Consider the following 56,088-nt stretch of genomic DNA (forward strand, 5'->3'; position numbering starts at 1 on the left):
AGTTACGGCGGCCATAGCGAAAGGGAAACACCCGGTCCCATCCCGAACCCGGAAGTTAAGCCTTTCAGCGCCGATGGTACTGCAACCGCGAGGCTGTGGGAGAGTAGGACGCCGCCGGACATACTTTTGGTAGAGGCCACCTTCGGGTGGCCTCTACTGTATTTACCAACAGATGTAGTCCGTCGGTCGCGCGATGCGGCCAGTGAGGATGGAAGGCGTGGCTGAGGAACGCCGCAACAATCGGGCCGGCAGGCCCGCCGGACGTGGGGGACGTCCCCAGGGATCCCGGTCCGGCACCGGCCGACAGGGACAGCGGCGGGACGATGCCAAGGGGGCCGGCGCGCCGAAGCGTGGCGGGTCCCGTCCCGGCGCAGACCGCGGCGGGCGGGGCGGCAAGCGCACCGACGCGACGTCCGGTGACCGACGCGGGGGCGGCAAGCGGCCGTACGACGCGCGGGGGCAGCGTCCGCGGAATCAACCGGTCGAGAAGCCGGAGCGCACCGCCGACCAGAGGGCGTACGACGGCCCCGACCTGCCGCCGGAGATCACCGGCAAGGAGCTCGACCGCTCGATCGCCGCGCAGCTGCGGGGCCTGCCGGAGAAGCTCGCCAACCGGGTGGCGCGTCACCTGGTCGCGGCGTCGATGTACATCGATGACAACCCCGAGCTGGCCTACCAGCACGCGAAGGCCGCGAAGGCGCGGACCCAGCGGCTCGCCGTGATCCGCGAGGCGGTCGGCGAGGCGGCGTACGCCGCCGGCCACTACGCCGAGGCCCTGGCCGAGCTGCGGGCTGCCAAGCGGATGAACGGCGCGACGGCGTACCTTCCGATCATGGCGGACTGCCACCGGGCCCTCGGACAGCCGGAGCAGGCGATCAAGCTCGCGCACAGCCCGTCGGTCGCGAACTTCGCCCCTGAGGCGAAGGCCGAGATGACGATCGTCGAGGCCGGGGCGCGCCGTGACATGGGTCAGTTCGACGCCGCGTTGCGGATCCTCGAGCAGGCGCCGCTGCACAACAAGAGCCGGGCACCCTGGGTCGTACGCCTCCGTTACGCGTACGCCGACACGCTCGAGGCCGCCGGGAGGCCTTCCGACGCCCTCACGTGGTTCCACCGCACCCACGCGATCGACGCCGAGGAGATCACCGACGCCCAGACGCGAGCCGCCGACCTGGAGAAGCGGCTCGAGAGCTGACGTCCGGGCTCGACGCGTCCGAGTTGTGGCGGATGACTGGTGCTCACGGCTCACATGCGTCACAATGGCAACGACAACTACATTCGTGTGATTCGCCATCGGCCTTCACGCGTTCCAAACCGAGCCCGCTGGGGAAGGCGTCGCTCGCGCCGGAACGAAGGAGACCAACGGTGACCGCACAGATGAACACACGCAGCGCCACCCGCACCGCGACGAGGGGCGTGCTCTACGTGCATTCGGCGCCCTCGGCGCTCTGCCCGCACGTGGAGTGGGCCGTCGGCGGTGTGCTCGGTGTTGCCGTCAACCTCGACTGGACCCCGCAGCCGGCCCAGGCAGGCACCTACCGTGCCGAGCTCTCCTGGACCGGGGCCGTGGGCTCGGCCGCCGCTGTCGCGTCCGCGCTCAAGGGCTGGAACCACCTGCGCTTCGAGATCACCGAGGAGCCCACCTCCGGGTCGGAGGGCGCGCGCTTCTCCTACACCCCCGAGCTCGGCGTCTTCCACGCCGTCACCGGGCTCCACGGGGACATCATGATCCCGGAGGACCGCCTCAAGGCAGCGGTCGTCAAGGCGGCGCTGGGGGAGACCACCCTCAACGTCGAGATCGACAAGCTTCTCGGCAAGCCGTGGGACGACGAGCTCGAGACCTTCCGCCACGCGGGTGAGGGTGCCCCCGTCCGCTGGCTGCACCAGGTCGTCTGAGTCGAGACGGACAGCGGCCCCGGAGCATCGACGCTCCGGGGCCGCTGTCGTTCATGGGGACGATCAGGGCCTGACCAGTCGGAAGTGGCTGGTCGTGATCCAGCCGGAGTACTCGTCGGGGTAGTCCTTGTAGGTGAGCTTCCCCTTGATGGTGAACTTGCCCGGCACGGTGTTGCTGCGGCAGATCCGCCAGTTCTTCGTGCCGCTCTTCGGGTCTGCGCCGGAGAGGATCACATCGGAGCCGATCCGACCACCTCGGGGCCCGATGAGGAACGTCTCCAGGCTCCAGTCGTCGGTGCGCGGCTTCACGGTGTAGCTGTAGCGGTAGCTGTGGCAGCCCTTGCGGAGGACGCGCTTCCACTTCGAGTGGGTGGAGCCCATCTTCTTCCACTGCGCCGCCGTCGGTCGGCTGGAATCGGAGGAGCTGCCGGAGTCTCCGATGATCGGGTCGAGGAGTCCTCCGACGAGCCCGAGCACGACGACCGCGCCGTACACGCCTGTCTTCTGGACACCGAACATGAAGCCTCCCGTGTGCGTGACCTGCGTCACGTGGTCCAACGGAGGAGGGCCGGTGTGGTTACGGTCACAGGCCGCAACGGCCCGGGCGCCGGGGCCGGCGGAGCCGCGCGGCTCAGGCTCAGAGCGGGATGTTGCCGTGGTTCCCGCGGCGTACGCCGTAGGTCTGGATCGCGTCCTCGATCGCGGCGGCGATGGCGGACCGCGTCCGGGTGGGCTCGACGACCTCGTCGACCACCCCGATCTCCACGGCCTTGTCGACCCCGCCGGCGATGCGCTCGTGCTCCGCGGCGAGCTCGGCCTCCACCTGCGGGCGGATGTCCGGGGAGACCTCGGCGAGCTTGCGGCGGTGGAGGATGCGGATGGCGGCCACGGCGCCCATGACCGCGACCTCGGCGCCCGGCCACGCGAACACCTTGGTGGCACCGAGTGAGCGGGCGTTCATCGCGATGTAGGCGCCGCCGTACGTCTTCCTGGTGACCAGCGTGACCCGCGGGACGACACACTCGCCGAAGGCGTGGAGCAGCTTGGCGCCGCGGCGTACGACGCCGTCCCACTCCTGGCCGACGCCGGGCAGGTAGCCGGGGACGTCGACGAGCACGATGAGGGGCACGCCGAGCGAGTCGCAGAGCCGCACGAAGCGGGACGCCTTCTCGGCCGACAGCGAGTCGAGGCAGCCGCCGAGGCGCAGCGGGTTGTTGGCGACGACGCCGACGGTGCGTCCGCCGAACCGACCGAGGGCGGTGACGATGTTGGGAGCCCAGCGGGCGTGGAGCTCCTGGGTCGTGCCCGCGTCGAGCAGTCCCTCGACGAGCGGGTGTACGTCGTAGGCCCGCTTCTTGGACTCCGGCAGGTGCTGGGACAGGTCCTCGTCCTCGACGGCGTCGAGGTCGAGCCCGCCCTGCGCGCCGAGCAGCGAGGTCACCGCGCGCGCCCGGTCGAGCGCGTCCCGCTCGGTCTCGGCGAGGATGTGGACGACGCCGGAGCGTCGGCCGTGCGGCTCGGGCCCGCCGAGGCGGAGCATGTCGACGTCCTCGCCGGTCACTGACCGTACGACGTCGGGGCCGGTCACGAAGATCCGGCCCTCCGGCCCGAGGATCACGACGTCGGTGAGCGCTGGGCCGTAGGCCGCGCCGCCGGCCGCCGGGCCGAGGACGACCGAGATCTGCGGGATCTTCCCGGACGCCTGGGTCATGGCCTGGAAGATCCGGCCGACGGCGTGCAGCGACAGGACGCCCTCGGCGAGACGGGCGCCGCCGGAGTGCCACAGCCCGATGATCGGGGCGCCGTCGGTCATCGCCCGGTGGTAGGCGTCGACGACCACCCGGCAGCCCTGGTCGCCCATCGCGCCGCCCATGACGGTCGCGTCGGAGCAGAACGCCACGACCCGCGTGCCGTCGACCGTCCCGACGCCGGCCAGCATCCCGGAGTCGTCGTCGGGCGAGATCAGCTCGAGGCTGCCCTCGTCGAGGAGCGCGGTGAGCCTGGTGACCGGGTTGCGCGGATCCTGCTCCCGGGGGAGCTTGGCCGGCTTGGATGCTGTGACTGTCATTTCTCCGCAGATGCCCGCTGGTCGTGGACGGAGGAGCGCAGCGGGAGGCGCCCGACTCCGGTGGGCGTGGGTCAGATGCTCCCGAACGCGACCGCGACGTTGGCGCCGCCGAAGCCGAAGGAGTTGTTGAGCGCGGCGATGTCGCCGACCGGGAGGTCGCGCGGCTTGGTCGCGATGTCGAGGTCGACCGCGGGATCGAGGTTGTCGAGGTTGATCGTCGGCGGCGACTGGCGGTGCTGGATCGCCAGGATCGTCGCGATCGACTCGAGCGCACCGGCGCCGCCGAGGAGATGCCCGGTCATCGACTTCGTGCTGGTCACGACGACCTCCGAGACGTGGCTGCCCAGCGTCGCGTGCAGCATCAGGCCCTCGGCGATGTCGCCCTGCGGCGTCGAGGTCGCGTGGGCGTTGACGTGGGCGATGGTCGCCGGGTCGATGTCGCCGTCGGCCAGGGCCCTGAGGATCGCCCGGCTGCCGCCCCGGCCCGCAGGGTCGGGCTGCGCGATGTCGTGGGAGTCGGCGGTGATGCCGGCCCCGAGCAGCTCGGCGTAGATCCGCGCACCGCGCGCCTGGGCGTGCTCCAGCGACTCCAGGACGAGTACGCCGGCGCCCTCGCCGAGCACGAACCCGTCACGGCCGGTGTCCCACGGTCGGCTGACGGTCGTCGGGTCGCCGGCGTTCTTCGAGAGCGCCATCATGTTGGCGAACGCCGCGATCGGCAGTGGGTGGATGGCCGCCTCGGTGCCCCCGGCGAGGACCAGGTCGGCGCGGTCGAGCCGGATCTGGTCGGCAGCGAGGGCGATCGCCTCGTTGCCCGACGCGCACGCCGACACCGGCGTCTGGGCGGCGGCCCGGGCGCCGTACGCGAGGCTGATGTTGGCGGCCGGGGCGTTGGGCATCAGCATCGGGACGGCGAGCGGGCTGACCCGGCGTGGTCCCTTCGCGAGCAGGGTGTCGTAGTTGTCGAGGAGCGTGGTGACCCCGCCGATCCCGGAGGCCACGGCCACGCCGACACGGTCGCCGTCCAGCCCGCTCTCGGTCACCGTGCCGCTGAGGCCGGCGTCCTGCCAGGCCTCGGCGGCGGCGATCATCGCGAACTGCGCCGACCGGTCGAGGCGGCGCGCCTTGACCCGGTCGAGGACCTCCGACGGCTCGACGGCGACCCGGCCGGCGATCTTGACCGGCATGTCTCCGACCCAGTCGTCGGTGAGGGTGCGGATCCCGGAGCGCCCCGCGATTAGGGCGTCCCAGGTGCTCGGGACGTCTCCGCCTACCGGATTGGTGGTGCCCATTCCGGTGACGACGACACGTGTACGGCTCATGGTGTGGCTCTCCCCTGGGGTGGTGGGGTGGGACAGGTCAGGCGGTGGTCAGGCCTGGGCGCGCTCGATGAACGCGACCGCGTCGCCGACGGTCTTGAGGTTCTTGACCTCTTCGTCGGGGATCGAGACGCCGAACTTCTCCTCGGCGGCGACGACGACCTCGACCATCGACAGCGAGTCGACGTCCAGGTCGTCGACGAACGACTTGTCGAGCTGGACGTCGTCGACGTCGATGCCGGCGACCTCGTTGACGATGTCGGCGAGGTCGGCGCGGATCTCTTCGGTGGTGGCCATCTGATTCCTCTCGGATGTGGTGGTGTGGCTGAACAGTCGGGGTGTGGTCACGGGACGACGACGACCTGGGCGGCGTAGACCAGCCCGGCGCCGAAGGCGATGAACAGGGCCGTCTCGCCTGAGGTCGCCTGGCCCTCCTCGATCATCCGGTCGAGGGCGAGCGGGATGGAAGCCGCCGAGGTGTTCCCCATCTCGGCGATGTCACGCGCGATCTTGACCGACTCGGGCAGCTTCATGCTGCGGGCGAGCGCGTCGATGATGCGCATGTTCGCCTGGTGCGGGACGAAGCAGTCGAGCTCGTCGGCGGTGATGCCGGCCCGGTCGAGCGCCTCCTGGCCGATCTTCGCCATCGCGAAGGAGGCCCACCGGAAGACCGGGTTGCCGTTCATGGCGAGGTACGGCGTCTCGCCGGTCTCCATCGCGGTCGGCCAGTCGGTCTTCGAGGTGATGAGGTCAGCCCGGTCGCCCTCGGAGCCCCAGACCACGGGGCCGATGCCGGGGGCGTCGCTCGGCCCGACGACGGCCGCGCCTGCGCCGTCGGCGAAGATGAACGCCGTGCCCCGGTCGTGGACGTCGGTCAGGTCGGAGAGTCGCTCCACGCCGATGACCAGCACGTGGCGGGCGCTGCCGCCACGGATGAAGTCGGCCGCCATCGAGATGCCGTGGCAGAAGCCGGCGCAGGCCGCCGAGATGTCGAAGGCGGCGGCGTGCTCGGTGCCGAGCTCGTCGGCGATCGTCGCCGCCACCGACGGCGTCTGCATCAGGTGGCTGACCGTCGAGACGATGACGCAGTCGACCTGCTTGGCGTCGATGCCGGCCCGGTCGAGCGCCTTGCGGGAGGCGGCGACGGACATCATCTGCACGGTCTCCTCGGGCGTCGCCCAGCGCCGCTCGACGATGCCGGAGCGGGTCCGGATCCACTCGTCGCTGGAGTCGATCGCGTCGACGATCTCCGCGTTGGGGACGACCCTGGACGGGCGGTAGCCGCCCACCCCGAGGATGCGGGCGTGCCGGGCGCCGGTGGCGTCGGTGATCGTGGCCATCAGAAGGCTCCCTCGGGGTGGAGACGGAGCAGCGGCTGACCGGGGGAGACGAGATCGCCGTCCTCGACGAGCCACTCGACGACCTGCCCGCCGTGGGCGGCGGTCACCTTGATGGTGTCGCGGAGGCTGGCGACGTCGCCGATCTCGGCGCCGCTGGGGAGGACCGCGAGGTCGAGGACCTCGTGGGAGAGGCGGAAGGTGCCCTTCGCGGGGGAGACGACCATCCGCCACGTCGGCGAGGTGTCGATCAGGCTCGCCTCGCCGTGCTTCTCGCAGAACGCGCGGGCGTCGTCGAGCTGGTCGGGGGTCTTCAGGGCGAACGTCTCGACACCCTTGAGCGCACCCCCACGAATCTGGCGCTGTGCGATGCCGGTCAGGGTGCCGGCAGGAGGCATCTCGAGGATGCCGGTGACGCCGAGGTCTGCCATGGTCTCCAGGCAGAGGTCCCAGCGCACGGGGCTGGCGATCTGGCCGACGATGCGGGCCAGCACGTCGCGGCCGTCGTGGACGACGCGGCCGTCCTTGTTGGAGATGATCGGCGTACGCGGGTCGTGGACCGAGACGCTGCGGGCGAGCCTGGTGAGGTGGCCGACCGCGGGCGCCATGTGGTCGGTGTGGAAGGCACCGGCGACGCTCAGCGGGATCAGCCGGGCCTTGGTCGGGGGGTCGCCGGCGAACGCCTCGAGCTGCTCGAGGGTGCCGGCGGCGACGATCTGGCCGGGGCCGTTGTCGTTGGCGGGGGTCAGGCCGTGGCGCTCGATCGCGGCGAGCACCTCGTCGCGGTCCCCGCCGAGGACTGCTGTCATGCCGGTGGGGGTCACGGCGGACGCCTTCGCCATGGCCTTGCCGCGCTCGCGGACGAGCACCATCGCCTGCTCGGCGCTGATCGCGCGGGCGCCCGCGGCGGCGGTGAGCTCGCCGACGCTGTGGCCGGCGACGGCGCCGATCTGCGAGAACGCGTCAGCGGGGTGCGGGAAGAGCTCGAGCGCGGCGACCAGCCCGGTCGCCACCAGCAGCGGCTGCGCAACCTCCGTGGCGCGGATGGCGTCCGCGTCGGCCTCGGAGCCGTAGTGGACCAGGTCGACGCCCGCGACGGTGGAGAGCCACTCCATCCGGGCCGCGAAGTCGGGATCCTCGAGCCAGGGAGAGAGGAATCCGGGGGTCTGGGCTCCCTGTCCGGGGGCGACGATGACGAGCACCCTCACACAGTGCCCGGTCCGCGGTCGGGATTCACCATCGGCACCGACGAATCTGCCTCCGCCGAGCTTGTAGGGTTCCTACAACGCACGCGTGGACTGCCGACCGAGAATGAGGGCGATCCGCAGGGCCAGCGCGTCGCGTGGGTCAGCAGGGGAGTAGCCGGTCAGCTCGGCCACCTGCCGCAGCCGGTAGCGCACGGTGTTGGTGTGGACGAACAGCGCCCGCCCGGTCGCCTCGAGCGACCCGCCGGAGGCGAAGTACGCCGCGAGCGTCTCGATCAGGGTGCTGCGCGCGTCGACGAGTGGCCGGTAGACCTCCTCGACCAGGTGCCGGCGGGCGTGGCCGTCGCCGGCGAGCACGCGCTCGGGCAGGAACTCCTGGCTCAGGGCGGGGCGCGGCGCCTCCGGCCAGCCGGGCGCCGCGCGGTACGACGCGAGGGCCGCCCGGGCGGAGCGCTGCGCGTCGGCGAGCCCGTCGGCGACCGGCCCGGCGACCACCGGGCCGTTGCCGAACAGGTCGGCGATCGCGGCGGCCGCGTCGCGGGCGTCCTTCACCCCGCCGAGGAGTACGACGAGCCGGTCGCCCTGGACCGCGCAGAGGGCCTCCAGCCCCTGGGTGCGGGCCCGGCGGCGTACCTCCTCGAAGAGCGAGTCGAGCGCGGCGGCGTCGGCCGGCCGGGCCGAGGTCGCGCCGAGGACGACGCTGAGCGGCTGGGCGGCGTCCCAGCCGAGGGCGCTGGCTCGGGAGAGCACCGCCTCGTCGGTCTCCGCGCGCAGGACGGCGTCGACGACGAGCGCCTCGAGCCGGGCGTCCCACGCACCGCGCTGCTCGGCGGCCCGCGCGTAGACCTCCGCGCTGGCGAAGGCGATCTCGCGGGCGTACCGGCTGATCGCGTCGTGGACATCGTGCGCGTCGGCGGCGTCCACCAGGTCGTCGACGTTCGCCTCGACCACCTCGATGGAGAGCCTGATCAGGTCGACGGTCTGGCGCAGCGTGATGACACCCGTCAGCGCGCGCGGGGCTTCGCCGAACATCGAGGCCGCGAGGTCGGGCTTCGCCGAGCTGGAGTCGGCGCCGGCGGCATACCACTCGAGGAACTCGCGGATGCCGGCCTGCACGATCATCCCGACCCAGGAGCGGTCCTGCGCGGAGAGGTCGCGGAACCACGGCATGTCGCTGTCCATCCGCGCCGTGGCGGCGGTCGCGAGCCGACCGGTCGCCCGCTGCAGCACCTTCGCGGTGCGGCGGCGCGTGGCCGCGGTGGACCTGGGTGTCACCCCCTGATCCTCCCACTATTCGGTGACGCGGCGTTGCAGATGGGTGACGTGGAATGTCGCCTCTGCTTGAATCGTTGACCTGTCGGTACGTGGACGTCCATCCATCTCGGAGGCTTCACGTCGCCGTCACCGACAGCGAGGAAGGAGGGGGCCACCGATGGCACGGGACGAGTTCGCGACGCGGTTCCAGACGATCCACGGCCACAGGCGGGCCTATGTCCTGGCCGGCCGGAAGGTCGGTACGGCGCCGGTGCTGCTGCTCCTGCACGGACTGGCCTGCGACCACCACGACTGGGACCCGATCCTGCCGAAGCTGGCGGAGAAGTACACCGTCGTCGCGCCCGACTTCCTCGGCCACGGTGAGTCCGACAAGCCGAGGGCGGACTACACGCTGGGTGGCTACGCCAACGGGATGCGCGACCTGCTCACCGTGCTCGGCATCGACAAGGTGACGGTCATCGGCCACAGCTTCGGCGGCGGCGTGGCGATGCAGTTCGCCTACCAGTTCCCCGAGCGGACGGAGCGGCTCGTGCTCGTCGACCCCGGTGGCCTCGGCCCGGAGGTCACGGTGCTGATCAAGGCGATGGGGCTGCCGCTCTTCGAGCAGCTCACTGGCCTGCTCACGCTCCCCGGGATCCGGCACGCGACGGTCGCGATGCTCAACGCGATCCGGCCGTACGGCGGCGCCGCGACCCACGACCTCGATGAGGTCGCCAAGATCTTCGACTCGCTCAAGGACCCGGAGAAGCGGGCGGCGATCCACCACCTCGTCTCAGCCGTCATCGACTGGCGCGGGCAGGTCGTCACGATGCGCGACCGCGCCTACCTCACCGAGTCGATGCCGCTCGCAGTGGTGTGGGGCGAGGACGATCGGGTGATCCCGGCCAGCCACGCGAGGACCGCGGCGGTCGTCGCGCCGAAGGCGCGGGTCACCGTCGTACCCGGCGCCGGTCACTTCCCGCACAAGGACTGTCCCGACCGGTTCGTCGAGCTGCTCGACGACTTCGTCTCCACCACCCGCCCGGCGACGTACTCCCGGGCGCGGTGGCGGAGGCTGCTGAAGACCGGCGGAGGGGTGCCGCCGCTCGAGTCGGTGCGGTCGAGCGAGACGGCCTGACCCGCCGGGTCAGGCGTCGCCGCCCTCCTGCTTGACGCCTGCGACGGCGGTCGGGTCGTCGATGCGGTAGGCCGCGAATGCCTTCTCGACCACGCTCGGGTCGATCTCGCCGGCGTCGGCGAGCGCCTGGAGCGCCTGGACGACGACCGACTGCGCGTCGATCTGGAAGAACCGGCGGGCTGCCGGGCGGGTGTCGGCGAAGCCGTAGCCGTCGGCACCGAGCACGCGGTAGTCCTCCGGGACCCAGCGGGCGATCTGCAGGGGCACCGCGCGCATGTAGTCGGAGACGGCGACGACCGGGCCGGTCGAGCCGCCCAGCTTCTCGGTGACGTACGGCGTACGCGGCGTCTCACCCGGGTGGTTGAGCGCCCACTTCTCGGTCTCGATCGCGTCGCGGGCCAGCTCGTTCCACGAGGTGACCGACCAGGTGTCGGCCTGGACGCCCCACTCGTCGCGGAGCAGCCGCTGCGCCTCCTCGACCCACGGGAATCCGACGCCGGAGGCGAGCAGGCGGACCCGCGGGCCCTCGCCCTCGGCGCGCGAGACCTGGTGCATGCCGCGCAGGATGCCCTCGACGTCGACGCCCTCGGGCTCGGCCGGCTGGATGACGGGCTCGTTGTAGACCGTCAGGTAGAAGATCACGTCCTCGCCGTGCGGGTGCTCCTCGGACGAGCCGTACATCCGCTCCAGCCCGGACTGCATGATGTGGCTGATCTCGTAGGCGAACGCCGGGTCGTAGTGGACGACCGCTGGATTGCTCGCAGCCAGCAGGGGGCTGTGGCCGTCGGCGTGCTGCAGACCCTCGCCGGTCAGCGTCGTACGCCCCGCCGTGGCGCCGACGAGGAAGCCGCGGCCCATCTGGTCGCTCATCGCCCAGATCGAGTCGCCCGTCCGCTGGAAGCCGAACATCGAGTAGAAGATGTAGAACGGGATCATCGGCTCACCGTGCGTGGCGTACGCCGTGCCGGCGGCCGTAGCCGAGGCGAGCGCGCCGGCCTCGGAGATGCCCTCGTGGAGCAGCTGGCCGTTCGTCGCCTCCTTGTAGGAGAGCAACAACTTGCGGTCGACCGGCTCGTACTGCTGGCCGCCCGGGTTGTAGACCTTGGCGGAGGGGAACATCGAGTCCATCCCGAAGGTGCGGTACTCGTCCGGGGCGATCGGCACGATCCGCTTCCCGATCTCGGGGTCCCTCATCCAGTCGCGCAGGAGGCGGACGGTCGCCATCGTGGTGGCGACGCGGTTCTTGCCCGAGCCCTGCTTGAGCTCCTTGTAGACGTCGTCGCCGGGCAGGGTCAGCGGCTTGCTGCGCACCGTCCGCTGCGGGATCGGGCCACCGAGCTGCGAGCGGCGCTCCTTCATGTACTGGATCTCCGGCGAGCTCTCGCCCGGGTTGAAGAACGGCGCGGCGCCGGTGCGCTCGTAGGTGTCCTCGAGCTCCTTGTCGGAGATCGGGAGGTAGAGACGGTCGCGGAACTTCTTGAGGTCCGCCATCGTCAGCTTCTTCATCTGGTGGGTGGCGTTCCTGCCCTCGAGGGCGTCGATCGTCCACCCCTTGATGGTGTGGGCGAGGATCACCGTCGGCTGGCCGACGTGCTTGGTGGCCGCGTCGAAGGCGGCGTACACCTTCCGGTAGTCGTGGCCGCCGCGCGGCAGCTTGCGGATCTGCTCGTCGCTCATCTGCTCGACCATCTTCCGCAGCCGGGGGTCGCCGCCGAAGAAGTTCTCCCGGATGTAGTCACCGGTCTCGACGGAGTAGGTCTGGAACTGGCCGTCGGGCGTGGTGTTCATCTTGTTGACGAGTACGCCGTCGACGTCGCGCGCCAGCAGCTGGTCCCACTCGCGGCCCCAGATGACCTTGATGACGTTCCATCCGGCGCCGCGGAAGTTGGCCTCGAGCTCCTGGATGATCTTGCCGTTGCCGGTGACCGGCCCGTCGAGCTGCTGCAGGTTGCAGTTGATGACCCAGGTGAGGTTGTCGAGTTCCTCGCGGGCGGCCACGCGGATCGCGCCCAGCGACTCGGGCTCGGCCATCTCGCCGTCGCCGAGGAACGCCCAGACGTGCTGCTGGCTGGTGTCCTTGATGCCGCGGTTGGCGAGGTAGCGGTTGAACCGGGCCTGATAGATCGAGTTGATCCCGGTGAGCCCCATCGAGACGGTCGGGAACTCCCAGAAGTCGGGCATGAGCCGCGGGTGCGGGTACGACGACAGGCCCTGGTGCAGGCCGTGCTGGACCTCCTGGCGGAAGTGGAAGAGCTGCTCCTCGGTCAGCCGGCCCTCGAGGAACGCGCGCGCGTAGATGCCGGGGGAGGCGTGACCCTGGATGTAGACCTGGTCGCCGCCGCCGGGGTGGTCCTTGCCGCGGAAGAAGTGGTTGAACCCGACCTCGTAGAGGCTGGCCGACGACTGGTACGTCGCGATGTGACCGCCGACCTCGAGGCCCTTGCGGTTGGCGCTGGAGACCATGACCGCGGCGTTCCAGCGGATGAACGCCCTGATCCGGCGCTCGATGTCCTCGTCGCCAGGGAACCACGGCTCGCGCTCGGGCGGGATCGAGTTGATGTAGTCGGTGCTCCGCAGCGCGGGCACGCCGACGTTCATCTCACGCGCGCGCTCGAGCAGGCGCAGCATGACGTAGCGGGCGCGCTCACGACCGTTGGCGTCGATCAGCGCGTCGAACGAGCCGAGCCACTCCTGGGTCTCCTCCGGGTCGATGTCGGGGAGCTGGGTCGGCAGGCCCTCGTGGATCACAGTGGGCTGGGACGGGGTCGCCGCTCCCGTGCCCGAAGTGGTGGTGGATTCATCGGTCACCCCACCATCGTCGCACGCCCGATCGGGCGCCGCGACGGGGTGGCCCGCTACTCGTCGGTAGCCGGATACGCGGTCGTACGCCGCCCGCCCGACGGGTGGGACGGGCGACACACCGCGGCCGACAGGGTTGCGCGGCCAGCGGGTTCTCCGCTGGACTACTCAGCACCTAAAGTCCGCGTAAGAGGCGTGGACGCAAGACTGGAGGACGACGCGTGAGCTCGACCGCGGCCACTGGGCCTGCGGACCGGCTGGGTTTCAAGCCCGGCATGGTCATCCAGGAGCTGGGCTGGGACAACGACACGGATGACGAGCTCCGGGTCGCCATCGAGGACGCCATCGACGCCGACCTGGTCGACGGCGACTACGGCAACGTCGTCGACGCGGTCATCCTGTGGTGGCGCGACGACGACGGCGATCTCGTCGACGGGCTCGTCGACGCGCTCACCGACCTCGTCGGCGGTGGCGCGATCTGGCTGCTGACCCCGAAGGTCGGCCGGCCCAGCGCGGTCGACCCCGCCGACATCGCCGAGGCGGCACCGATCGCCGGTCTCAGCCAGACCACCACCGCGGCGGTGAGCAAGGACTGGATGGCGACGAGGCTCGTGGCGCCCAAGACGCCCGTGTGATGTCGCTCCTCGACAAGGCCCTCGCCACCGGCAGTGGCCTCAAGGTCCTGGCGGACTCCGGCATCGTGAAGCCGTACTCGCCGCTGACGCTCGCGCGCCTCGGCAGGACCCTGTACGAGTGGGGGCTCGGTCCCGCGGGCGGGTTCGCCGGGGTCGCCGTACGCGAGCCGGACCGGGTGGGCGTCGTCGACGAGCTCGGCACCCTGACGTACGCCGACCTGCAGCGGCGATCGAACGCGCTCGCCCGCGCGCTGGCCGCCCGCGGCGTACGCGCCGGCGACGGTGTGGCGATCATGTGCCGCAACCACCGCGGCTTCGTCGAGGCGACCATCGCCGTGGCGAAGCTCGGCGCCGACGCGCTCTACCTCAACACCGCGTTCGCCGGGCCGCAGCTCGTCGACGTGCTGGGCCGGGAGCGCCCGTCTGTCCTCATCCACGACGAGGAGTTCACCGGCATGCTCGGCGGGCTCGACGAGGTCGACCACCGGGTGCACCGGATCGTGGCGTGGACCGAGACCGACGTGGCCGCCGACACCGTGGACTGCCTCGCAGCCGAGGGCGACACCAGCGACCTCGCGCCGCCGCCCCGGCACGGGCGGGTCATCATCCTCACCTCCGGCACGACCGGTACGCCGAAGGGCGCCCCGCGTACCGACGCCGGGATCGACTCCGCCATCGCGCTGCTCTCCCGGATGCCCCTGCACGAGGGCTGGCGCACCCAGATCGCCGCGCCGCTGTTCCACACCTGGGGCATCGCCCACCTGCTGCTCTCGATGCTCCTCGGCTCGACCATGGTCCTGCGCCGGCGGTTCGACCCCGTCGACGCGCTCGAGACGGCCACCCGGGAGCGGTGCGACTCGATGGTCGTCATCCCGGTCATGCTGCAACGCGTCCTGGCCCTGCCCGAGGAGACGCTCGCGGCGTACGACCTCTCCTCGGTGAAGGTCGTGGCCTCCTCCGGCTCGGCGCTGCCCGGCGACCTGGCCGTCGCCTGGATGGACCGCTTCGGCGACCACCTCTACAACATCTACGGCTCCACCGAGGTCGCCTACGCGTCGATCGCGACGCCCGAGGACCTCCGCGAGGCGCCGACGTCCGCGGGCAAGCCGCCGTGGGGCACCGTCGTACGCATCCTCGACGCCGACGGCCGCGAGCTGCCCGCCGGCGAGCCGGGCAGGATCTTCGTCGGCAACAGCATCCTGATGGAGGGCTACACCGGCGGCGGTGGCAAGGAGGTCGTCGACGGGCTGATGTCCACCGGCGACGTCGGCCGCTTCGGCGCCGACGGGAGGCTGTACGTCGAGGGCCGCGACGACGAGATGATCGTCTCCGGCGGCGAGAACGTCTTCCCGCGTGAGGTCGAGGACTGCCTCGTCAGGCACCCCAAGGTCGCCGACGCCGCCGCGGTGGGTGTGGAGGACGCCGAGTTCGGGAAACGGTTGAGAGCGTTCGTGGTGGTGACCGAGGAGTGCACCGAGGACGAGCTCAAGGAGTGGGTGCGGCAGAATCTGGCACGCTTCAAGGTGCCGAGGGAGATCGTGCTGCTCAGTGAGCTGCCGCGCAACGCCACCGGCAAGGTCCTGAAGCGGGAACTGGCCAACTGGCGGGCCGACGACCCCGCTGCCCCCGAGGCAGCAACGAACGCGACGGGCATCGACACGCCACCACAGGAAGGCGGCAAGTGAGCGGACTGCAGATCGGAGGGGCGGCGCCCGACTTCGCCCTCCGCGACCAGTTCGGTCAGGACGTGACGCTCTCGTCGTACCGCGGCTCCAAGGCGGTGGCGATCTTCTTCTTCCCGTTCGCCTTCTCGGGCGTCTGCACGGGGGAGATGACCGGCATCCGGGACCGGCTCGACGAGTTCCTGACCTTCGACACCGAGGTGCTCGCCATCTCCTGCGACCCGCGCTACGCGCTGCGGCAGTTCGCCGACGAGGACGGGCTCAACTTCCCGCTCCTCTCGGACTTCTGGCCCCACGGCGCGACGGCGAAGGCGTACGACGTGTTCGACGAGCGCTCCGGTGCGGCCCGACGCTCGTCGTACATCGTCGACCGGGACGGCGTGGTGCGCTGGTCGGTCCACAACGCCAACGCCGACGGGCGCGACCTCGACGAGCACCTGCGGCAGCTGCGGGCGGCCGCCGACAACGCCGCCGCGGGCTCCGGTACGGACCAGTAAGGTAAAGATTCAACAATTTTCAGCCGACGACTTGGCGGATGCGCTTCGGCGATCTAATCTTTGTCTTGTTGAACCGCTGGTGACCCGAGACGCCAGCGGTTCAACTCATTTCGGGGCTCTCTCGCCCGGCCGCTCCAGCCCGCGGTTTCGGTGCTCCGGCCGCATCTCGCGTAGTCTGCCGCCCGGTCAGTTGCACTGTGCGGGCGCATAGCTCAGTTGGTAGAGCGCCTCCCTTACAAGGAGGATGTCAGGGGTTCGAGTCCCTTTGCGCCCACCGAGTTCCAATGCGGGTCACTGTCGGGCGCGGTCGGCGACGAAGGAGCTGATGGTCTCGACCATCGGGTCGAGGGCTTCCTTCTCGAGCGGGTAGTGACCACCGTCGGGAAGCATGACGTGAGCGACCGGGACCTTCGAGATCCGACCGAGGAACGGCTCGGACAGGTGCAGCGGGGTCCAGCGATCGGCTGCTGGCTGCGTCAGCAGCACGGGGCAGACCTCGAAGTCCTCCGGCTTCACGCCTGGTCGGTAGGAGAGCCAGGAGTCGAGGAAGGCGATCGAGACGTCGTTGCCTGCCGAGGTCTTGTCGCGGTACCAGGCCCTCTTGGCCGCGCGCCCGTTGACGAGCGCACGCATCTTGGACACGTAGCGCATCGGGACCCGGACCTTGCCCAGCCCGATCGTGTTGAGGAACCTCATGACGTAGGCGCCGAGGAAGCCGCTGACCGGGTCGAACCCGGTCTCGACTCTGACCCTGGTCGAGGCGGTGTCGAGGAACGTCATCCCGACGATGCCTTTGACCTTCTGGTTGAGCGCGGCCACGTGGTAGGTCTCCATGCCGCCGGCCGAGAGGCCGTAGAGGACGATCGGGCGGTCGTCTTTCGCGAGCTCGGAGTCGATCAGGTCCGAGCCGATCTGTACCCAGTCGTCGTAGGTGACCAGCGTGTCGGGCGCGACCTCGGTGATGCCGTACGTCGGCATGTCGATCGCGATGGTCTCGTAACCGCGTTCGGCGAGCGGCCGGCCCAGGATCGTGGTCATCTGCCTGCCGTTGGTGCCGACGCCGTGGAAGAGGATCACCTTCGCCGGCGCCTCGGGGTTGCGGTAGGTGTCGAGGTGGATGTTGTGGCCGTTGTGCTGCCACCACTCCTCGACCGGCTCGGTCCCGGGGGTGAGCCGGTATTCGGCTGGAAGGAAGTCCTGGAGTTCGCGCCAGGCCGCTTGCTGTGAGTAGTTCACGTCGTCGACTATGAGCCCGTTCGGACCACTAATGCAAGTCAAACTTGCGTTTATACTGAGGCGGTGCCGACCACCCCAAAGCCCAGACCCGGCGGACGGACCGCCCGCACCCGCACGGCTGTTCTCGAAGCCGCGAGTGCCCTGTTGCTGGAGATCTCCCCCGGAGACCTGACCGTCGGACACATCGCCGCTCGGGCCGGAGTCAATGAGACGACGATCTTTCGCAAGTGGGGGACCAAGGAGGCGCTGCTGGCAGATGTCCTCATGACACTCTCGGGGGAGCGGCTGGTCGCGCCCGACACCGGCAGCTTGCGGGGCGATCTCGTCGCTGTGATCGAGGCGGTCGCGGAGTTCCTTCGTACGCCTGCTGGGTACGCCCTGGCGTATCTGGGCGCGACCGCGGAGGACGAGACGTCCCGCGGACTTCGCGACGCCTTCTGGGCCGACCGGTTCGAGCGGGCACAGGTCATCTTCGAGCGCGCGCAGGCGCGCGGCGAGATCCCGGACGCCGACGTCGCCCCGCTGGCCTACGAGGCACTGATCGGCACGATGCACTTCCGGATCCTGGCCCGACGACGCCCGCTGGACCCAGGCATCGCCGAGAGGCTTGTCGATCTCGTCCTCGACGGTGTCAGCGGACTGGGCCGCTAGCAGTGGTTTCACGTCCTGTCAGGTCCACCGCGTGACGAGCACCTTCCGGCGATTGAAAGCGGGGCTCGGCACGGCCCGACGCACGTGCTTGCCTGAACTCGGTAGAAGAGGCGATACCGAGGAGGAGCCATGGTGCGCGAAGCGCTGCTCGACCCGACGGGCATGGACGAGAGGGCGGCGGACGGGACGCTCGCGCCACGCCCGGGGACGCTGCGAGGACTGACGGTCGGGCTGCTCGACAACACCAAGCCGAACGCGACCGAGCTGCTCGCGCACCTCGGCGCCGGGCTGGAGAGCCGGGCCGGGGTCGGCGAGACCCGGCTCTACACCAAGGACTACTTCGGTACGCCGGTCCAGGAGGACTTGCTGAAACAGATCGCGGCCGAGTGCGACGTGGTCGTGACGGCGGTCGGGGACTGCGGGTCGTGCAGCGCCGCGACGGTCGCCGACGGGATCCTGTTCGAGCACGCCGGCGTGCCCGCGGTGAGCATCACCTCCGACTCGTTCCTGATGCCCGGCCGGGCGATGGCGAGGCTGCAGGGGTTCCCGGGGTTCGAGTTCCTCGCCGCCCGCCACCCGATCGCGAGCCTGGACTCAGACGAGCTCCGGCGCCGGGCCGAGGAGCTCCTGCCCGACGTCCTGCGCGTCCTCGGGGCGGAGGGCTGAGATGGCGGAGCTCACGCACGAGACCGCGAGCGGCGCCGCCCCGATGGAGCTCGGCGACGTCCCCGCCGCCGACCCTGCCGAGATCCGCGCGCTGATGGAGTTCTACGACGAGCGCGGCTGGACCGACGGTCTCCCGGTGGTGCCGGTGACCGAGTCGTACGTCGCCGAGTTCCTCGCCACGACCGCGAGCGATCCCGACGAGGTGCTCTTCGCTGTCCCGCACCTGAACCGGGAGCTGACCGTCCGCCTCGCGGCGATCAACGCGGCGCTGGCGGGCTGCCGGCCGGCGTACTTCCCGGTCGTGCAGGCCGCCTGGGAGGCGATCGCCCAGGAGCCGCACCCGCGCCGCGGGATCTGGCAGAGCACCACCGGCACCGCGCCGTTCACGGTCGTCAACGGCCCGGTCCGCACCGAGCTGGGGCTCAACTCGGAGGGGAACGTCTTCGGCTCCGGCTTCCGCGCCAACGCGACGATCGGCCGGGCCATCCGGCTCGCCCTGATCAACGTCTTCGGGCTGCACCCGCACCAGCTCGACCAGGCCACCCAGGCGACCCCGGCGAAGTACACCGCCTGCATCGCCGAGAACGAGGAGCAGAGCCCCTGGGAGCCGCTGCACACCGAGTACGGCCTCGACCGCGCCGAGAGCGCCGTGACGGCGTACGTCGTCAGGTCGGTCATCCACATCGAGGCGCGCCACACCCAGCTGCCCGAGCAGCTCGCGCTGGACCTCGCCGACACGATCCGGCGGACCGGGGCGCTGATCCACGAGTACACGAACGCACTGCTGGTGCTGTGCCCGGAGCACGCCCGGGTCTTCGCCGGTGCGGGCTGGAGCAAGGAGGACGTCAGGTCGTTCGTCTACGAGCACGCGGTGCGGCCGCGCGCCGAGCTGGCTGCGGTCGGCAAGGACGCGATCTCGCACCACACCCGCTGGCGTCTGCCCGCGTCGCACCCCGACGCGATGCCCGACACCGCCGCCGGCAGCGACGACCCCGACCACGTCCACGTCATGACCGGGCCGTCGTCGGTCCAGATCGTCGTCGCCGGCGCCAACAACGCCGGGGTCTCGGCGGTCGTCGAGATCTTCGGGCTCGCGCCGCGGGAGCGGCCCTCGTCGTACAGCCGGGTGCGGGCCGGCTCCGCTACAGCGCGTTCGAGCTCGAGCTGACGGAGGCGAGCTCGGGCTCCTGGCTGCCGCCGGCGGCCACCGCCGCCTCCTCGTCCCGTGACCGTGCGCCGAGCAGCCGGGTCAGCCCGAAGGCGGCCGCCATCGGCAGCAGCCCGGTCAGGGGGAGCTGGTAGCGCCACGTGAACTGCGCCGTCACGTCCGGGACCAGGATCAGCAGCAGCGGCAGCGCGAGGCAGAGGAACGTCGCCGCGCGCAGTGGCGGACCGCCGCGCCGGCGCACCGCCAGCCCCAGGAGCGCGAGGAGGCCGAGCGCGAGGTCCGCCGGACCCGGCACGTAGACCGCGCGGCCGTACGCCGCCAGCCAGTCGCCGGTGGGGTGCCGCGTGGTCGGCATCTCCCCGCCGTGCGCGGCGTACGCCGGCTCGGTGTACTCGGTCGTCTGGTAGTCGACCCAGTAGGCGAAGGTCCACTTGTCGGCGGTGGAGTACTCGTCGAAGTCGCTGCGGTCGAGCCGTACGAACGGCGCCACGAAGTCGCGCGCGACGATCCGGAGGTAGTCGAGCGGCTGGTTCGCGATCGCGCGCTCGCCGAAGTCGCGCATCGCCTCGTCGTTGCTGATGCCCGGCGGCGGCGCCAGCTGCGAGACGGTGTAGCTCGAGTGGTAGCCGTAGAAGGTCGGGTCACCGCGCTCGTCCGGCGCGGCACGGGGACACAGCGTCCGTTCGTAGGACGGCAGTGAGAGCGTGGTGCAGTCGACGAAGCTCGTGGAGCGGATGTAGATCGCGCGGCCGCCCGACTGCGTCAGCGCCCAGGCACCGTTCTCGAGGTGGTACCAGCCGGCGTACGCCGCGAGCGGCAGCACGAACGCGGCCACCAGGACGCCGACGTGCACGGCGCGGGAACGCAGCGTCGGCAGGGCGAGCAGAAGGAACACGGCGACGACGACCACTGTCGGGCCGCCGACGAGTCGCACGATCGTGGCCGCGCCGAGCAGGAGCCCGGCGGCGGCCGTGGCCCGCAGCCGCGGGACCGGGTTCCAGGCGAGCACGGCGACGACGACGATGATCAGCAGGTCGAAGAGGACGTCGCTGAGGACGGAGTGCTCGAGGACGAGCTCCATCGCGTCGAAGAGCATCGGCAGCGTGGCCACGGTGGCGAGCACCGGGCCGACTCCGCGGCGGCGCAGCACGGCGTACGCCACGACGGCGGTGGCGAGTCCGAGGAGGTGCTGGGCGACGGTGACGACGTCGAGCCTGTCCCCGAAGACCCACAGCGCGCGCAGCACGATGCTGTAGCCGATCGGACGGTCCTGGGAGGGGTGGAGCGTGTCGGCGAGGTCGAGGTAGGTCGGGCCGTCGCTGAACGCGAACGCCGGCGGGAAGGAGAGCTGGACGAGCAGGCGTACGGCGGCGCCCGCGACCAGCGCGATCCCGAAGAGCCTGTGGGAGCGCCACAGGTGACGGAGCAGGTCGGCTCCTCGCATGCTCGCGAGCCTGCCGTGGTGCATGGGCGGCCTCAGCTGACGGGGACGGCGGTCGGTCGCCGCAACCCTAGCGGCGCGGCTCCAGCCACCGCCTCCCGGCCCGGTGTCGCTGCCCGCGCCTCACTCACCGGAGCCGTCGTGGACGAGCAGGCCGCGGATGATGCGGCCCTCGTCGAGGTCCTGGTAGCCGACGTTGACCTCGTCGAGGGAGTAGCGCCGGGTGATCAGCTCGTCGAGCATGAGCTGGCCGTCGCGGTAGAGCCGCAGCAGCCGCGGGATGTCGTAGAGCGGGTTGCACTTGCCGAACACGTGACCCTGGATCCGGCGCTGGAAGCCGACCAGGGCACCGTTCGCCGCCAGCTGCACTTGTGTCTCGCCGGTGTTCCCGACCGACGTGACGGTCACCTGCGCGTCCTTGCCGACCATGTCGGCGGCCTGCGAGACCACCTCGGCGGTCAGGACGCCGACCGTGCAGATCGCGTGGTCGGCCATCTGCCCCCAGGTCAGCTCGCGCACCGCCTCGCGCGCCTCGGCCGCCGTCGCGAACGCGTGGGTCGCGCCGAAGCCGAGCGCGCTCTCGCGCTTGAAGGGCACCGGGTCGACGACCACGATGTGGCGCGCTCCGGCGTACCTTGCGCCCTGGACGGCGTTGCTGCCGACCCCGCCGGCACCCAGGATCACCACGGTCTGTCCGGCGCGTACGCCGGCGGCGTACACCGACGAGCCCCAGCCGGTCGGCACGCCGCAGCCCGCGAGCGCGGCGACGTCGAGGGGGATGTCGTCGTCGAGCCTGATGCAGGACGCCTCGGAGACGACGGCGCGCTCGGCGAAGGTGCCGAGCATGCAGAAGCCGCCGAGGTCCTCGCCGCCGTCGTGGAAGCGGACGGTGCCGTCGGAGAGCAGGCCGGTGAGCATCTCGGCGCCCTGGTCGCAGAGGTTCTGCCGCCCGGTCGAGCAGTAGCGGCAGGTGCCGCAGGCCGGGATGAACGAGCAGACCACCCGGTCGCCGATCGCCACCCGGGTGACGCCCTCGCCGACCGCCTCGACGATCCCGGAGCCCTCGTGGCCGCCGACCATCGGCAGCCGTACCACGGAGGCGCCGGTGCGGATGTGCTCGTCGGAGTGGCACAGACCGGAGTACGCGAACCGGATCCGGACCTCCTTCGCCCTGGGCTCGTCGAGCTCGAGCTCGGTGATCTCCCAGGGCTTGCCCGGCTCACGGACGATCGCTGCGCGGGTTCTCATCGTCACCTCTCGGGTGCTGTCGTGGGGGCTGGGTCGGGAGGGAGGTCGGTGCCGAGGTAGGCGCCGGTCTCGACGAGCCGACGCTGGAGCTCGGGGACGTCGACCTCGCCGACCGGCACGTCCTTGGCGATCGCGAGGTCGGCCGCGATCCCGGCGGCCTGGCCCATCGCGAAGCACGGGCCGGTGACCCGCGCGGAGGACTGCCCCCACTGCGTCATCGACGCGCTCCGACCCACCGCGAGCAGGTTGTCGACGCGGCCCGGCACCAGCATCCGGTAGGGAAGCTGGTTGAAGCCGCGGCTGTCGGCGGCGTACGGGAAGCGGAACTCGACGTCTCCCTCGACGTGGGCCTCGACCGGCCAGCCGTTGACGCCGATCGTGTCGGGGAAGTCGACGCAGCCGAGGATGTCGGCCTCGCTGAGCTGGTAGGCGCCGACCACGCGCCTGGTCTCGCGGATCCCGATCTGCGGGGCGATGTCGACGATGTAGGACTCCTCGAAGCCGGGCGTCGCCGACCTGATGAAGTCGAACGTCTCGCGGACCTGCCGTCGGCCCTGGATCTCGCCGTGGGTCAGCTGGTGGACGTCGGTGCCGTCGACGGCGCTGCCGTCGGGGTTGCTGAGCTGGGTGAGGTTCGAGCGCCACTCGGCGGGGTGCCGTTGCGGCCTGACGATCGGCTTCTTCCGCGGGAAGGCGTGGGTGCCGGCCGCCTCCGCCTCCGCCATCTGCTCCGCGACGGTCCGCCAGGCCTCGCCGGCGCGGTCCGGGTCGACGCCGTTGATCCGGAACATGAGCGACGGGTAGAGCAGTCGCTCCGACACCTCGACCGGCGCGCCCGCCCAGGTGGCGAGGTCGGCGTCGCCCGAGGCGTCGACGAAGACCCGGCCGCGGACCGCCGCCCGGCCGGACTTCGACTCGATCACCACCGCGTCGATCTCCGCGGGCGTGCGCATCACCAGCCCGACCGCCAGCGCGTGGAAGAGGAGCTCGCCCCCGCCGGAGAGGACCAGCTCGTCGGCGGCGATCTTGTACGCCGAGATGTCGAACGCCTGCGCCATGATCCGGTCCTGCACGCTCAGGTGCGGCTCGCTGAGCCCGTCGAGCGCGGCGAGCCGGTCGTAGAGCTCGTCGGCGTACCCGTGGATGACGAGCCGGTGCTCGCCGTGGACCCGCGCGTGCAGTCCGCAGAACGTCGACAGCCCGCCCATCGTGCCGGCCCCGCCGAGGAAGCCGTAGCGCTCGAGCAGGATCGTCGAGCGGCCGGCGCGCGAGGCCGCGGTCGCGGCCATCAGGCCGGCCGGCCCGCCGCCGACAACCACGACGTCGTACTCGTCGATGACGGGGACCGTCGCCGCGGGCAGTGTGAGGGTCTCGGTCATCGGCTGGCGCCCTTCTCGATCCGGGAGCGGAGCACGGCTCCGCACGCGAGGGGTTGTACGGCGGCGCGGTACTGCTCCAGGACGCCGTCGGCGGCGTTGTCGACGGCGTCGGCGGGTGGTGCGTACGCAGGCCGGGCCGCGAGGACCGCCGGGTCGACGAGGAGGTCGACGGTGCCGGCGGCGAGGTCGATCTCGATCTCGTCGCCGTCGTGGACCCGTCCGAGCGGGCCGTCGGTCGCGGCCTCGGGGGAGACCTCGCCGATCACGATGCCGTGGTTGACCAGGCCGCTGGTCTGGCCGTCGGTGATGACCGCGACGCTCTCGCCGAGGTCGCGGGCGTCGAGGGCGAACACGAACGCCGAGATCATCCCCATCGCGGGGCCGCCGACGAGGCCGATGCCGCGGATGATCGCGACGTCGCCCGGCTTCACCCTTCCGTCGGCGATCGCCTGGACGCCCTCCTCGCGGGAGTGGAAGACCCGGGCCGGGCCGCGGAAGCGGCGCGGGCCGGGGTCCGGGATCGGGCGCTTCGCGACCGCTCCCTCCGGGGCGAGCGAGCCGCGCAGGACGACGATCGCGGGGGTGGTCGAGGCGGGCTCCTCGAGCGTGCGGATGACCTCGCCGTCGGCGGGGCGTACGCCGGCGAGCCGCTCGGCCAGGGTCACCCCCTCGACGGTCTGCTGGTCGCCGTCGAGCAGCGGGAGCAGCTCCTTGAGGACGGTCGCGGCGCCGCCGGCGTCCTCGAGGTCCTCGGTCAGGTGCGGGCCGTTGGGGCGGATCGAGCACAGCGTCGGGGTCTCGCGGCCGAGGCGGCGGAAGGTCTCCCACACGTCGACCGCGACGCCCGACTCCTCGGCGATCGCCTGCAGGTGCTTGATGGTGTTGACCGAGCCGCCGACGGCCAGCATCAGCCGGGCCGCGTTGGTGATCGAGCCGGCGGTGATGATGTCGCGCGGCCGCTGGCCGCGCTCGAGGACCCCCGCGAGGGCGCGGGCGGCTCGTCGTACGCCGTCCCACATCCGGTCGCTGTTGGCGCGCACGGGCGCGGAGCCGCCGACGGCCATGCCGAGCGCCTCGGCGGCCATGTGCATCGAGTTGGCGGTGGCGAGCCCCGCGCAGACGCCGGGGCCGCGGATCGCGCCGTCGGCGAGCCTGACCACCTCGGGGTCCAGGGTGCCGTCGACCGCCTTCTTCGCGGCCAGCAGGAAGACCTCCTCGACATCGGCCTCGCCTCGCTCGGCCAGCCCGTTGTGCTGGTAGCCGCACGGCACGATGACGGTCGGCAGGTCGAGCCGCCCGGCCGCCATCAGGTGCCCGGGCGTGGTCTTGTCGCACGAGCTCAGGCAGATCATCCCGTCGAGTTGCGCACCCTCGACGACCACCTCGATGTCGTTGGTGATCAGGTCCCGGCTGGGCAGGATGTAGCGTCCACCCCGGCCGGCGCTCGTGATGAAGTCCGAGGGCGCCGTGGTGCGGATCTCGAAGGGCAGCAGGCCCAGCGCGCGAAGCTCCTCCTTGAGCACGTCGACGATGCCGTCGAGGTGGGCGAAGCAGGCGGCGAGGTCGTTGGAGGTGTTGACGATCGCGACCTTGGGGCGGTCGAGGTCGTCGGGGCTCAGGCCCAGCGACACCCACTGCGCCCGCCGGGTGACGGCGAGGGCGCTGTGGGGCGGGAAGTTGCTGCGCAGCGCCGTGAGGTGGCCGATGGTCGCTCGCTGACGCTCGCTCACGCCAGCCCCTGCTCCCACGCGGTCCGCTGCACGGCCCGCGCGGTGCTCCGGATCAGGTGGCCGTACGGCGTCTCCGCCGACCCCTCCGGCACGACGATGGAGACTGAGCCGAGCGGGCGGCCGAGCCGGTCGAGGACCGGCGCGCCGATCGATACCCGCGGGGCGGTCTTGCGGTCGCTGACGGCGAACCCCTCGGCCCGGGTGCGGGCGAGCTCGCGGCGGATCGTGGCCGCCGAGCTGCGGCCGGTCGCGCGCTGCCGGTCGAGCCGGGCGAGGTAGCGGTCCTGGAACGTCGGCTCGCTGAACGCGAGGATCGCCATCCCGACCGCGACGACGTGGAGTGGGTCGCGCTGGCCGATCCGCGGCCTCTCCGCGCCGCCGCCGCGGGGACGGAGGCTCTCGACCACGACCACCTCGTCGTCCTGCGGGACGCCGAGGTGCACGGGGTAGCCGGTCGATGCGTAGACGTCCTGCATGAACGGCAGCGCCACGCGCTGGACGCCGTACGTCTTCGGCGTCAGCAGCCCGAACCGCCAGACGGCCATGCCGATGCAGAGGTTGTCGTCGCGGTCGCGGTCCAGCAGCCCGAGCCGGAGCATCTCGGTGACCATCCGGTGGGTGGTCGAGAGCGGCAGGTCGGCGCGGCGGCTCAGCTCGGAGAGGCTCAGCCGGGTGTGCTCGTAGTCGAAGGACGACAGCAGCCGGTGGACCCGGCCCAGCGACGTACGCCGGGGGCCGGTGGCGGGTCGGTCGTCGTCGTGCGGTCCGGGGGCTGCCGTGGGGGGATCGGTCATGGGTGAGGTGAGCGACGTCACACCCCGATCGTGCCTCGCCCTCCGACTGGTCGGGAGCCGACTTCCGATGGCCGGAAGCGGCTCAGTCACGCTCCAGACGCAGCGCGAGCCGGGGGCAGACGGACACCACTCGTCGGGCGTCGGGTGTCTCGGCGTCGGCGACCTCGGCCCGGAACAGCGGGAAGCCCCAGTCGTCGACGGCGATCCGCTCCGGCCACAGCCGTGCACACAGGCCGTGGCCGTCGCAGCGGGTCCAGTCGATCACCAGCCGCCGCCGACGCTCGCTCATGCGGCACTCCACGGCAGCGGCAGCACGCCGAGGGTCGGCCGGCCGCAGCCGCGGCCGGATGCATGCGCGGCGACCTCGTCGGCGTACGCATCGAGCGCGCTCGCGATGAACCTCACGGCTCCGCCGGGGTGTCCGCAGGCGCCGCGCCCGTCGACGAGGCCGAGCCGCCGGCGCAGGCCGCCGAGGTCGACCCGGGCGCCGGAGTGGAGCGCCGCCAGGTCGCGGGCGGCCGAGGCCAGCCCGAAGACGCACGGCCCGCACTGCCCGGCGGACTCGGCGGCGAGCCAGTGCGCGACCCGGGTGACCTCGCCGAGGGAGCACGTCGTGTCCGGAAGTACGCCGAGGACGCCGGCGCCCCAGGAGACGCCGCGACTCCGCAGCGAGCGCCGCTCCAGCCGCAGTCCCGTGATCGAGGTCCACGTGCCGTGGTAGCCGCCGACGAGCGCCGGCTTGTCGCCCAGCGGCCCAGTCAGCAGGTCGAGCGTGACGCCGTTCGGGACCTCGGCGACACCGGGGCGCGGGACGTCGCCGAGCATCGTGACCAGGCTGGTGCCGGGCTCGTCGGTCGAGCCGAGGGCGGCGTAGTCGGCGACGCCGAAGGTCGCGAGCAGCCCGAGTTGGCCGAAGGTCTCGACGTTGGAGACGAACGTGGGGTCACCGCCGAGCCCGCTGACGTGGGGGAGCGCCCTGCGCCCGTCGGGGACGGCCGGCAGACCCTCGACCGCGTGGATCAGGGCGCTTGCCTCGCCGGCCACGAAGCCGCCGGGCGTGAGCACGACCGCGAGGTGGTGGGCGTCCGCGCGCTCACTGCACGCCGCGGCCAGGATCTCGGCGGCCGGCCGGTCGTGGACCGCGATCGTGACGTGGCGGGTGCCCAGGGCGGAGCCGACCACGAGGGCGCCGTCGATCACCCGGTGCGGGGCGCGCCGCATCAGCACGCGGTCCTTCCGACTGGCCGGCTCGCTCTCGGTGCCGTTCACGAGGACCCGGGTCGCCTGCCCGGCGGGCACGGCCGCCAGTTTCGTGGCCAACGGGAAGGCCGCGCCGCCCCGGCCCAGCAGTCCGACCCGGCGGGCGGCGTCGACGAGCCAGGCCTGGCTGCGACGGATGGGGGCTCCGGTGGCGGCGAGGTGCTCCGCGTGGGTGAGCGGCCGGTCCTGGGGGACGCCGGCGAGGAGCCGGGCTGCGCCGAGGGCGAGGACCGGCGGGGTGTCGTCGGGCTGTGCGGTCGGTGGGATCGCGGTCGCGGTCATCGGGTGCCTCCCGTCGAGAGTCGGAGGTGGCCGCGGGCGTCGGGGACCCGCCGGAGCCGCGCACCCGCCCGCACCAGCAGGGCACCGGCCACAGCGGCGCCGCAGACGGCGTACGTCGCCACGCCCCACCACGTCCGGGTGTCGGTGCCGGAGAGGAGCCCGTGGGCCATGCTCAGCAGCCAGCCGACGTACGCCGCCACGTGGATCGCGCGCCAGGAGCGGGCGAAGCGCGCGGAGCCGGCGAGCCGACCGCGGAGCCACCCGGACAGCGCGGTCACGACGACGGCGTAGAGGCCGAGGACGCCGATCGCCATGGCGAGCGGCCGGTAGCCCGACCCGAACGGGAGCAGTGCCGCCACGACCGGGACGTCGACGTAGCTGTCGGCCACCGCGGCCACGAGGTGGAGCACCAGGGCGGCCAGCCCGAGGACCGCCGTCGAGCGGTGGGCGAGCTGGCGCAGCAGGCGGCGGTCGAGGCCGTCGGGGGTCTCCTCGCCGGTCGTCGCCAGCGCGCCGAGGGCCGTGCTGCCGGTGAGCGCGAGCAGGGCGACGAAGCCCAGGGAGCGCATGAGGTACCAGAGCAGCATCACGCCACCTCTCCCTCGAGGCTCCGCGGCCAGCCGCCCAGCGTCGTGACCGAGCCGTCATGGCCGACGAGACGGGCCGCGAGCCCGCGGCCGGTGATCCGCCGGCGGGCCGCATCGGCGTCGACCAGCGCCCAGGTGCTGACGACGTTGGCGGCCAGGGCCGAGGGGGCCCAGACCGTCGCCGTGCGCCAGCGGCCCGCTGCCGGCAGGCCCGTGCACGGGTCGACGACGTGGTGCAGCGTGCTGCCGTCGGCCGCCGCCCAGCGGCGGCCGGTGGTGGAGGAGGTGGCGAGACCGCCGTACGACAGGCCGAGGCGTACGGCGGGGCCGGACTCGGTCTCGGAGACGTCGATCCGCCACTCGCGGGAGGGGGTGCCGGCGGCGGACAGGTCGCCGCCGAGGCCGACCAGCACGGCCCCGCCGTACCGCTGGTGGACGCGGCGCGCCGCCTCGTCGGCCGTCCACGCCTTCGCGGTGGCGCCGAGGTCGAGGAGCGTGCCGGCAGGTACGCCGACCCGCCGCAGCGCGCGGTCGACGGCGACGGCGCGCCACGTCCCGCGGTGCGACGTCGCCCCGGGCGGCTGCGTTGCGGACCGCCGACGTACGACGTCGATGTCGGCGTCGTAGCCGATGGCGACCAGCGCCGACCCGACGGTCGGGTCGACGGCGCCTCGGGTGTCGCGGGCGGCGTCGAGCGCGACCGTCACCAGGTGCAGGGTCAGGGGCCGGACGGGGACAAGGACCCCTGCGCGGCCGTTGATCCTGGCCAGGTCGCTGTCGGGGCGGAACCGGCTGACGGCGGCGTCCACCTCGGTCATCAGGTCGCGTACGACGCCGGCCGCGCCGTCGAGGTGCCGGGCGTCGTCCACGGTGACGCTCACGGCGCACGACCAGTCCCGCCAGCGGGCCGTCGCGGGTGCCTCCGTCGCGCTCATGACGAGTGGCTCGATCCGTCGGCGGGGCCGGACTGGCCACCGGACACGCCACCCGAGGAGCCCTGACCCGAGGAGCCGCCGTCGTAACCCTGGGAGCCGTCGTAGCTCTGATAGCCCTGATAGCCCTGGTAGCCGTCGTCGGTGCCGGAGCTCGTCGAGTCGTCGGTGCCGCTGGAGAGATCCGATCCGGACGAGGTCGCGTGGGCGGCGGCGACCGTGAAGGCGGTGGTGGCGGCGACGCCGACCCCGATCGCGCCGTACAGGTAGCGGCGGGAGCGGGCCCGGATGCTCGGTCGGGTGGTCATGTCGCCGATCATCCGGCGCCGTCCTATGACGGCCCTTTGGCCTGCGTTAAGTCCGGGTCAAGTCTTGCCGTCGGCGGGGTCCACGGCGGGGAGGGTGAGGCGTACGCCGCCGTCGACCAGCGACAGCGACCCGCCGGCGCCCTCGGCGAAGGACCGCGCGATGTCGAGCCCCAGACCCGTCGAGTCGTGGTGGCTGCGTCCCCGGTCGAGCGCCGCGGGCGGGATCCCGGGGCCCTCGTCGAGGACCTCGACGACCGAGGAGCCCTCGACCCGTACCGCCACCTCGAAGGCAGTGCCCTCGGGTGTGTGGGCCAGGACGTTCTCGATCAGCGCGTCGAGCGCGGCGCCGAGGTCCTCGGCCGCGGCGCGGACCGGCACCTCCCCGTCGGGCAGCGTCACGGTGACCTTCCTGCCCTGGTCCTCGGCGAGCGGGCTCCAGAAGGCGACCCGCTCGCGCATGACCTCGACGGCGTCGCACCGCGGGTGGACGCCCTCGCGCTGCGGCCGTCGGGCGGCGTGGATGATCTGGGTGAGTGTGCGCTCGAGGGCCGCGACGTGCGCCTCGAGCTCGTCCTTGGCCGTCCCCGCGGGCAGCGACTCGACCCCGAGGCGTACGGCCGTCAGCGGCGTGCGCAGCCGGTGCGACAGGTCGGCCGTCGTCTCCCGCTCCCGGGCGAGCAGCTCGTCGATCCGGTCCGCCAGCGCGTTGAGCTCCACCGCGACCCGGGACACCTCGGCCGGCCCCTCGACGGGCGCTCGGGCGAGCAGGTCGCCGCCGCTGAGACGTACGGCGGTCTCGGCGGTCCGCTCCAGCGGCCGGGCCAGCCGGCGCGCGGTGATCTCCGCGGCGCCGGCGGCGAGCAGCAGCAGCGCGACCGCGCAGCCGGCAACGATCAGGCAGCGCTCGACCACCTCGTCGCGGACGGCGCGGTCGGGGGCGAGCGCGAAGACCTGCGCCACCCCCTGGGTGCTCTGGGCGTCGAGCTCGACGACCCGGCCCTCGTCGACGTCGGTCACGGTCGCGGATGACACCCGGCCGAGGTCGTCGCGGTCATGGTTGTGGCCGAGTCCCGAGTGGTCCCGCTCGCGCGGTGCGACGCCGTCGGGCAGGGCGGCCCCCAGCACGTCGCCGTCGCCCATCACGACGGTCACGGAGCAGTGACCGCGGGCGTTGAGGCGGTCGAGGTACTGCGAGAGCACCGTGTCGTCGTACCTCCCGGTGGAGAGGTAGTCGGCCGTGCTCTGCGCGGCCGCGCGGGCGTCCTGCTCGAGGTCGTCGTACGCCGCGGAGCGCAGCAGGAGCGCGATCGGTACGCCGGCCAGCACGACCACGAGCGCGGCGGTGCCGGTGGCCAGCAGCAGGATGCGGGCGCGCAGGCTCAACGGCGCGCCACCGGGTCGACCAGCTTGACGCCCACGCCTCGGACGCTGACGAGGTAGCGCGGCTCCGCCGCGGTCTCTCCGAGCTTGCGACGCAGCCATGAGAGGTGGACGTCGACGGTGCGGTCGGCGCCGCCCCACGGCAGCTGCCAGACCTCCGCGAGCAGCCGCTGCTTCGTGACCACCTCGCCGGGTCGCTGCATGAGGGTGTGGAGCAGGTCGAACTCCTTGCGGGTCAGCTCCAGCTCGCGTTCCCCGAGCCGGGCGGTCCGCCCGACCGGGTCGAGGCGGAGGTCGCCGACGGCGAGGGTCCGATCGTCCGCGGGCGCCGGTGAGGTGCGCCGCAGCACGGCCCGGATCCGGGCGTCCATCTGTGCGGCCGAGAACGGCTTCACGAGGTAGTCGTCGGCGCCCGCGTCCAGCAGCCGGATGATGTCACGCTCGTCGTCGCGCGCGGTCGCCACGATCACCGGCGCCGACTCCACTACCCGGCTCATCGCAAGAACGTTGGCTCCGTCGATGTCGGGCAGGCCGAGGTCCAGCACGATCACGTCCGGGCGGTTAGCGGTGAGCGAGGCGATGGCGTCGGCGCCGCTGGCGACGGGGGTCACGGCGTGGCCCAGGTCGGCGAGACCGCGGGTGAGCGCGGACCTGATGGCGCTGTCGTCCTCGACGAGCAGTACCTGGGCCATGGACCGAGCGTAGTGTCCCGCCCGCGCCGGGCGGCGGGCCGCTTGACCCGGACTTGACGGTCCGTTGGTCGTCCGTTGACGGCGTACGCCTTGAAAACTTCTTCAATTGGTCACATTCGAATTATCCTTCCCGCGTGTCGGTTGCCCAGGTCCGTGCCCGCGCCTCCTCCCTGCTGCCCGGGAGGGAGGACCTGCTGGCCGTACGCCGCAACCCCCGTGCCGACCTGATCGCCGGCGTGACCGTCGCCGTCGTGGCGCTGCCGCTCGCGCTCGCCTTCGGCGTGAGCTCGGGGATGGGCGCCGAGGCGGGCATCGTCACTGCGGTGATCGCGGGCGTCGTGGCCGCGGTCTTCGGCGGCTCCAACCTGCAGGTCTCCGGCCCGACCGGTGCCATGACGGTCGTGCTGGTGCCGGTGATCCACGAGCACGGCGCCGACGGCGTGCTCATGACCGGGCTCATGGCCGGCGTGATGCTGCTGGTCATGGCCGGACTGGGGCTCGGCAGGCTCGTCCGCTACCTGCCGGTGCCGGTCATCGAGGGCTTCACGGCCGGCATCGCGGTGACGATCGCGCTGCAGCAGGTGCCCGGCATGTTCGGGCTCGCCGGCGGCGACCAGGACCACACCTGGGCGGTCGCCTGGGACGTCGTACGCCGCTGGGCGGACTCGCCCCACTGGACACCGGTGCTCACGGCACTGGCCGTCGCGGCATTCATCCTGGTGGCCGGCCGGTGGCGGCCGGTGGTGCCGTGGTCGCTGGTCGCGATCGTGCTCGCCACCGCCGCGTCGGAGCTCCTCGACCTCCCGCTCGACGGGCTCGGCGAGCTACCGGCCGGCCTGCCGGCGCCCAGCGCGTCGTTCCTCCACCTCGGCGACCTCGGCGGCTTGGCGCCCGCGGCAGCCGCCGTCGCGGCGCTGGCGGCGCTGGAGAGCCTGCTCTGCGCGACGGTCGCCGACTCGATGACCGTGGGGGAGAGCCACGACCCCGACCGCGAGCTCGTCGGCCAGGGGCTGGCCAACCTGGCGGTGCCGTTCTTCGGCGGCGTGCCCGCGACGGCGGCGATCGCGCGTACGGCCGTCAACGTCCGCGCCGGGGCGCGGTCCAAGCTCGCGCCGGTCACCCACGCGGTCGTGCTGCTCGTCATCGTCAGCGCGCTGGCCCAGATCGTCTCTCACATCCCGCTCGCCGCCCTCGCGGGCGTCCTGCTCGCCACCTGCGTCCGGATGGTCGACGCCGCCTCGGTCGGCGCGCTGCTGCGGTCCACCCGCGGCGACGCGTTCGTGCTCGTCCTGACCTTCGTGGTGACGGTGGTCTTCACGCTCGTCGACGCGGTTGTCGCCGGCCTGCTGGTGTCGGTGCTCTACGCCCTGCGCCAGGTCGCACGCGAGGTGCGCGTCGAGCAGGTCGAGCTCGCCCGGGGCGACCACAGCGACGAGGAGCACGAGCTGCTGAAGCAGCACATCGCGGCGTACCGCTTCGACGGGCCGCTCTTCTTCGCCGCCGCCCACCGGTTCCTGCTCGAGCTCGCCGACGTCGCCGACGTACGCGTCGTCGTGCTGCGCATGAGCCGGGTGAGCACCATCGACGCGACCGGCGCGAAGGTACTCGACGAGGTGGTCCGCCGCCTCGAGCACCGCGGCAAGATCGTGATGATCTCCGGCATCGACCCCGCCCACGACGAGGTGCTCGAGCGTCTTGGCGTCGCCGACCACCTCCGCGCCGACCGGCGGATCCACCGCGACACCCCGTCAGCGATCGCGCGGGCCCGTGAGCTGGTCGCGGCGCTGGCGTAGGCCCGGCCACAACCCCCGACTCGACGGGGCACAACCCCCGACTCGACGGTCGTGGCGCGCCCCGCCGCCCGCACGGGAGGCTGACAGTGCAGAATCTCCAGGGTGATTGAGCGGACCGGGGGAACGATCAAGGAGCGTCTCGCGGGCCAGCACGTCCTGCTGACCGGCGTCACCGGCTTCGTCGGCGAGGCGCTGCTCCACCTGCTGCTGACCGAGGTGCCGGGCGTGCGCCTCTCGGTGCTGGTCCGCCCGAAGGGGTCGACGAGCGGTGCCAAGCGCGTCGAGAAGCTGCTCGGCAAGCCGATCTTCGCCGAGGTCGTCGAGGCCGCCGGCGGGGTCGAGGCGCTCACGGGCTCCCGGGTCGCGGTGGTGGAGGGCGACCTGTCCGCGCCGCCCGCGCTGCCGACCGACCTGGACGCGGTGGTCCACTGCGCCGGCGACGTCTCCTTCGACCCGCCGGTCGACGAGGCGTTCACGACCAACGTCGTCGGCGTGCGCGCGCTGCTCGAGCGGGTGCGCGAGGCCAGTCCGGCGGCCCACTACCTTCACGTCTCCACGGCGTACGTCTCCGGGCGCCGGCGCGGCCACATCCCCGAGGCGCCGGTCGATCACACCGTCGACCTCGACGCCGAGCTGGCGTGGGGGCTCGCCCAGCGCGCCGACATCGAGGCGCGCTCTCGCAGCGTCGACGTCCTCGGCCGGGAGCGCCGCCGGGCCGAGCGCGAGCACGGCCGGGCCGGCCTACTGACCGCCGCCGCGGCGACCGAGGAGGCCCGGAAGCGCTGGGTCAAGGAGGAGCTGGTCCGGGTCGGCACCGAGCGCGCCCGGAGCCTCGGCTGGACCGACTGCTACACGTTCACGAAGGCGCTGGGGGAGCGGGTCGTCGAGGCGTACGCCGTCGAGGGGCACCGGGTGACGATCTACCGCCCGTCGATCATCGAGTCCGCGCTGAACCGGCCGAACCCCGGCTGGATCGAGGGCTTCAAGATGGCCGAGCCGCTGATCCTCGCCTACGGCCGCGGCGAGCTGCCGCTCTTCCCTGCCGCGGCCGACACGACCATCGACATCGTCCCGATCGACCAGGTCGTGAGCTCGATCGTCGCCTGCCTGGCGCACCCGCCCGAGCCGGGCTCGCCGGCGTACTTCCACCTCGCGTCCGGCGACCGCAACCCGGTCACGTTCGGCATGCTCTACGACTACGTCAGGGCCTACTTCGAGGAGCACCCGTTCTCCTTCGGCGACCGCGGCGCCGCCCGGCTGCCCGAGTGGACCTGGCCGGGGGCGCACACCGTCGAGCGGGTGATGAGCACCGGCGAGCGCGCGCACAAGGTCGCCGACCGGCTGCTCGGGCTCGCGCCGCGCAGCGACCGGGCGCGCTCCTGGGCGCGCAAGCTCGACCTCCAGGGCCGCCGGCTGCGGTTCCTGCGGCGCTACCTCGACCTCTACAAGGAGTACGCCCAGGCCGACCTGCGCTTCGTCGACGCCAACACGCTCGCGCTCTACCGCTCGCTCTCGCCCGAGGACCAGCGGACCTTCGCCTTCGACACCGCCGTCATCGACTGGTACGAGTACCTCCACGACATCCACGCCCCGGCCGTCACGAAGCCGGTCCGCGAGCTCGACGAGCTGCGCAAGCTGCGCGAGAGGCGGTCCTCGGTGGGGCAGCTGAAGAAGCTGGAGCCGAAGCCCGCGGTCGCGGCGTTCTTCGACATGGACGGGACGCTGCTGTCCTCGAACGTCATCGAGACCTACCTGTGGATGCGGCTCGGCGAGCTGCCGCCGTCGGGCAAGCTCGCGGAGACGGCGCGGATCGCCGGGAAGCTGCCGAAGTTCGTCAACGCCGACCGCAGGGAGCGCGGTGCGTTCCTGCGGACCGTCTACAAGGAGTACGCCGGCGCGCTGCTGTCCGACCTCGACGCGATCGTCGATGAGCACCTGACACAGCACGTCCTCGCCCGGTTGGCGCCGGACGCCGTACGCCGGATCAGGCAGCACCGCGCGGCCGGGCACCGGACGGTGCTGATCACCGGCGCCGTCCGCCCGCTGACCCGGCCGCTGGCGCCGCTGTTCGACCACATCGAGGCGGCCGACCTCGCGGTCGACGCGCGCGGCTACTGCACCGGCCACCTGGCGTCCTCGCCGCTGGTGGGGGAGTCGCGCGGGGCGTTCGTGCGGGAGTACGCCCGTCGCAACGGGGTCGACCTCAAGGCGTCCTTCGCGTACGCCGACAGCCACTCCGACCTGCCGCTCCTGGCGGCGGTCGGCAACCCGGTGGCGGTCCGGCCCGACGTACCCCTCTTCCGGCACGCCCGGACGTCGCACTGGACGATCGTGGACTGGGCCTCTCCCGGCCACGCCACCCGCTCGCTCGACCCGACGGGGGGGATCCGCTGATGCTCGCGCTGGAGATGTTCCGGTCGGTGCCGAAGACGATGATCGGCAAGGCCGCGGGCGGCCGGATCCCGATGCTGCTCACCGGCCTCGCGGCGCCGTTGCGGCTGGTGACGATCGACCCGCCGCAGGTCGACGGGCCGGGCTGGGCGCGGCTGCGGGTCCGGCTCTCCGGGATCTGCGGCTCCGACCTCGGGATGCTGTCGGGGAAGACCTCGCTCTACTTCTCGGCGGTCGTCAGCCTGCCGTTCGTGCCCGGCCACGAGGTGGTCGCCGAGCTGCTCGAGGACTGCGAGGACCTGCCCGCCGGCACCCGGGTGGTCGTCGACCCGGTCCTCACCTGTGCGGTCCGCGGCGTCGAGCAGTGCCAGGCCTGCGAGCGCGGCGAGACCAACCGCTGCTCGCGGATCACCGTCGGCGACCTCTCGCCCGGCCTGCAGACCGGCTTCTGCCACGACACCGGCGGCGGCTGGAGCCAGCAGCTGGTCGCCCACCGCTCCCAGCTCCACGCCGTGCCCGACGGGCTCTCCGACGAGCAGGCGCTGCTGATCGAGCCGGTCGCCTGCGCCGTCCACACCGCGCTGCGCGCCGGCGTACGCCCCGGAGACCGGGTGCTCGTCTCCGGCGCCGGCGCGGTCGGGCTGCTCGTCACGCTCGCGCTCCGCGAGCTCACCAGCGCGGGAGAGGTCCTCGTCGTCGCCAAGCACGGCCACCAGCGCGAGCTCGCGCAGGACTTCGGCGCCACCGAGGTGGTGGCCCCGAAGGAGACGCTGCGGCGCGTACGCCGGGCCACCGGCGCGTTCCAGCTCGAGCCGGAGTACTCCTCGCCCTACCTCCTCGGCGGGGTGGACGTCGCGATCGACGCGGTCGGCTCCAAGCAGTCGCTGGAGACCTGCCTGCACGCGACCCGCGCTGGCGGCCGGGTCGTGCTGTCGGGGATGCCGGCGGCGGCGGACCTGTCGGCCGCCTGGTTCCGCGAGCTCGACGTGGTCGGGACATACGCCTCCGCCCGCGGCGAGGACGCCTTCGCGAAGGCGACGGAGCTCGTCGCCCACGACTCCGTCGCCCGCATGTCCAAAACCGTCGCCTCCTACCCGCTGCACCGCTGGCGGGAGGCGCTCGACCACGCCCACTCGGCCGGCCGCCTCGGCACGGTCAAGGTTGCCTTCGATCCGAGGAGTTCCTCATGACCCGCCCGGGCTTCGTCCTTGAAGTCGACGACCGTACGCCGCCGCTGCTCGTGCACGAGGGGCTCGGCTTCCGGCTGGAGGAGTTCCCGCTCGGCACCCGCGTCGTCTACCCGCCCGAGTCGGTCCCCGCGGTGCCCGACGTCGAGCAGGCGATCAGCGACGCGCTGCTGCACCCGGTCGACTCAGAACCGCTGCCGGAGCTGCTCTTCCCCGGGATGCGGCTGACGATCGCGTTCGACGACCTGTCGCTGCCGCTGCCGACCATGCGCGCCCCCGACGTACGCGGCCGGATCATCGAGCAGGTCCTCACCCTCGCCGCCGAGAAGGGCGTCGACGACGTCGAGCTGGTCGCCGCCAACGCGCTGCACCGGCGGATGACCGCCGCCGAGATCCGCCACATCGTGGGCGAGCGGGTCTTCCGCAGCTTCTGGCCGCAGGGGGCGCTCACCAACTTCGACGCCGAGGACCGCGCCAACCTCGCTCACCTCGGGACCACCGAGAAGGGCGAGGACGTCGAGATCAGCAAGCGGGCCGCGGAGTCGGACCTGCTCGTCTACGTCAACGTCAACCTCGTCGCCATGGACGGCGGCCACAAGTCGGTGGGGATCGGGCTGGCGTCGTACAAATCGCTGCGCCACCACCACAACGCCAAGACGATGGTGCACTCGCGGTCGTTCATGGACCACAAGCACTCCGAGATGCACTCCTCCGCGTGGCGGATGGGGCGGCTCATCAAGGAGCACGTGAAGGTGTTCCAGATCGAGACGACGCTCGACAACGACGTCTTCCCGAAGCCGTACGACTTCCTGATGAAGCGGGAGTGGGAGTGGTCGGTCAAGGACCAAGCCACGATGCTCGGGATGCGGCGCGGGCTCGCGCTGGCGCCGCGGAAGCTGAGGCACAAGCTGTTCCACGACCTCCGGTCGGCGTACGGCGTCACCGGGATCAACGCGGGCGAGGTCGAGGCCGTCCACGACCGGACGCTGGCGAACGTGCACCGCCAGCAGCGGGTCGAGGTGCAGGGCCAGTCCGACGTCCTCGTCATGGGCGTGCCGTACCTCGGGCCCTACAACGTCAACAGCTCGATGAACCCGATCCTCGCGACCTGCATGGGGCTCGGCTACTACTTCAACTCCTACCTCGGCAGGCCGCTGGTCCGGCAGGGCGGCGCGGTGATCCTCTACCACCCGCTCGACGAGGGCTTCAACACGCTCCACCACCCGTCGTACGTCGACTTCTACGAGGAGGTGCTCGCGGAGTCGACCGACCCGGCGGTGGTGGGTGAGAAGTACGAGCAGCAGTTCGCCACCGACGAGTGGTACCGCCACCTCTACCGCACCTCGCACGCCTACCACGGCGTCCACCCGTTCTACATGTGGTACTGGGCCGCGCACGCCATGGACCACGTCGGCGACGTGATCTGGGTCGGGGCGAGGCGGCAGGTGGCGTCGCGGCTCGGCTTCCGGGCCGCCTCGACGCTGGCCGACGCGCTCGAGATGGCCTCCGGGACGGTCGGCACCTCGCCGTCGATCACCTACCTGCACAACCCTCCGCACCTGCTGGCGGACGTGCGATGAAGCGCTCGTTCTGGCGCGACACGGTCGCGGACGTCACGCAGGTCAAGCGCGGCTGGCGCTGGGGCCACCGCGCCCAGGTGCCGCGCTCGGCGGAGCCGTTCGTGCCGCCGCCGTCGAGGAACGTCTACCCCAACGACTGGTCCCGCACGCCCGCGGCGATGGCTGTCCGCGAGGCCGCGCAGAAGGCCGGGCTGGAGCCGGTCTTCCGCTCGCAGGTGCGCACCCGCGTGGAGGGGCTCGACGTCCTGGACCGGCTGACGGGCCCGGTCATCTTCGTCGCCAACCACGCCTCCCACCTCGACACCCCACTGCTCCTGCTGTCGCTGCCCGACGAGTGGCGGCGACGTACGGCGGTGGCGGCCGCGGCCGACTACTTCTTCGACACCTGGTGGCGCGCGGTCGGCTCGTCCCTGCTCTTCAACACGCTGCCGATCGACCGCCGCGGCGGCACGCTGTCGGCCACGCCGGGCGAGGTGCTCGCGGACGGCTGGAGCCTGGTCATCTACCCGGAGGGGACGCGGTCGAAAGACGGCTGGATGGGGAACTTCCGGATGGGGGCTGCCTACCTCGCGGTCGAGCACGGCGTCCCCGTCGTACCCGTCGCCCACCGCGGCACCTTCGCCGCCATGCCGCGCGGCGCCTCCTGGCCGGCGCGCGGGCGGCGCCAGCTCACCGTGCGCTTCGGCGAGCCGCTCGTCCCGGCCGAGGGCGAGTCGGTGCGCGCGTTCGCGCCGCGGATCCGCGACGCGGTCGCCCGGCTCCTCGACGAGGAGCAGACCGACTGGTACTCCTCCCTGCGCCGCGCCGCCTCCGGCGACACCCCCGACCCCTCGGGCCCGGACGTCGCCCAGTGGCGCCGGGTCTGGGCCTCCACCCAGTCACCGGACATCGAGCCCGGCAGGATCCGCGCCTGGCGCCGTTGAGTCCGGGGTTGTGACCCGTCGAGTCCGGGAGTGTGACCCGTCGAGTCCGGGGTCGTGGTCAGGCGACGACGCGCACGGTCTCGAAGCTCGGATCGGCCGGGTCGGGCAGCAGCATGCCGGCGGCCCTGCCCGACAGGAGGTAGTCGACCGCCTCGGCGGTGATCCGCTCGCCGGGTGCGATGACGGGTACGCCGGGCGGGTACGGGCTGGCCATCTCGGCGGCGATCCGACCGACGGCGTCGCGGACCGGTACCTGCTCCGCCTCGGCGAAGAACGCGTCGCGCGGCAGCATCACAGTCTCGAGCTGGAGCCCCTCCGGCGACGGGAAGTCGACCGGCTTCGCCTGCTCGAGGCCGCCCGCCTCGGCGGCGAGGCGGCGTACGGACTCGACGAGCAGCGCGACCGTCTCCTCATCGTCGCTGTGGGTGAGCCGGGCGCTAAAGCGGCAGGCGTCGCTGGCGCCCATGTCGACGTGGTGCGCCGTGCGCAGGTGCTCGGTGGCCTGGTAGCCGCTGATCCCGAGGCCGCGGACGTCGACGGTGAGGACGAGCGGGTCGACCTCGTGGGCGAACCCCTCCTGCACCACCTCGGGGCCCATCAGCTCGACGCCGTCGATGGCGGCGATCTCGGCGCGCGCCCGGTCGGCGAGCCGCAGCGCCCGGTCGAGGAGATCGTGGCCGTGCTCGACCATCTGGCGCCGCCACCCGTCGAGGGTGGCGTAGACGAGCGAGCTGGCGCTGGTCGTGCCCAGCAGGTCCTCGCGCTGCGCGAGCACGGCGGGGTCGACGCGGTCGCCCTGCAGATGGAACACCGAGCTCTGCTCGATGGCCCCGCCCATCTTGTGCACGCTGGTCACGACGACGTCGGCGTCGGTGTCCATGCCCCAGGCCGGCAGGTCGTCGTGGAACGGCAGGTGCGCGCCCCACGCCTCGTCGACGATGAGGGGGACGCCGACCCGGTGGCACACCTCGGCGACGCCTCGGATGTCGGCGCACGAGCCCCAGTCGGTCGGGCTGATCAGGAGCATGCCCTTCGCGTCGGGCTGCCGCTCGAGCGCGCGGCGTACGTCGTCGGGCTCGGGCGGGTGAGCCATCCTGCGGCGCTCGTCGAACTTCGGGTGGACCCAGACCGGGTCGGTGCCGTTGACGATCACCGCCGACATCACCGACTTGTGCGCGTTGCGCGAGACGAGCAGCTTCTCACCGGGCCCCGCGACGGCGAGCATCGCGGCCTTCACCGACAGCGAGCTGCCGCAGGTCGAGAAGAACGCCTGCTCGGCGCCGACGGCGTCGGCCATCAGCTCCTGCGCCTCCTGCAGGATCCCCCGGGACAGGCGCCGGTCGTCGAGCCCGTTGAGGTTGAGGACGTCGGAGGCGAAGGTGCCCTCGCCGACGACGTTCAGGACCCGCGGGTCGACGCCCCGGCCCTGGCGGTGTCCGGGCGGGCCGAAGACGTAGTCGCCGCGGTTGCGGAAGTCCGCGAGGGCCTCCAGGATCGGCGCGCGCGAGTGGTCGAGACGAACGGACACCGCGCTCACGCCCCCTGGTCCCAGCGGAGGATCGCGGCGACCGGCTGCCGCTGCATGGCGATGCTGGGCAGGGTGGTCACCTCGGCATCGGTGGCGACCGCGGCGGCGACCAGGGCCTCGTCGGCACGGAGCGGACGGGACGGCTCGGGGCCGCCGAACGCGAGACCGGGGAAGTCGTTCGGGTTCAGGGTCACCTCGGAGAGGGCCGCCGGGTCGACGACGAGCGTCTCGACCTGGCCGCGCACCAGCGCGTCGGTGACCGCCTCGACGCCGGCCACGGCGGCGTCGCCGCGCCCGAGACCCTGCTCGAGGCGGTGGGCGAGCTCCGTACGCCGGCTCACGACCTCCCCGGCGAGCACCTCGTGGATCGCTTCGTGCAGCGCCTCGTCGCCGCCGTCGGCGTGCCGCTGCCCGGTGGGCAGGTCCACGATCCGGGCCTGGAGATCCCCGAGGGCCTTGCGGACCAGCGACACCGCGGTCGGGTCGCCGCCCAGGAGCACCAGTGGATGCCCGTGCGTGCGTACGACGGTGGTCAGCTCCTCCGCGACGTCGTCGGCGTTGCGCCGCCAGATGTCCTCGGTGCGCCGCTGGATCTCGACCGCTCCGGGGCCGCGGGTCGGCTTCTTGTGGATGTTCTCGGTCTCGCCTCCGGCGGAGACGCTGAGGTCGGGCTCGCTGACATCGGACTCCCACAGCGAGATGTCGCCGCCCTCGTGGTCGACGAGCGCGAGCACGAACGGGAGCGTGGCGTCACGGTGGGCGATCCAGGCGGCCAGGTCCGGGAGCGCGTCCCAGGTCGCGACCGGCTGGTCGACCCGGGTGAGCGCCGTCTCGTCGTACACGACGCCCTCGGGACCGGCGACCACGATCCGACCGACCGGCGCGGGCCGGTCGGTGGGCTCGTCGAGGCGCTGCGCGACGAGATCGACGACGTCGGCGGGCGCGCCCTGCTCCGCCAGCCGCTCGCATGCCGCGCGGACGCGGAGCTCGTGCTCGTGCCGCCCGTGCTCGGTGTCCTGGCTGACGTCGGCCAGGACCGTGGCGAACGGGCCGGATCCCTGCAGTGCGGTGGTCAGGGTGGACGTGTTCATGCCGACCGGTCCCCGAACCGGGCACCGGTGAAACCGCGAGTCCGGTGTCACCCGGAGGGGTACCGGAGCCGCCATGGTGCGTCGAACCGAACTGCTCGCAGCCGCCGCGAGAGGACTCGCGGGCGCGATGATGATGAGCGCGCTGCGCGAGGTGACGCTCAGTCTCGGGCTGCTGCGTGAGTCGCCTCCCGACACGATGGTGCGGGAGGGGACGCCGGCGTCGGTCGAGGAGGTCGGCGACGGCACCCGCTCCGCGGTGACCGAGCTGGCCCACTGGGCCTACGGCGCCGGCGGCGGCGCGGCGTACGCACTCCTGCCCGACGCACTGAAGGTGCGCGGTGTGTCCGGGCCGGCGTACGGCCTCGGCGTCTGGCTCGGCTTCGAGCTGCTGCTCGCCCCGCTGCTCGGCGTACGCCACCCGCAGGGGAAGGTGGTGGGCCGGGCGATGCTCGCGCTCGACCACGTGGTGTACGGCGTCGTGGTCGCCGGGAGGTTCCCGCCGAACCGGTGAGAGGGCGCTCATCCGTGGCCCGACCGCTCGACGCAGCGAAGCGATCGCTCGTCGGCTCGACCGCGACCCCGGAGGCGGCCGACGGCGACACTCGTTAGAGTGACCGCGATCACGCGAGGACTGGGAGGTCACGTGTTCGTACCGTTCTGCGTCTCCGACTTCATCGATCGCGCCGCGCTCGTGTACGCCGACCGGGTCGGCGTCGTCGACGAGCCGATGCAGCCCGCGCCCGCGCTCGGCGGCGAGGGGCTGACCTACCGGGAGGTGCACGCGCTCGCCGCGCGGATGGCCGCCCGCCTCGACGAGCTCGGCGTCGGCCCGGGGGAGCGGGTGGCGATGGTGAGCCACAACAGCGCGCGGCTGCTGACGGCGATGTTCGGCGTGTGCGGCTACGGCCGGATCCTGGTGCCGGTGAACTTCCGCCTGCGGCCCGACGAGGTCAAGTACATCGTCGAGGACTCCGGGGCCCGGGTGCTGTGGATCGACCGCGAGCTCGATGAGGAGCTCAGCGACGTCACGGCGGAGCACCGGTTCGTGCTCGGCGACGACGACAGCCTCTTCGCCCCCGAGGGCTCGGTGCCGAAGCCGTGGGAGCCCGACGAGAACGCCACCGCGACGATCAACTACACCTCCGGCACCACTGCGCGCCCGAAGGGCGTCCAGCTGACCCACCGCAACATCTGGACCGACGCGACCGTCTTCGCGCTGCACGCCGGACTGACCGACCGCGACGTCTACCTCCACACCCTGCCGATGTTCCACGTCAACGGGTGGGGGATGCCGTACGCCACCGCCGGCCTCGGCATCAAGCAGGTCGTGCTGCGGAAGGTCGACGGCGCCGAGATCCTGCGCCGGGTCCGCGACCACGGGGTGACGTTCATGTGCGCCGCGCCCGCCGTCGCCGCCGCGGTGCTCGACGCCGCGCAGGACTGGGAGGGCGAGATCCCCGGGCGCGACCGGGTGCGCATCATCATGGCCGGCGCGCCCCCGCCGACGCGGACCGTCGTACGCGTCCAGGAGGAGCTCGGCTGGGAGTTCATCCAGATCTACGGCCTCACCGAGACCAGCCCGCTGCTGACCGTCAACCGGACCCGTCAGGAGTGGGACGACCTTCCGGCCGAGGAGCGTGCGACCAGACTGACCCGCGCGGGCGCGCCCGCGCTCGGGACGAAGCTGTCCATCGGCACCGGCGAGCACGCCGGCGAGGTGCTGGCCCGCAGCAACACCGTGCTGGAGGGCTACTGGAACAAGCCCGAGGAGACCGAGCGGGCGCTCGGTGACGGCTGGTTCCACACCGGCGACGGCGGGCAGATCGGCGAGGACGGCTACCTCACGATCACCGACCGCAAGAAGGACGTCATCATCACCGGCGGCGAGAACGTCTCCTCGATCGAGGTCGAGGACGTCCTCTTCAGCCACCCCGCCGTCTCCGAGGTCGCCGTCATCGGGGTACCGAGCGAGAAGTGGGGGGAGACCATCCTCGCGCTCGTCGTGCTCGGCGACGGCCGGGAGGCCACCGAGGCCGAGCTGATCGGCTGGTGCAAGGAGCGGCTGGCCGGCTACAAGGCACCCACGGTCGTGGAGTTCCGCGACTCGCTCGCGCGCACCGCCACCGGGAAGCTGCAGAAGTTCAAGCTCCGCGCGCCCTACTGGGAGGGCCGCGACCGTCAGGTGAACTAGGGCGTGTCTCCCTCATGGCGACCCGGACGGCCCGGGTCAGGGCCTACCTCGCCGACCACGTCGCGGCCGCACGGCGGGCGGAGGCAGCCCTGGCGGACCCTGGGCCCGACACGGTGCACGACGCCCGGGTGGCGCTGCGCCGGGTGCGTAGCACGCTCCAGACCTTTCCCGCGCTCGTCCCCGAGGAGCGCCGTGAGCAGGTCATCGAGGCGCTGCGCGACTGGTCGGGTGTCCTCGGCGCCGCCCGCGACCACGAGGTGCTCCTGGAGACGCTCGGCGAGGTCTGCGACGACGAGCTCCTCGCGGCGCTGCGGCCGAGCCTCGACCACCAGGCCGGGGAGGCGTGGGCGGCGCTGGAGACCGAGCTCTACTCGCCCGCCCACCGCGACCTGATGGAGGAGCTCGAGTCGCTCGCCCTGGCGGAGCCGGACGGCGGCGTACATCCGCGGCGGCGGGTACGCCGGGCGATCGACCGTGCCGAGAAGCGGCTGCGTCGGGCCGGCGACGACCCCGTCGCCCTCCATGACGCGCGCAAGGCGGCGAAGCGGGCCCGCTACGCCCTCGAGGCGGTCGGCGAGGACTCCTCCGAGCCGGAGGCGGTCCAGGACGCGCTCGGCGCCCACCACGACTGCATCGTGGCGATCGAGTTCCTCGAGTGGTCCGGTGTGCCCGACCAGCGCACCGCGGCGGCGCGCAAGGAGCTCGCCCGCCGGGCGGACCGAGCGCTGGCCGGCGTGGCGCGTCGATAGCCTGAGGCCATGCCGCAGCAGCCGACACTCGGCGACGTGGTCGCCCTCCTCGACGAGTGGTACCCGCCCGCGACCGCCGACTCCTGGGACGCCGTCGGACTGGTGTACGGCGACCCCGCGGCGCCGGTGTCGCGGGTCATGCTCGCCGTCGACCCGGTGCTGCCGGTGGCCCAGGAGGCCGCCGAGTGGGGCGCCGACCTCCTCGTCGTCCACCACCCCCTCTTCCTCAAGGCCGTCCACGGCTTCCCGGCGACGACGCCGAAGGGCCGGACCCTGGCCACCCTCGCGGGCGCCGGCTGCGGGCTGCTGACCGCGCACACCAACGCCGACCAGGCGCTGGGCGGTGTCTCCGAGGCGATGGCGCTCGCGCTCGGGCTGACCGAGGTCGAGCCGCTCGTGCCGGCCGATCCGGCGGCGTACGACAAGCTGACCGTCTACGTCCCGGCGGGCGACGCGGACGCGGTGCGGACGGCGCTGGCGGAGGCCGGCGCCGGCCGGATCGGCGACTACGACTCCGCGTCCTTCTCGTCCACGGGCGAGGGCAGGTTCCGACCGCTGCCCGGCGCCAGCCCGGCGATCGGCTCGGTGGGCTCGCTCGAGACCGTCGAGGAGGTGCGCGTCGAGTGCGTGCTGCCGCGGCCGCTGCGCCGGTCGGTCGTCGCGGCCATGGTGGCCGCGCACCCCTACGAGGAGCCGGCGTACGACGTCGTGGAGCTCGCTCCTCTCACCCCGTCTTCCACCGGGACCGGCCGGGTCGGCCACGTGCCGCGCACGACGCTGCGGGAGTTCGCGACCCGGGTGGTCGAGGCGCTGCCGGAGACGGCGTCCGGGATCCGGGTCGGCGGCGACCCGGACCGGCCGGTCGAGACGGTGGCGCTGTGCGGCGGTGCGGGCGACTTCCTGCTCGACCGGGTGGCGTCGGGCGGCGCCGACGTCTACGTGACGAGCGACCTGCGGCACCATCCGGCGAGCGAGTTCCTCGAGAAGGAGGGCCCGGCGCTGGTCGACGTCCCGCACTGGGCGGCCGAGTGGACCTGGCTGCCGGTGGTGGAGGGGAGGCTCCGCGCAGGCCTGGGCGCTACGGTTGAGACCCGCGTGTCCACGACGGTGACGGACCCGTGGACCCTTCGTCTCTAGGAGCAATGCTGAAAGCCGACCCCTACGCGCAGCTGAAGCTGTTGGACATCGCCGAGCTCGATGCTCGTGCCCACCAGCTGCGCCACCGCAAGTCGCACCTCCCGCAGGCGGCCGTGATCGCCGAGCTGCGGGCCTCCCACAAGACGCTCGACGACCAGGCCCGCGACGCGCGCATCGCCCGCGACGACCTCGAGCGCGCCCGGAAGAAGGCGGACGCCGACGTCGAGGCGGTGAAGACCCGCCGCCGGCGTGACCAGGAGCGGATGGACTCCGGCGCGGTCGGCAGCGCCAAGGACCTCGAGCGGATGCAGCAGGAGCTGACCTCGCTCGACCGCAGGATCTCGGTCCTCGAGGACGAGGAGCTCGAGGTGATGGAGCGGCTCGAGGAGGCGGAGGCGACCCTCACCCGGCTCGACGCCGAGCTCGAGGAGGTCGCCGGCAAGCTCGCGGTCGCCGAGGAGCAGCAGGACGCCGAGGTCGCGAAGATCGAGGCGGAGCTCGACGAGATCGCGGCCGAGCGCAGCCCGGCGGCCGACGGGATGCCCGTCGACCTGATGGCGCTCTACGACCGGCTGCGCGAGCAGAAGGGCGGCGTCGGCGCCGCCGCGCTGCGGGCCCGGCAGTGCCAGGGCTGCATGCTGACCCTCGACCCCGCCGAGCTCGCCCGGATCAAGGCCCTGCCCAGTGACGAGGTCGTCCGCTGCGAGGAGTGCTCCCGCATCCTCGTGCGCACCTCCGAGTCGGGGCTGTGAGGCGCGTGGCCCGCACCAGCGTCATCATCGAGGCCGATGGCGGCTCGCGAGGCAATCCCGGACCGGCGGCGTACGGCGCGGTGCTGAAGGACGCCGAGACCGGCGAGGTGATCGCCGAGGAGGGCACCACGATCGGGCGGGCGTCCAACAACGTGGCGGAGTACCAGGGCCTGATCGCCGGCCTGCGGATGGCCGCGGAGTACGCCCCCGAGGCCGACATCGAGGTCCGGATGGACTCCAAGCTCGTCGTCGAGCAGATGTCGGGCCGGTGGAAGATCAAGCATCCCGACATGCGTCCGCTGGCGCTCGAGGCCAATCGGCTGGCGCCCTTCGGGACCGTCTACACCTGGATCCCGCGGGAGCGGAACAAGCACGCCGACCGGCTCGTCAACGAGGCCCTCGACGGGCTCCGCAGCGGCGTCACGGTCGGTGGCGGCGGCGACGAGTCGCTCGTCGCCGAGCTGGAGTCGCCGGAGGCGGCGGAGGCGGCGGATGAGGCCGCGGAGCAGGACGGGGCGGTCGAGGCGCAGCAGCCGCCGGCCCGCGGCTGGTCGATGCCGGGCGCGACGGCGACGACGCTGGTGGTCGTACGCCACGGGGTCACGCCGCACACCGCCGCGAAGAGGTTCTCCGGCGGCCTCGGCGGCGACAACCCCGGGCTCTCCGACGACGGCCGCTCCCAGATCCGTGCGACGGCCGACTGGATCTCGCCGATCGCCGACCGGGTGGGCGCGGTGGTCGCCTCGCCCGTACGCCGGACCCGCGAGTCGGCCGACATCATCGCCGAGACGCTCGGCGTGCCGGTCGAGGAGGAGCCCGGCTTCGCGGAGACCGAGTTCGGCGAGTGGGACGGGCTGACGCTCGCGGAGATCGACGAGCGCTTCCCGGGTGAGCTGAAGCAGTGGTTCTCCTCGATGGACTACGCGCCGCCGGGCGGCGAGTCCTTCACCACGGTCCAGAAGCGGGTGCTCGACGGCCTCGACCGACTCCTGACCCGGCACGCCGGCGAGACGGTCGTCGTGGTCAGTCACGTCACGCCGATCAAGCTGCTCGTCGCCCGCGTGGTGGGGGCCGGGCTCGATGCCGGCTTCAGGATGGAGCTCTCCCCGGCGTCGGTGACGGTGCTGGCGTTCTACGACGACGACAGGGCGTCGATGCGGCTCTACAACGCCCAGCCGCCGGGGGCCGACGCGTTCAGCGGCCCGGCGTGGTGATCACAGCTCGCTGACGACGACGTCGAGCCGAGTCCCGTTCCTCGACGGCTCGCCCGGCTCGACGGTCCAGCCGAGGTCGCGGAGCGCGTCGGCGAGCGCGGCCGGGGTGCGCGGGTTGGCGCCGCACTCGAGCAGCGCGCGCACGATCCGGCCCTTGGTCGCCTTGTTGAAGTGGCTGACCACCTTCCGGGTGCCGTTGACCTCGTGGAGCACCCGGACCGTCGCCGCACGCTCCGCCACCTCCTGCGCGTGCCAGAACGCGGCGTACGTCCCCGACCGCAGGTCCACCAGCAGGCCCCCGCCCAACGCCTCGAGGACGCCGGGGCCGAGGTGGCGGCGCCAGTGCGCCTGGACGCCGCCGAGGCGGGGGAGGGTGGTGTCGCCGGAGAGGCGGTACGCCGGGATCCGATCGCCCAGGCCGACGAGCCCGAACACGCTGCTGGTCACCATGACGCGGCTCGCCGCGCGGCGCTTGGCGGCGGTCGACAGCGTGGCCGGGTCGAGGGCGTCGTACACGACCCCGGTGTAGACCCGGTCGGCCCGCGCCGTCGGCGCCTCCCGGAGTCCGGCGTTCAGCGCGACCAGCTCGGGCTGGGTCTTGGGGATCCCGAGGATCCCGACCGCGTCCTCGGGCCGGGTGACGCACAGCTCGACCAGCGCGTCGACCACCGCCTCGCGGGCGTCGGTGAGCACCGGCACGGAGAGAGCCTCCAGGTCGAGCGGGGCGCCGCGGCGGGGCGCCGTCTTGCCCTCGGACGGCGGGAGCAGGATCAGCACGGTGCCCTATGGTGCCGGTATGCCTTCCAACCGCGTCATCCGGGTGGCCGAGGCCGACGACGGCGTCGCCGCACGGACCCTGCAGCAGGGGATCGCCGACATCCAGAAGGAGCTGGGCGCGACGCCCGGCTTCCCGGCCGAGGTCGAGGAGGCCGCTGCCAGGGCCGCCGCGGAGCCGAGGCTGCCCGAGAAGGACCGGACCGACCTGCCGTTCGTGACCATCGACCCGGCCGGCTCCATGGACCTCGACCAGGCGCTCCACCTCGAACGCGACGGGGACGGCTATGTCGTCCACTACGCGATCGCCGACGTGGCCGCGTTCGTGGCGCCCGGCGATCCGGTCGACGTGGAGGCGCACCGCCGTGGCGAGTCGCTCTACGGCGCCGACTCGAAGATCCCGCTGCACCCGAAGGTGCTCTCCGAGGGAGCGGCGTCGCTGCTGCCCGGCGAGGTCCGCCCGGCGCTGCTCTGGACCACCCGGCTGGATGCCGAGGGCGAGAGCGTCGACACCTTCGTCGAGCGGGCGAGGGTCAGGTCCGTCGCGAGGCTGGACTACGCCGGCGTACAGCAGATGATCGACACCGGCACCATCCCGGCGGCGTATGCCGACTCGCTGGCGCTGCTCAAGCCGATCGGCGAGCTCCGGCTGGCGAAGGAGGCCGCGCGCGGCGGGGTGAACCTTCCGCTGCCCGACCAGGAGATCGCGGTCCTGGGGGAGGAGTGGCGGCTGGAGTTCCGGGAGATGCTGCCCGTCGAGGACTGGAACGCCCAGCTCTCGCTGCTCACCGGCTTCGGCGCCGCCGACCTGATGGTCTACGCCCGCGTCGGCGTGCTGCGCACGCTGCCGCCGCCCGACCCGCACGACATCCAGCGCCTCCACCGCACCGCTCGGGCGCTCGGGATCGACTGGCCGGCCGAGATGCTCTACCCCGACTTCATCCGCGGCCTCGACCCGAAGAACCCCAAGCATGCCGCGATGACCGTCGCCTGCACCCGACTGCTGCGGGGGAGCGGCTACGCGACCTTCGACGGCGAGCTGCCCGAGCTGACCGAGCACGCCGCGCTCGCGTCTGAGTACGCCCACGTCACGGCCCCGCTGCGCCGCCTCGCCGACCGGTACGCCGGCGAGATCTGCGTCGCGCTGTGCGCCGACGAGCCGGTGCCGGACTGGGTTCGCGCCGCCCTCCACGAGCTACCCGACACGATGCGGGAGTCCGGTCGGCGCGCCTCGGCGTACGAGCGGGCGGTCGTCGACCTCGTCGAGGCCGGCATCCTCGCGCCCCGGGTCGGCGAGGAGTTCGCCGGCGTCATCGTCGACCTCGACGACAAGGACGAGCGGCGCGGCAGCGTGACCGTCCAGGAGCCGGCGATCGAGGCGCCGGTCAGCGGCACCGAGCCGCTGCCACTCGGCAGCGACGTCCGCGTGCGGCTCGCCAGCGCGGACATCGCGTCGAGGAAGGTGGCGTTCAGTCTGTAGCCAGACCAGATCGTCGGAGGAGTGCTCCGCCGTCCCGCGGCCTGCCGTTCCCATAGCGTGCTGGCGGCGTACTTTCTCCGACGAACTGGCCTGTGGACAACCCGCTGGCCCGCGCCGAGGCGGGCATGACACGGTCATGGAAGCGACCGAGGCCCTCGCCCGGCTGGGTGGTGTGGCGACCCATCGTCAGATCCTCCGGCTCACGAGCCGCCGCAGGCTGCGCAGCGCCGTCGGCGACGGAGCAGTGCGCCGGCTGGCCCACGGACGCTATGCGCTTCCGACAGCCGCGGTCGCGGTCACGGCGGCCCAGCTCGTCGGCGGCGTCGTGGCCCTGCGGAGCGCGGCCGCCCACTACGAGTGGGGGCTGAAGACGCAGCCGCCGATGCCCGAGGTCGCGATCCCGGCTGGCTCGAGGCTGACCCGGGTGCGCCGCGACGGCGTACGCCTGCTCTGGGTGCGGCTCGCCGACGACGAGGCGCGCGACGGGGTGACCACGCCGCTGCGCACGGTGGTCGACTGCGCGCGCCGGCTCCCGTTCGACGAGGCCTTGGCGATCGCGGACTCCGCGCTCCGCTCCGGGCGGGTGACCCGCGCCGAGCTGGACCGCGTCATCGTGCGCGGCGCCGGGGCCGCTCGCGTGCGCCGCGTGCTCATCCATGCCGACGGGCGAGCCGCCAATCCCTTCGAGTCAGTGCTCCGGGCGCTCTGCATCGACGCCGGGCTCGTCGTCACGCCCCAGCAGGCAGTGATGGCGGCCGGACTCGTGTTCCACCCCGACCTGGTGTGCGTGGAGAAGGGTGTGCTGATCGAGGCGGACTCGTTCGGGTTCCACAGTGGGCGCGCCGCGTTCAGCCGAGACTGTGAGCGCTACAACGCGTACGCGCTCGCCGGCTGGCGGCTGCTGCGCTTCACCTTCGAGCAGGTGATGGGCGGCCAGGCGCAGGTCCTGCGGGTCCTGCGCGCGGTGGCGGCAGGTCCTGCGGCCAGGTCGTCGGAGGAGCTCGTGGCGACGCTGGCCGACGCGGTGTGAGGCTGCTTCGCCAGCGTACTTCGTCCGACGATCGGGCCGCTCACTCGCCGGTGGCGACCGGGCGGCCCTGGTTGCTCCACTGCGACCAGGAGCCGGGGTAGAGCGCGGCCTCGATGCCCGCGATCGCGAGGGCAGCGACCTCGTGGGCGGCGGTGACGCCCGAGCCGCAGTACGCCGCGACCGGCGCGGACCCGTCCGCGCCGAGGGCCGCGAAGCGGCTGCGCAGCTCCGCGGCCGGCAGGAAGCGGCCCTCCGGGTCGAGGTTATCGGTCGTGGGGGCGTTGACCGCGCCGGGGACGTGGCCGGCGACCGGATCCACCGGCTCGGTCTCCCCGCGGAACCGCTCGGGCGCCCGGGCGTCGAGCAGGACGCCGGCGTACGTCTCGGCTACGTCGGCGTCGATCGTCGGCAGCGCGCCGGGCGTGAGCGTCACGCCGCCCGGTTCGGGCATGACGTCGTCGGTGGCGAGCGCGCCGCCGGCGGCCAACCAGGCGGGCAGCGCGCCGTCGAGGAGGCGTACGTCGGCGACGCCGCCCCAGCGCAGCAGCCACCATGCCCGCGCGGCGGCGAGGTTGCCATGTCCGTCGTACGCCACGACCGTCGATCCGTCCCGCACGCCCCAGCGGCGCGCGGCCGCCTGGAGCGCCTCTGCCGAGGGCAGCGGGTGCCGTCCGTCGGTCGGCTCGCCGTGGGCCGCGAGCTCCTCGTCCAGCGGCACGAAAACCGCGCCGGGGACGTGGCCGGAGAGGTAGTCGGCGCGCCCGTCGTACGGCGGCCCGCCGGCGGCGGTGAGCTGCCAGCGGACGTCCAGGACGACCGGCGGAGTGTCGGAGGAGAGCGCCTCGGCGAGCTCGGCGGCGGTGATCAGCACGGTCACGGCGACACCCTACGAGCACGTCATTGACACCGTGTGATGGCCCTCACTTAACTGTCGTTCAGAAGTCTCATCTCGGAACCCCGGCACACCGAAGCGACGGAGAGTGGCAGATGGCAACAGCGAACAGGCTTCACATCCTCGACTGCGGCGCGATGAGCTGCGACCTGACCTGGCTCCTCCTCAAACCGGGCCGCAGCATCCGGCCCCGGGGCGAGAAGGAGAAGCCGGTGGAGTGGTACGAGTGCACAACCCACGCGGTCCTGATCGAGACCGACGAGGGCACCATCCTCTGGGACACCAGCTGTCCCCGTGACTGGGAGACCCGGTGGGAGCCGACCGGGCTGCAGGAGTTCTTCCCCTACGACCAGGTGAGCGAGGAGCAGTACCTCGACCAGCGGCTCGGCCAGCTCGGCGTGAGCCCGGACAAGCTCGACTACGTCGTCCTCTCCCACCTCCACTTCGACCACGCGGGCAACGTCCGCACCTTCGCCGGCACCGGCGCCAAGCTGGTCTGCTCGGACGCGGAGAAGGAGTTCGCGTTTGGCTTCGACGGGGCGTTCACCGGCGCCCATCTCAAGGCCGACTACGAGGGCCTCGACTTCGAGACGGTCAGCGGTGACACCGAGTTCCTGCCGGGCGTGACGCTCATCCAGGCGCCTGGCCACACCCCCGGACAGATGGCCATGCAGGTCGACCTCAAGGACTCGGGCACGATGATCTTCACCTCCGACGCCGTCTACATGGGCGACTCCTACGGACCGCCCTCGACGCCGGCCGCGATCGTGAACGACCTGACCGCGTGGTACACGTCTGTGGACAAGATCCGTAACCTCGCCGAGAAGACCGACGCCACCGTCGTGTTCGGGCACGACGCAGCCCAGCTGAAGTCGATGCGGCTCGCACCCGTTGGGAGCTACACCTGATGAGCCACCCCGCCCCCGCCAACCCCGAGAGCGTCTTCACGTACGGCGCACCGCAGCTCAAGTTCGGACCCGGCGCCTCCGCGGAGATCGGCTGGGACCTGGCGCAGTACGGCGTACGCCGTGCTCTTGTCGTGACCGACCCGGGCATCGCCGCCACCGGGACCCCCGCGAAGGTCGCCGAGCAGATGGCGGTCTTCGACATCGTCGCCGAGGTGTTCGACGGCGCTCACGTCGAGCCCACCGACGAGAGCTTCGAGACGGCGATCGCGTGGGCGCGCGAGCACGGCCCGTTCGACGCGATCGTCGCGGTCGGCGGTGGCTCGAGCATCGACACCGCGAAGGCCATCAACCTGATGACCACCAACGACGGCGAGCTGATGGACTACATCAACGCGCCGGTCGGCGGCGGCAAGGCGCCCACGAAGCCGCTGCACCCGATGATCGCGGTGCCCACCACCACCGGCACCGGCGCCGAGTCCACGACCGTATGCGTGCTCGACGTGCTGTCGCTGAAGGTGAAGACCGGCATCAGCCACGCCCGGCTGCGGCCGACGCTCGCGGTCATCGACCCCGATCTGACCATCTCGCAGCCGGCCGGCGTCACGGCCTCGTCGGGCATGGACATCCTCTGCCACGCCTTGGAGAGCTACACCGCGCGGCCCTACACGACCTACGAGCACAAGACACCGGAGCAGCGGGTGCCCTACTGCGGCGCCAACCCCATTGCCGACATGTGGTCGGAGAAGGCGCTGACCCTGATGTCCGGCTCGTTCCGGCGGGCGGTGAGCCACGGCGACGACACCGAGGCGCGCGGCGCGATGGCGATGGCGGCGACGTTCGCGGGGATGGGCTTCGGCAACGCCGGGGTCCACATCCCGCACGCCAACGCCTACCCGATCGCCGGCCGGGTCAAGGACTTCCACCCGAAGGACTACCCGCCGGCGGAGCCGATGGTCCCGCACGGGATGTCGGTCTCCCTGACGGCGCCCGAGGCGTTCCGGTTCACGTTCGACGCCAACCCGGAGCGCCACATCCGCGCCGCCGAGATGCTCGGGCCGGAGGTGGAGAAGCCGAACGATCTGAGGGAGTACCTCCCGACCGTCCTCGCCGGGATCATGCGCGACATCGACATCCCCAACGGCGTCGGCGCGGTCGGCTACTCCAAGGAGGACATCCCCGACCTCGTTGACGGCACGATGAAGCAGCAGCGTCTCCTCGCGACCAGCCCGAAGCCGGTGACCGAGGAGGACATCGCCGGCATCTACGAGCGGTCGCTCGAGCTGTGGTGACATGCCGATCTACGAGCTGAGGTGCGAGGGCGGTCACCGCTTCGAGGTGATCCAGTCCTTCACCGCCGAGCTCCCCGTCTGCCCGACCTGCGGGGCGGAGACCGCCAAGGTCCCGTCCCGGGTCGGGCTCACCGGGGTGGCGTCGGTTCCGCCCGCCCACGACGCGATGCCACAGACCTGGCGAGGGACCTACGACGGCGACAAGGAGTACGTCGACAGCCTCCGGCGTACGGCGGAGGCGCGCACGCGACTGGAGGAGAAGCATCCCGAGCTCGCCGGCGACCGGCGCCCCATCGTCGCCCACGAGGGCGTCTACGAGGCGGCTCCGCTGCGGGCCGGGGACACGCCGGTGGGAGGCCACTCCCACGGTGCCGGCCACGGGCATGGTCATGGGCACGGCCACGGGCACTCGCACGCCCCGAAGCCGACCTCCGGCGACACCGCCGGCGGCGGGACCGGCGGCTCCGACTAGCACCGGTCAGCGCAGGACGAGGCGCCCGTTCTGCCAGCCCGCGGCGGTGAGGTCGGGGACGACGACGTCGGCGCCGCGTCCGTGCGCGTCCGGGCCGACGCCGACGACGAACCCGACCCCGGCGGCGCGGGCAGCCGCGATGCCCGCCGCGCTGTCCTCGAGCACCAGGCACGCGGCGGGCTCGACCCCGAGCCTCTCCGCGCCGAGCAGGTAGCAGTCCGGCGCCGGCTTGCCGCGCGCCACGTCCTCGGAGGTGACCAGGACCGGGGGAGCGGGCAGCGAGGCCGCCGCCAGCCGCGCCCGGCAGAGCTCGGCCGGGGCCGAGGTGACCACGGCGTACGCCGACCGCGGCACCGCCGCGAGGAGCTCCACCGCCCCGGGGACCGGCCGGGTCCGGTCGGCGGTCTCGACCTCGAGCCGGTCGATGAGCGCCGTGGCCCCGGCGCGCCGCGGCTCGGGCAGCAGCCGGGCGACGGTCTCCAGCGACCGGCGTCCGTGGATGCCGGCGAGCACTTGCTCCGCGTCGAGGCCGTAGTGCCCGGCCCACTCCGTCCACGCTTCCTCGGACGCCTCCTTGGAGTCGACGAGGACACCGTCGCAGTCGAAGAGCAGCGAGCTGATCGAGGAAGGCGGCGTCACGCGCCGAATCTAGCGGGGCGACCCACCCGGAACGGTGCGCACCCGGTTGAACCACAGCGACAGCCCGACGGCGGTGGCGACGAGGAGTCCGCCGGCGCCCGCGAACCAGGCCGCCAGGTCGACGTCCTTGTGCGTCAGGGTGAGGTTGCTGGGCAGGTCGCGGAGCGCGTCGGAGAGCTCCTTGGCGTTCTCGGCGCGGTAGTACTCGCCGCCGGTCGTCCGCGCCACGGCCTGCAGGGTGCTCTCGTCCATGAGCAGGGGATTGCCGCTCCAGCCACCCGGGCCGGGGTTGCCGCCGTACCCCCCGGCGCCACCGGGCCCGCCGCCCCACCCGCCGAGCCCGTCGTCGCCGATCTGCGAGCTGGAGCACACCAGCGCCGACGGGCTGGTGGTGCCGAAGCCGATCGTGAAGACGCGTACGCCGCGCTCGGCCGCCTGACGCGCCGCGGTCCGCGGCGGCACACCCTGGGTGTTGGCGCCGTCG

52 protein-coding genes, 1 tRNA gene and 1 rRNA gene (1 of these 54 only partly in view) are annotated in these 56,088 nt (G+C 72.5%); 27 read left to right on the forward strand and 27 right to left on the reverse strand.

The annotated features are described in order from the left end of the window. Positions 1-3 precede the first annotated feature (3 nt). From rrf to ABLE53_RS10635, 3 genes are all read left to right on the forward strand, one after another. Positions 4-120 (forward strand): 5S ribosomal RNA (gene rrf / locus ABLE53_RS10625). A gap of 97 nt (positions 121-217) precedes the next feature. Beyond that, positions 218-1,195: a tetratricopeptide repeat protein gene (locus ABLE53_RS10630; RefSeq protein ID WP_348858868.1), complete on the forward strand. Its 978-nt coding sequence runs from the start codon at positions 218-220 to the stop codon at positions 1,193-1,195. Between the two features lie 182 nt (positions 1,196-1,377). Continuing rightward, positions 1,378-1,896: a DUF3145 domain-containing protein gene (locus tag ABLE53_RS10635; protein ID WP_348859779.1), complete on the forward strand. Its 519-nt coding sequence runs from the start codon at positions 1,378-1,380 to the stop codon at positions 1,894-1,896. 63 nt (positions 1,897-1,959) lie between these two features. Here ABLE53_RS10635 and ABLE53_RS10640 read toward each other — a convergent pair whose 3' ends face one another. From ABLE53_RS10640 to ABLE53_RS10670, 7 genes are all read right to left on the reverse strand, one after another. Then, positions 1,960-2,445, reverse strand: coding sequence for a hypothetical protein (locus ABLE53_RS10640; protein ID WP_348858869.1), 486 nt, complete (start codon positions 2,443-2,445; stop codon positions 1,960-1,962). Between the two features lie 88 nt (positions 2,446-2,533). Beyond that, on the reverse strand, positions 2,534-3,964 hold the full coding sequence (locus tag ABLE53_RS10645; RefSeq protein ID WP_348858870.1) for an acyl-CoA carboxylase subunit beta: 1,431 nt from the start codon (positions 3,962-3,964) through the stop codon (positions 2,534-2,536). A gap of 71 nt (positions 3,965-4,035) precedes the next feature. Then, the gene (locus tag ABLE53_RS10650; protein ID WP_348858871.1) at positions 4,036-5,286 is read right to left on the reverse strand and encodes a beta-ketoacyl-[acyl-carrier-protein] synthase family protein; all 1,251 of its coding nucleotides are present in this window, start codon (positions 5,284-5,286) and stop codon (positions 4,036-4,038) included. Positions 5,287-5,334: 48 nt separating this feature from the next. Continuing rightward, positions 5,335-5,580, reverse strand: coding sequence for an acyl carrier protein (locus ABLE53_RS10655; protein WP_348858872.1), 246 nt, complete (start codon positions 5,578-5,580; stop codon positions 5,335-5,337). A 47-nt stretch (positions 5,581-5,627) separates the two neighbouring features. After that, a complete protein-coding gene (locus tag ABLE53_RS10660) occupies positions 5,628-6,623 on the reverse strand; it encodes a beta-ketoacyl-ACP synthase III (RefSeq protein ID WP_348858873.1) in 996 nt (331 codons plus the stop codon). Continuing rightward, the gene (locus tag ABLE53_RS10665) at positions 6,623-7,822 is read right to left on the reverse strand and encodes an acyltransferase domain-containing protein (RefSeq protein ID WP_348858874.1); all 1,200 of its coding nucleotides are present in this window, start codon (positions 7,820-7,822) and stop codon (positions 6,623-6,625) included. Before ABLE53_RS10665 ends, ABLE53_RS10660 begins: the two co-directional genes overlap by 1 nt. Positions 7,823-7,900: 78 nt before the next feature. Next, positions 7,901-9,100 (reverse strand): PucR family transcriptional regulator, encoded by a 1,200-nt coding sequence (locus tag ABLE53_RS10670; protein WP_348858875.1) that lies wholly within the window; start codon positions 9,098-9,100, stop codon positions 7,901-7,903. Between the two features lie 157 nt (positions 9,101-9,257). On the opposite strand from ABLE53_RS10670, the gene ABLE53_RS10675 reads away from it, so the two are divergent. Next, positions 9,258-10,217, forward strand: coding sequence for an alpha/beta fold hydrolase (locus ABLE53_RS10675; RefSeq protein WP_348858876.1), 960 nt, complete (start codon positions 9,258-9,260; stop codon positions 10,215-10,217). A gap of 9 nt (positions 10,218-10,226) precedes the next feature. Here the strand turns inward: ABLE53_RS10675 and aceE are convergent, their stop codons facing one another. Then, positions 10,227-13,025 (reverse strand): pyruvate dehydrogenase (acetyl-transferring), homodimeric type, encoded by a 2,799-nt coding sequence (gene aceE, locus ABLE53_RS10680; RefSeq protein WP_348858877.1) that lies wholly within the window; start codon positions 13,023-13,025, stop codon positions 10,227-10,229. 212 nt (positions 13,026-13,237) lie between these two features. On the opposite strand from aceE, the gene ABLE53_RS10685 reads away from it, so the two are divergent. From ABLE53_RS10685 to ABLE53_RS10700, 4 genes are all read left to right on the forward strand, one after another. Then, a complete protein-coding gene (locus tag ABLE53_RS10685) occupies positions 13,238-13,651 on the forward strand; it encodes a DUF3052 domain-containing protein (RefSeq protein ID WP_348858878.1) in 414 nt (137 codons plus the stop codon). Further along, the gene (locus ABLE53_RS10690; RefSeq protein WP_348858879.1) at positions 13,651-15,336 is read left to right on the forward strand and encodes an AMP-binding protein; all 1,686 of its coding nucleotides are present in this window, start codon (positions 13,651-13,653) and stop codon (positions 15,334-15,336) included. The genes ABLE53_RS10685 and ABLE53_RS10690 overlap by 1 nt, the downstream gene beginning before the upstream one ends. After that, positions 15,333-15,830 (forward strand): peroxiredoxin, encoded by a 498-nt coding sequence (locus ABLE53_RS10695; protein ID WP_348858880.1) that lies wholly within the window; start codon positions 15,333-15,335, stop codon positions 15,828-15,830. The genes ABLE53_RS10690 and ABLE53_RS10695 overlap by 4 nt, the downstream gene beginning before the upstream one ends. A gap of 201 nt (positions 15,831-16,031) precedes the next feature. Then, positions 16,032-16,104: transfer RNA gene (locus ABLE53_RS10700), tRNA-Val, on the forward strand. Between the two features lie 17 nt (positions 16,105-16,121). Here ABLE53_RS10700 and ABLE53_RS10705 read toward each other — a convergent pair. After that, positions 16,122-17,066 carry an alpha/beta hydrolase gene (locus ABLE53_RS10705; protein ID WP_348858881.1) on the reverse strand — a complete coding sequence of 315 codons (945 nt, stop codon included), beginning with the start codon at positions 17,064-17,066 and terminating at the stop codon, positions 16,122-16,124. Positions 17,067-17,129: 63 nt separating this feature from the next. Between ABLE53_RS10705 and ABLE53_RS10710 the strand changes: the two genes are divergently transcribed. The 3 genes from ABLE53_RS10710 (at position 17,130) to ABLE53_RS10720 (ending at position 19,551) form a co-directional block, all read left to right on the forward strand. Then, positions 17,130-17,717: a TetR/AcrR family transcriptional regulator gene (locus ABLE53_RS10710; RefSeq protein ID WP_348858882.1), complete on the forward strand. Its 588-nt coding sequence runs from the start codon at positions 17,130-17,132 to the stop codon at positions 17,715-17,717. A gap of 129 nt (positions 17,718-17,846) precedes the next feature. Beyond that, complete coding sequence (locus tag ABLE53_RS10715; RefSeq protein WP_348858883.1) at positions 17,847-18,383, forward strand: UGSC family (seleno)protein; 537 nt, start codon at positions 17,847-17,849, stop codon at positions 18,381-18,383. A gap of 1 nt (position 18,384) precedes the next feature. Continuing rightward, positions 18,385-19,551, forward strand: a complete 1,167-nt coding sequence (locus ABLE53_RS10720) for a hypothetical protein (RefSeq protein ID WP_348858884.1) — start codon at positions 18,385-18,387, stop codon at positions 19,549-19,551. Here the strand turns inward: ABLE53_RS10720 and ABLE53_RS10725 are convergent. The 12 genes from ABLE53_RS10725 to ABLE53_RS10780 all read right to left on the reverse strand — a co-directional run bounded on the left by ABLE53_RS10725 (position 19,526) and on the right by ABLE53_RS10780 (position 31,584). Continuing rightward, entirely contained in the window at positions 19,526-20,995 is a 1,470-nt protein-coding gene (locus ABLE53_RS10725) for a hypothetical protein (protein WP_348858886.1), read from the reverse strand. The genes ABLE53_RS10720 and ABLE53_RS10725 overlap by 26 nt on opposite strands. A 120-nt stretch (positions 20,996-21,115) precedes the next feature. Then, on the reverse strand, positions 21,116-22,240 hold the full coding sequence (locus tag ABLE53_RS10730) for an NDMA-dependent alcohol dehydrogenase (RefSeq protein ID WP_348858887.1): 1,125 nt from the start codon (positions 22,238-22,240) through the stop codon (positions 21,116-21,118). 2 nt (positions 22,241-22,242) lie between these two features. Continuing rightward, positions 22,243-23,619, reverse strand: coding sequence for an FAD-dependent oxidoreductase (locus tag ABLE53_RS10735; protein ID WP_348858889.1), 1,377 nt, complete (start codon positions 23,617-23,619; stop codon positions 22,243-22,245). Beyond that, positions 23,616-25,349, reverse strand: a complete 1,734-nt coding sequence (locus ABLE53_RS10740; protein WP_348858891.1) for a dihydroxy-acid dehydratase domain-containing protein — start codon at positions 25,347-25,349, stop codon at positions 23,616-23,618. The genes ABLE53_RS10735 and ABLE53_RS10740 overlap by 4 nt, the downstream gene beginning before the upstream one ends. After that, the gene (locus ABLE53_RS10745; protein ID WP_348858893.1) at positions 25,346-26,143 is read right to left on the reverse strand and encodes an IclR family transcriptional regulator; all 798 of its coding nucleotides are present in this window, start codon (positions 26,141-26,143) and stop codon (positions 25,346-25,348) included. Before ABLE53_RS10745 ends, ABLE53_RS10740 begins: the two co-directional genes overlap by 4 nt. Positions 26,144-26,225: 82 nt before the next feature. Next, complete coding sequence (locus tag ABLE53_RS10750; protein WP_348858895.1) at positions 26,226-26,432, reverse strand: ferredoxin; 207 nt, start codon at positions 26,430-26,432, stop codon at positions 26,226-26,228. Then, positions 26,429-27,685, reverse strand: coding sequence for an NADH-ubiquinone oxidoreductase-F iron-sulfur binding region domain-containing protein (locus tag ABLE53_RS10755; RefSeq protein ID WP_348858896.1), 1,257 nt, complete (start codon positions 27,683-27,685; stop codon positions 26,429-26,431). The genes ABLE53_RS10750 and ABLE53_RS10755 overlap by 4 nt, the downstream gene beginning before the upstream one ends. Further along, on the reverse strand, positions 27,682-28,275 hold the full coding sequence (locus ABLE53_RS10760) for a ferric reductase (protein ID WP_348858897.1): 594 nt from the start codon (positions 28,273-28,275) through the stop codon (positions 27,682-27,684). Before ABLE53_RS10760 ends, ABLE53_RS10755 begins: the two co-directional genes overlap by 4 nt. Further along, positions 28,272-29,207: an FAD:protein FMN transferase gene (locus ABLE53_RS10765; protein WP_348858899.1), complete on the reverse strand. Its 936-nt coding sequence runs from the start codon at positions 29,205-29,207 to the stop codon at positions 28,272-28,274. The genes ABLE53_RS10760 and ABLE53_RS10765 overlap by 4 nt, the downstream gene beginning before the upstream one ends. Then, positions 29,204-29,512 carry a hypothetical protein gene (locus tag ABLE53_RS10770; RefSeq protein WP_348858900.1) on the reverse strand — a complete coding sequence of 103 codons (309 nt, stop codon included), beginning with the start codon at positions 29,510-29,512 and terminating at the stop codon, positions 29,204-29,206. Before ABLE53_RS10770 ends, ABLE53_RS10765 begins: the two co-directional genes overlap by 4 nt. Positions 29,513-29,569: 57 nt before the next feature. Next, positions 29,570-30,895, reverse strand: coding sequence for a HAMP domain-containing sensor histidine kinase (locus ABLE53_RS10775; RefSeq protein WP_348858902.1), 1,326 nt, complete (start codon positions 30,893-30,895; stop codon positions 29,570-29,572). Then, positions 30,892-31,584: a response regulator transcription factor gene (locus ABLE53_RS10780; RefSeq protein WP_348858904.1), complete on the reverse strand. Its 693-nt coding sequence runs from the start codon at positions 31,582-31,584 to the stop codon at positions 30,892-30,894. The genes ABLE53_RS10775 and ABLE53_RS10780 overlap by 4 nt, the downstream gene beginning before the upstream one ends. Positions 31,585-31,718: 134 nt before the next feature. On the opposite strand from ABLE53_RS10780, the gene ABLE53_RS10785 reads away from it, so the two are divergent. From ABLE53_RS10785 to ABLE53_RS10805, 5 genes are all read left to right on the forward strand, one after another. After that, complete coding sequence (locus ABLE53_RS10785) at positions 31,719-33,377, forward strand: SulP family inorganic anion transporter (protein WP_348858906.1); 1,659 nt, start codon at positions 31,719-31,721, stop codon at positions 33,375-33,377. Between the two features lie 102 nt (positions 33,378-33,479). Continuing rightward, positions 33,480-35,771: an HAD-IB family hydrolase gene (locus ABLE53_RS10790; RefSeq protein ID WP_348858907.1), complete on the forward strand. Its 2,292-nt coding sequence runs from the start codon at positions 33,480-33,482 to the stop codon at positions 35,769-35,771. After that, positions 35,771-36,958: a zinc-dependent alcohol dehydrogenase gene (locus ABLE53_RS10795; protein ID WP_348858909.1), complete on the forward strand. Its 1,188-nt coding sequence runs from the start codon at positions 35,771-35,773 to the stop codon at positions 36,956-36,958. Before ABLE53_RS10790 ends, ABLE53_RS10795 begins: the two co-directional genes overlap by 1 nt. Next, positions 36,955-38,535: an NPN-dependent hydroxyacid isomerase, LarAH14/15/16 family gene (gene larAH, locus ABLE53_RS10800; protein WP_348858910.1), complete on the forward strand. Its 1,581-nt coding sequence runs from the start codon at positions 36,955-36,957 to the stop codon at positions 38,533-38,535. The genes ABLE53_RS10795 and larAH overlap by 4 nt, the downstream gene beginning before the upstream one ends. Next, complete coding sequence (locus tag ABLE53_RS10805; RefSeq protein WP_348858912.1) at positions 38,532-39,458, forward strand: lysophospholipid acyltransferase family protein; 927 nt, start codon at positions 38,532-38,534, stop codon at positions 39,456-39,458. The genes larAH and ABLE53_RS10805 overlap by 4 nt, the downstream gene beginning before the upstream one ends. Positions 39,459-39,516: 58 nt before the next feature. On the opposite strand, the gene ABLE53_RS10810 is transcribed toward ABLE53_RS10805, so the two are convergent. Further along, positions 39,517-40,995 (reverse strand): aminotransferase class I/II-fold pyridoxal phosphate-dependent enzyme, encoded by a 1,479-nt coding sequence (locus ABLE53_RS10810; protein WP_348858913.1) that lies wholly within the window; start codon positions 40,993-40,995, stop codon positions 39,517-39,519. Continuing rightward, positions 40,992-42,077, reverse strand: coding sequence for a baeRF2 domain-containing protein (locus ABLE53_RS10815; RefSeq protein ID WP_348858915.1), 1,086 nt, complete (start codon positions 42,075-42,077; stop codon positions 40,992-40,994). Before ABLE53_RS10815 ends, ABLE53_RS10810 begins: the two co-directional genes overlap by 4 nt. A 73-nt stretch (positions 42,078-42,150) precedes the next feature. Here ABLE53_RS10815 and ABLE53_RS10820 point away from each other — a divergent pair, with 73 nt between their 5' ends. The 6 genes from ABLE53_RS10820 (at position 42,151) to ABLE53_RS10845 (ending at position 48,120) form a co-directional block, all read left to right on the forward strand. After that, positions 42,151-42,588 carry a hypothetical protein gene (locus ABLE53_RS10820; RefSeq protein ID WP_348858917.1) on the forward strand — a complete coding sequence of 146 codons (438 nt, stop codon included), beginning with the start codon at positions 42,151-42,153 and terminating at the stop codon, positions 42,586-42,588. Between the two features lie 132 nt (positions 42,589-42,720). After that, a complete protein-coding gene (locus ABLE53_RS10825) occupies positions 42,721-44,268 on the forward strand; it encodes an AMP-binding protein (protein WP_348858918.1) in 1,548 nt (515 codons plus the stop codon). Between the two features lie 14 nt (positions 44,269-44,282). Then, positions 44,283-45,017: a CHAD domain-containing protein gene (locus ABLE53_RS10830; RefSeq protein ID WP_348858920.1), complete on the forward strand. Its 735-nt coding sequence runs from the start codon at positions 44,283-44,285 to the stop codon at positions 45,015-45,017. Positions 45,018-45,026: 9 nt separating this feature from the next. Further along, positions 45,027-46,154 carry a Nif3-like dinuclear metal center hexameric protein gene (locus ABLE53_RS10835; protein WP_348858921.1) on the forward strand — a complete coding sequence of 376 codons (1,128 nt, stop codon included), beginning with the start codon at positions 45,027-45,029 and terminating at the stop codon, positions 46,152-46,154. A gap of 5 nt (positions 46,155-46,159) precedes the next feature. Further along, on the forward strand, positions 46,160-46,906 hold the full coding sequence (locus tag ABLE53_RS10840; protein WP_348858922.1) for a zinc ribbon domain-containing protein: 747 nt from the start codon (positions 46,160-46,162) through the stop codon (positions 46,904-46,906). A gap of 5 nt (positions 46,907-46,911) precedes the next feature. Continuing rightward, the gene (locus tag ABLE53_RS10845; protein ID WP_348858923.1) at positions 46,912-48,120 is read left to right on the forward strand and encodes a bifunctional RNase H/acid phosphatase; all 1,209 of its coding nucleotides are present in this window, start codon (positions 46,912-46,914) and stop codon (positions 48,118-48,120) included. Here ABLE53_RS10845 and yaaA read toward each other — a convergent pair whose 3' ends face one another. After that, complete coding sequence (gene yaaA, locus ABLE53_RS10850) at positions 48,121-48,897, reverse strand: peroxide stress protein YaaA (RefSeq protein WP_348858925.1); 777 nt, start codon at positions 48,895-48,897, stop codon at positions 48,121-48,123. A 19-nt stretch (positions 48,898-48,916) separates the two neighbouring features. Here yaaA and ABLE53_RS10855 point away from each other — a divergent pair, with 19 nt between their 5' ends. Beyond that, positions 48,917-50,374, forward strand: a complete 1,458-nt coding sequence (locus ABLE53_RS10855) for an RNB domain-containing ribonuclease (protein WP_348858926.1) — start codon at positions 48,917-48,919, stop codon at positions 50,372-50,374. Between the two features lie 136 nt (positions 50,375-50,510). Next, positions 50,511-51,404, forward strand: coding sequence for a DUF559 domain-containing protein (locus ABLE53_RS10860; protein ID WP_348858928.1), 894 nt, complete (start codon positions 50,511-50,513; stop codon positions 51,402-51,404). Between the two features lie 40 nt (positions 51,405-51,444). Here the strand turns inward: ABLE53_RS10860 and ABLE53_RS10865 are convergent, their stop codons facing one another. Continuing rightward, on the reverse strand, positions 51,445-52,281 hold the full coding sequence (locus tag ABLE53_RS10865; RefSeq protein WP_348858929.1) for a sulfurtransferase: 837 nt from the start codon (positions 52,279-52,281) through the stop codon (positions 51,445-51,447). A 110-nt stretch (positions 52,282-52,391) separates the two neighbouring features. On the opposite strand from ABLE53_RS10865, the gene ABLE53_RS10870 reads away from it, so the two are divergent. Genes ABLE53_RS10870 through ABLE53_RS10880 form a run of 3 tightly spaced genes read left to right on the forward strand, consistent with a single transcriptional unit; the run spans position 52,392 to position 54,965 of the window. Then, the gene (locus tag ABLE53_RS10870) at positions 52,392-53,204 is read left to right on the forward strand and encodes an N-acyl homoserine lactonase family protein (protein WP_348858930.1); all 813 of its coding nucleotides are present in this window, start codon (positions 52,392-52,394) and stop codon (positions 53,202-53,204) included. Beyond that, positions 53,204-54,493 (forward strand): hydroxyacid-oxoacid transhydrogenase, encoded by a 1,290-nt coding sequence (locus ABLE53_RS10875; RefSeq protein WP_348858931.1) that lies wholly within the window; start codon positions 53,204-53,206, stop codon positions 54,491-54,493. The genes ABLE53_RS10870 and ABLE53_RS10875 overlap by 1 nt, the downstream gene beginning before the upstream one ends. Before the next feature lies 1 nt (position 54,494). Continuing rightward, positions 54,495-54,965, forward strand: coding sequence for an FmdB family zinc ribbon protein (locus ABLE53_RS10880; protein WP_348858932.1), 471 nt, complete (start codon positions 54,495-54,497; stop codon positions 54,963-54,965). A gap of 6 nt (positions 54,966-54,971) precedes the next feature. On the opposite strand, the gene ABLE53_RS10885 is transcribed toward ABLE53_RS10880, so the two are convergent. Both ABLE53_RS10885 and ABLE53_RS10890 read right to left on the reverse strand, forming a co-directional pair. Then, positions 54,972-55,604: an HAD-IA family hydrolase gene (locus tag ABLE53_RS10885; protein ID WP_348858933.1), complete on the reverse strand. Its 633-nt coding sequence runs from the start codon at positions 55,602-55,604 to the stop codon at positions 54,972-54,974. 9 nt (positions 55,605-55,613) lie between these two features. Further along, positions 55,614-56,088: the final stretch of a vWA domain-containing protein gene (locus ABLE53_RS10890; RefSeq protein ID WP_348858934.1), read on the reverse strand. It continues 620 nt past the right edge of the window; only the last 475 of its 1,095 coding nucleotides appear in the window; its start codon lies beyond the right edge, outside the window; its stop codon occupies positions 55,614-55,616.

The organism is Nocardioides asiaticus (assembly GCF_040049175.1).
Taxonomy (GTDB): domain Bacteria; phylum Actinomycetota; class Actinomycetes; order Propionibacteriales; family Nocardioidaceae; genus Nocardioides; species Nocardioides cheoyonin.

Bases quoted from the DNA above. Each gene is read 5' to 3' on its own strand.
- ABLE53_RS10655 (WP_348858872.1), bottom strand. From the start codon at position 5,580: ATGGCCACCACCGAAGAGATCCGCGCCGACCTCGCCGACATCGTCAAC.
- ABLE53_RS10755 (WP_348858896.1), bottom strand. From the start codon at position 27,685: ATGACCGCGACCGCGATCCCACCGACCGCACAGCCCGACGACACCCCG.
- ABLE53_RS10795 (WP_348858909.1), top strand. From the start codon at position 35,771: ATGCTCGCGCTGGAGATGTTCCGGTCGGTGCCGAAGACGATGATCGGC.
- ABLE53_RS10690 (WP_348858879.1), top strand. From the start codon at position 13,651: ATGTCGCTCCTCGACAAGGCCCTCGCCACCGGCAGTGGCCTCAAGGTC.
- ABLE53_RS10875 (WP_348858931.1), top strand. From the start codon at position 53,204: ATGAGCCACCCCGCCCCCGCCAACCCCGAGAGCGTCTTCACGTACGGC.
- ABLE53_RS10855 (WP_348858926.1), top strand. From the start codon at position 48,917: ATGCCTTCCAACCGCGTCATCCGGGTGGCCGAGGCCGACGACGGCGTC.
- ABLE53_RS10780 (WP_348858904.1), bottom strand. From the start codon at position 31,584: ATGGCCCAGGTACTGCTCGTCGAGGACGACAGCGCCATCAGGTCCGCG.
- ABLE53_RS10820 (WP_348858917.1), top strand. From the start codon at position 42,151: ATGGTGCGTCGAACCGAACTGCTCGCAGCCGCCGCGAGAGGACTCGCG.
- ABLE53_RS10660 (WP_348858873.1), bottom strand. From the start codon at position 6,623: ATGGCCACGATCACCGACGCCACCGGCGCCCGGCACGCCCGCATCCTC.
- ABLE53_RS10750 (WP_348858895.1), bottom strand. From the start codon at position 26,432: ATGAGCGAGCGTCGGCGGCGGCTGGTGATCGACTGGACCCGCTGCGAC.
- ABLE53_RS10830 (WP_348858920.1), top strand. From the start codon at position 44,283: ATGGCGACCCGGACGGCCCGGGTCAGGGCCTACCTCGCCGACCACGTC.
- ABLE53_RS10635 (WP_348859779.1), top strand. From the start codon at position 1,378: ATGAACACACGCAGCGCCACCCGCACCGCGACGAGGGGCGTGCTCTAC.
- ABLE53_RS10805 (WP_348858912.1), top strand. From the start codon at position 38,532: ATGAAGCGCTCGTTCTGGCGCGACACGGTCGCGGACGTCACGCAGGTC.
- ABLE53_RS10835 (WP_348858921.1), top strand. From the start codon at position 45,027: ATGCCGCAGCAGCCGACACTCGGCGACGTGGTCGCCCTCCTCGACGAG.
- ABLE53_RS10725 (WP_348858886.1), bottom strand. From the start codon at position 20,995: ATGCGAGGAGCCGACCTGCTCCGTCACCTGTGGCGCTCCCACAGGCTC.
- ABLE53_RS10720 (WP_348858884.1), top strand. From the start codon at position 18,385: ATGGCGGAGCTCACGCACGAGACCGCGAGCGGCGCCGCCCCGATGGAG.
- ABLE53_RS10715 (WP_348858883.1), top strand. From the start codon at position 17,847: ATGGTGCGCGAAGCGCTGCTCGACCCGACGGGCATGGACGAGAGGGCG.
- ABLE53_RS10730 (WP_348858887.1), bottom strand. From the start codon at position 22,240: ATGAGAACCCGCGCAGCGATCGTCCGTGAGCCGGGCAAGCCCTGGGAG.
- ABLE53_RS10840 (WP_348858922.1), top strand. From the start codon at position 46,160: ATGCTGAAAGCCGACCCCTACGCGCAGCTGAAGCTGTTGGACATCGCC.
- ABLE53_RS10675 (WP_348858876.1), top strand. From the start codon at position 9,258: ATGGCACGGGACGAGTTCGCGACGCGGTTCCAGACGATCCACGGCCAC.
- ABLE53_RS10765 (WP_348858899.1), bottom strand. From the start codon at position 29,207: ATGAGCGCGACGGAGGCACCCGCGACGGCCCGCTGGCGGGACTGGTCG.
- ABLE53_RS10770 (WP_348858900.1), bottom strand. From the start codon at position 29,512: ATGACCACCCGACCGAGCATCCGGGCCCGCTCCCGCCGCTACCTGTAC.
- ABLE53_RS10880 (WP_348858932.1), top strand. From the start codon at position 54,495: ATGCCGATCTACGAGCTGAGGTGCGAGGGCGGTCACCGCTTCGAGGTG.
- larAH (WP_348858910.1), top strand. From the start codon at position 36,955: ATGACCCGCCCGGGCTTCGTCCTTGAAGTCGACGACCGTACGCCGCCG.
- ABLE53_RS10735 (WP_348858889.1), bottom strand. From the start codon at position 23,619: ATGACCGAGACCCTCACACTGCCCGCGGCGACGGTCCCCGTCATCGAC.
- ABLE53_RS10815 (WP_348858915.1), bottom strand. From the start codon at position 42,077: ATGAACACGTCCACCCTGACCACCGCACTGCAGGGATCCGGCCCGTTC.
- ABLE53_RS10745 (WP_348858893.1), bottom strand. From the start codon at position 26,143: ATGACCGATCCCCCCACGGCAGCCCCCGGACCGCACGACGACGACCGA.
- ABLE53_RS10650 (WP_348858871.1), bottom strand. From the start codon at position 5,286: ATGAGCCGTACACGTGTCGTCGTCACCGGAATGGGCACCACCAATCCG.
- ABLE53_RS10860 (WP_348858928.1), top strand. From the start codon at position 50,511: ATGGAAGCGACCGAGGCCCTCGCCCGGCTGGGTGGTGTGGCGACCCAT.
- ABLE53_RS10870 (WP_348858930.1), top strand. From the start codon at position 52,392: ATGGCAACAGCGAACAGGCTTCACATCCTCGACTGCGGCGCGATGAGC.
- ABLE53_RS10645 (WP_348858870.1), bottom strand. From the start codon at position 3,964: ATGACAGTCACAGCATCCAAGCCGGCCAAGCTCCCCCGGGAGCAGGAT.